This window comes from Rickettsia australis str. Phillips (genome assembly GCF_000273745.1).
GTDB classification, from domain to species: Bacteria; Pseudomonadota; Alphaproteobacteria; order Rickettsiales; family Rickettsiaceae; genus Rickettsia; species Rickettsia australis.
Map to the genome: position 1 here is coordinate 1 of NZ_AKVZ01000003.1, position 57671 is coordinate 57671.

Below are 57671 nucleotides of genomic sequence, written 5' to 3' on the forward strand. Positions count from 1 at the left end.
TTAGGAAGCGGTAGTAGTCTATGTGCTATTAAAAACGGTCTTAGTCTAACAAGTTCTATGGGCTTTAGCGTACTCGACGGTGTTATGATGGGTACAAGGACAGGTAACCTTGATCCCGGAATATTGTTGTATCTTATCGATCATGAGAAAATGACTACGAAAGAAATAACCGAGTTATTATATAAGAAGTCGGGGTTACTGGGTATATCCGGCGAAAGCTCCGATATGCGTACTTTGCTTGTCAGTAACTCACCTGATGCTAAATTTGCTATAGATTTATTCGTGTATCGTATTGTACTTGAAATAGGTAAGTTAACTGCTGCACTTGAGGGGATTGATTGTCTAATTTTTACTGCCGGTGTCGGACAGAATTCTGCTGTAATACGTGAGATGATTAGCGAAAAACTTGCATGGCTAGGCATTAAAATAGATGATGCAAAAAACCAAAAAAACGAGCATTTAATAAGTACTGAAAGCAGTAAGGTTAAAGTTTTTGCTGTGCCGACAAACGAAGAGCTAATCATCGCTGAGGAAGTGATGAAGTTTTTATAACACAAATTAGTTAATTATTAATTACTTATATCTCTATATTTTCTTTATTAACTTTTTTTGAAATAAAATATATGCAACTATAGCTATATTTTTAACTTGAATTTGGGAGGAAGTTATGCCGGAAGATTTTGATAGAAAGAAAGCAGAAACACAAATAAAGGAGATTAAAAATAATAAGATAAATCCATATAATGATACAATGAAGAAAGATTCTAGAGTGGGTTTATGCAGAGGCAAGTTATAGCTAAAAATGCAGCAGCAGGTTATAAGACAGTATGCAAAATAGAGCAGCAAGCAAAAGAAGCAGGTATTAGTTTAGATAAAGATGCTATGAGACACTTAGAGAAAATAAAAAGTCGTTATATAGAAACTGCTCAGAAAGCAGAATTTCAAAAATTTCAAAGCGATCAAGCTCATAAAACGAACCAACAAAAAGCTGAAGCATTTAGGAGTGGTGCAACAGCTGCTGCTAAAAAACAAAGAAAAGAAAATTATAGGACAGGTGGGTGTGGTAAATAATTAAATTATAATTTTATTGCATTAATTGGTACTGGCTACTATTTTAAGCGTATGTCTATACTTCACGCTACAATCCTAACCGTTTTTCCTGCAATGTTTCCTGGGACTCTAGGGGCTTCTTTAGCAGGGCAAGCACTGAATAAAAATATTTGGTCGTATGATGTTATCAATATTCGGGATTTCGGTCTAACTAAGCATAAAAATGTTGATGATGAAGCTTATGGTGGCGGTGACGGGCTTATAATGCGTCCTGATGTGCTTGGTAACGCTATAGAACACGCTTTATCTTTAAATCCTAATGCTAGAATTTACTATCCTTCACCTCGCGGTAGAGTCTTTACTCAAAGCTTTGCTAAGGAGATGTTAAAAAATAAAAACCTTATATTCTTATGTGGACGTTACGAAGGGATTGACGAACGTGTAATTGAAGAGTATAATGTTAAAGAAATTAGTGTAGGCGACTACATTTTATCCGGCGGAGAAATACCTACGCTCACCATTCTCGATTGCTTAATTAGACTACTGCCAGGTGTTTTAATGAACCAAAATACCTTATCTTCTGAGTCTTTTGAAGAAGACGGGGAATTTAAGGGCGGGCTTGAATGCGGTTTATATACAAGACCTGAAATTTGGCGTGATCGAACTGTACCGAGTGTTTTATTGTCCGGTAACCACAGGCTAATTAATGAGTGGAAAAAAGAGCAATCACGTATGATTACTAAATTACGCCGTCCGGAGTTACTTAAAGATTGATAGAGTTAAGGAGTAAAAAAATGAATATTATTGACCGCTTTGAACAGGAAAATATTTCAAGGATTACTGCAAATAAAAAAATTCCTGATTTTGAAGCCGGCGATACAGTTAAGGTCACTGTTAAAATTATTGATAGATCTATTGAGAAAGACGGTAAGGAAAAATTAACGGAAAGATTTCAAGCTTATGAAGGTGTAGTTATCGCAAAAAGAAATCGCGGTATTACTTCATCTTTCTTAGTACGTAAAATTAGCCATGGTGAAGGTGTCGAAAGACGATTTATGACTTACTCGCCGATAGTACACTCTATTGATGTAGTAAAATACGGAGTAGTGCGTCGTGCTAAACTTTATTATTTAAGAAATAGAAGCGGTAAGTCAGCTAGAATTAAAGAGAGACATATCCCTATTGCTAGAACCAAAGCAGTAAAATCTTAAATATACTTGGTGAGTTTCAAAAATTGGATACGTCGTTCTACAAGAGCTGCGGTGTTCATGTATGAAGTAACTGCTGCCCTGAGGACTTTGAACTCCTTGCTCTTTTTGAAATTGACCTTCGTCTACCGATTCTTCATTTACTCAATACGTCATTGCAAGCAACTGAAGGCATTGTTGCATGGATTAAAAAACCTACTCGATGCCATTCCAGCGTAGGTGGGAATCTAGGGTAAAGCAAGATAATCAAGTTTTTAATTTCAAAAATTTGCTGTATTTATATATTTTTTTCTGAATTTCCTCCTCTGCGGGAATGACATAGGCGGCTGAGGATAATTCGACATTTCCCTTCCAATGACGATATGCAAGCAAACCTACTAAATCCCTAAAGTATCTCTATAAAGTTCAAGCATAGCATCCTGCTCGGCCAGTTTATCTTTATCCAATTTCTTTAGTTTCAATATAGATTTCATAGCTTTAACATCAAAACCATGCGAAAAAGCATCTTGGAAAATATCTTTTACTTTTTGAGACAAATCAGCTTTTTCTTGTTCCAATCTTTCTATTTTGCTTATATATTGCTCTAATTGTTCTTTTACTACTACTTCTGACATAAAAAATCGTTTAACCTTTTTGAATTTACTATATAATACAAATATACTACTTATCTTTCAAGAATTGTTCTTTCATTTTATCAAGGATTCGCATCCTCACCTATTAAGTATAGGTTGCTGGTGCTCACCTCTCAAAATAAAATTCAATTCTTGCAATACAAGCAGTATATAACTTTTATTCAACGAAATATTAATAATGCAAATTTATCCTTTAAGACTTTTACCTAATAAAATCGATTTTGATTTTATGAACTTTAAAGAAGTTAGTTACAGTTTCTCAATTATTTTATCACTCATTAGCTGTATTTGGATCGGTATATATAAATTTAATTTTGGTATTGATTTTGCCGGCGGTATAGTTATTGAAGTAAGGCTTGATCAAGCTCCTGATTTACCAAAAATGCGAAGGGTTCTAGGTGAGCTTGGAATAGGTGAGGTGGTCTTACAGAATTTCGGTAGTGAGCGTGATTTATCGATTAGATTCGGTATTAGTAGCGAAGAAAATCTCATGAAAAATATTGAGTTAATTAAAGCATCTTTGCAAAGTAATTTTCCGTATAAGTTTGAATATCGTAAGGTAGATTTTGTTGGTCCGCAAGTCGGTAGGCAGCTAATAGAAGCGGGGGCTATGGCTATGCTATTCTCTTGCTTAGCTATTATGGTTTATATTTGGGTGCGTTTTGAGTGGTCTTTCGGTCTTGGTATACTTATCGCCTTAGTGCATGACGTAATACTCGCGCTTGGGTTTATGAGTATGACAAAGCTTGATTTTAACTTAAGCACTATCGCAGCAGTGTTAACTATTATAGGTTATTCCGTTAATGATTCGGTAGTAATATATGATAGGATTAGAGAAAATTTACGTAAATATCATAAAAAAAATATCACGAAAATTATTAATTTAAGTATTAATGAGACTTTATCAAGAACTATTTTAACAGTAATTACCACGCTACTTGCCAATTTAGCCCTTATTCTTTTCGGCGGTGAGGCAATCCGTAGTTTTAGCGTCCTTGTATTTTTTGGGATAATAGCCGGTACTTATTCGTCAATTTTTATCTCCGCCCCGATACTTACAATGTTCGCTAATAGAAAGTTTAATAAAAAAGTAATAGAAAGGTAAAAAATCGTCATTGCAAGCAGGCATCGCCTGTGTGGCTAGTTTTTTCGTCATTGCGAGGAAGTTTACAATAGTAAATTGACTAAGCAATCCAGTAAAAAATTCTGATTTAAAGAATTTTTTATTATTTTTTCTGGATTGCTACGCAGCCTACGGCTGCTCGCAATGACAATTTTCGAGTCACGCTTGTCTTTCCTCGCAATGATGTTTTTAAGCCATAACGAGAATAGTTTATGCTAAAAGAAGAAGACAAAATTTTTACTAACCTACATGGGGAGCAAATCCATGATTTGAAATCTAGCAAGAAGCGAGGTGATTGGGATAATACTAAAGCTTTGCTTGATAAAGGTAGAGACTTTATTATTGAAGAGATCAAGAAATCAGGGCTTAGAGGGCGAGGCGGTGCCGGATTTTTTACCGGTATGAAATGGTCGTTTATGCCCAAAAATTCAGAGAAGCCTTGCTATTTAGTAGTAAATGCCGACGAGTCTGAGCCTGGTACTTGTAAGGATCGTGATATATTAAGGTTTGAGCCGCACAAATTAATAGAAGGTTGCTTGCTTGCAAGCTTTGCTATAGGAGCGAATGATTGCTATATCTATATTAGAGGTGAGTTTTATAATGAAGCTTCTAATATTCAGCGTGCCTTAGATGAGGCTTATAAAGACGGGTTAATAGGAAAGAATGCTTGCGGTTCAGGCTTTGATTGTAATATTTATTTACACCGTGGGGCGGGGGCTTATATTTGCGGTGAGGAAACGGCATTACTTGAAAGCTTAGAGGGTAAAAAAGGCATGCCTCGTTTAAAACCGCCTTTTCCTGCTGGATTTGGGCTATATGGCTGCCCGACTACTATAAATAATGTTGAGTCTATCGCAGTAGTGCCGACCATTTTAAGACGAAGAGCTAGTTGGTTTGCTTCTATCGGTAAGCCTAACAATACCGGTACTAAGATTTTCTGCATATCTGGGCATGTTAATAAGCCTTGCAATGTTGAAGAGGCAATGGGAATTTCGTTAAAAGAATTGATTGAGAAATATGCCGGCGGTGTTCGAGGCGGTTGGGATAATCTTAAAGCCATAATTCCTGGCGGTTCTTCCGTGCCTTTACTTCCTAAGTCATTATGTGAAGTGGATATGGATTTTGATAGTTTAAGAACCGCAGGTTCCGGACTTGGTACAGGTGGTATTATAGTTATGGATAAATCTACCGACATTATTTATGCAATAGCACGCCTTAGTAAATTTTACATGCATGAATCATGCGGGCAATGTACTCCTTGCCGTGAAGGTACGGGCTGGATGTGGCGAGTTATGATGCGGCTAGTTAAAGGTAATGCCCAAAAATCCGAGATCGACGAACTTCTTAATGTTACGAAAGAAATAGAGGGGCATACTATTTGTGCCTTAGGTGATGCGGCAGCTTGGCCAATCCAAGGGCTGATACGCCATTTTAGAAGCGAGATTGAGGAGAGGATAAAGAGTTATAGCGTAGCAATCTCATGAAATAATAAATTCCTGAGGTTGCTTCGTCAATTACTTTGTAATTTCCTTGCAATGACGGAAGCCATGCAACAAGGCTTACAGTCGTTCACAATGACGATTTCAATTTAAAAATAATTCAGAGATTATGCAAACAGATAATACAAAATCCAACACTAATAGAACAGCTAAGCAAGAGTGGGGGTCTTGTGCTTTTGTAATATGTATCGCTTTACTTATTAGAATACTTATTATGGAGCCGTTTACCGTTCCGACCGGTTCTATGAAAGCAACCATACTTGAGAATGATTATATATTTTCTACGAAATATAGTTATGGTTATAGTAATTATTCTTTATCTTTTTTTGATTTTATTCCTCTTTTTAAAGGGAGAATATTTGCTCGCGAACCGGAGCGTGGCGATATTGTAGTTTTTCGTCCGCCTAATGATATGAATGTTAGATATATAAAGCGTTTAATAGGGCTACCCGGCGATAAAATTCAATTGATTGATGACGTAATATATATTAACGATAAAAAAATAGAACGCACGGAAGTTGGAACTTATATAAGCGAAGAAGGAATAAAATATTTGAAGTTTAAAGAAATCTTGCCAAACGGTAGAACATATTTTTCTTATAAGCTTGCTCCTATTTTTGGCGTTATATATAATGATAGATACGGTAATACGGATATTTTTTATGTACCTGAAGGGAAATATTTCTTTTTAGGGGATAATAGAGATCAGTCAAATGATAGTAGAGTAAATCTTGGATTTGTACCGTTTGAAAATTTTATTGCTAAAGCACAATTTATTTGGTTCTCAACAAAAATAACTTGGTGGGATAATGATATAGGAGTTATTAATCTAGTACTAAGGTTAAAGCCATGGATTGAATCTGTTAGGTTAAATCGAATTTTCAGAGATCTTTATAACACGGATGAGTAATGAAATCATTTGAGAAGTTAGAAAAGCTGCTTGGCTATAGTTTCAAAAATCAAGAGCTTTTAATAGAGGCGTTGAGTCACCCATCTTTAAGACAACATCATGAGTATAAGTATGATAAAGATTATGAACGATTAGAGTTCCTAGGTGATGCTGTATTAAATTTAGTAGTCACGGAAATTTTATTTAGAAATTTTGCCAATTATAATGAGGGGAATTTAGCTAAAGTTAGATCATATTTAGTTTGCAAAGAAACAATATGCGTGGTTGGGACCAAGCTAACTTTAAAAGATTATATAATTATGACTCATGGTGAAGAAGTAGCAGGAGGGCGTGATAATCCTAATAATATAGAAAATGCTACGGAAGCTTTGATTGCAGCTATATATCTTGATAGCAATATTGAAATAACCCGTAATATTATCGGGAAATTATGGACAAAATTTATAAAAATTCAGAATTTAACGGATTATGACCCAAAAACTGCTTTACAAGAATGGGCTCAAGCGAGTCGCCATCACCTACCTATATACCGTCTGATAAACAGAGAAGGAGCTGCCCATTCATCCACTTTTACGGTTCTTGTAAAAGTAAAAGATTATGAACAAACAGGTACAGGACACTCTATAAAAGAAGCCGAAAAAAACGCAGCACGAGACTTATTGCACAGGCTTAAAGATGTCTAATCAGAAAACAATTTCGGTTTGTATAATTGGACGACCAAATAGCGGGAAGTCTACTTTGCTAAATAGAATAATCGGTGAAAAACTTTCAATTGTTACCCCAAAAGTTCAAACGACTAGGTCAATTATTACCGGTATTATTACCTTAAAAGATACGCAGGTAATTTTATACGATACGCCCGGTATATTTGAGCCGAAAGGAAGCTTAGAGAAAGCAATGGTAAGATGTGCATGGTCTAGTTTGCATAGTGCGAATTTAGTAATGTTAATTATCGATAGTTTAAAACCGTTTGATGATGTAACGCACGATATTTTAGATAAGCTGCGCTCACTTAATATTGTTCCGATATTTTTATTGAATAAAATAGACATCGAATCAAAATCTCGAGATGACATTAAAGCTTTTTTAATGGAAAATCATCCTGATAGTTTGCTTTTTCCTATATCTGCTTTATCGGGTAAAAATATTAATGGATTACTTGAATATATAACAGGTAAGGCAAAAATTTCTCCTTGGCTTTATGCAGAAGACGACATAACGGATTTACCGATGCGTTTTATTGCGGCAGAAATCACAAGAGAGCAATTATTTTTTAATTTGCAGCAAGAGCTACCTTATAAATTAACCGTACAAACCGAAAAGTGGGAAGATCTTAAAGACAAATCCGTAAAGATTAATCAAGTTATAGTAGTCTCAAGAGAGAGCTATAAAACTATAATACTCGGTAAAAACGGCTCGAAAATCAGAGAGATAGGAGCAAAATCTCGAATGCAAATGGAGCGGTTTTTTGGCTTTCCTGTTCATTTATTTTTATTTGTTAAAGTGCGTGAACTGTGGGAAAATAACCCAGATTTTTATCAGTATATGAAGATATGAAGCTGTCACTCCGTGGCTTGACCACGGGATTCAGTATTTTTAAAATTATTTTATGGACCCCGTGGCTTGACCACGGGGTGACACGGTATATGTAATCATGATAGTACTTGGGATTGATCCGGCACTTGGGAGTCTTGGATGGGCGGTAGTTGCAAGGCAGTCGACAAAACTAAAATATTTAGCTAGCGGTATTATTAAAACAAATAGTCAAGATGAAATTCATAATAGACTCGCCTTTATTAACAGTACATTAGAAAAAGTAATATTAGAATATCAACCAAATATGGCAGCGATTGAAGAAACATTTGTTAATACTAATAGCGTGACTTCGTTAAAGCTTGGCTATGCTAGAGGTGCGATAATGTCGCTGTTCGGTAGGTATAATTTGGACATGCAGGAATTTAAACCAAATACAGTAAAAAAAACCGTGACCGGTTATGGGCATGCAGAGAAAGACCAAATTTTGCATATGATAAAGCTTTTGCTGCCCGGCACTTCCTTAATTACTAATTCCGATGAAGCTGACGCTATAGCAATCGCTTATACTTGTCATGTTATGAGAGTTTAAATGAATCCGGTTATAATATTAGTTGTCCCGCAAATGGGTGAGAATATCGGTGCTACTGCAAGAGCAATGAAGAATTTTGGCTTAAGTGAGCTTAGAATCGTAGCTCCAAGAGATGGCTGGCCAAATGAGCAAGCACGTAGTAATGCAGTCGGAGCGGTTAATATTATAGATAATGCAAAAATTTATGATAACCTAGAGGATAGCATTCAAGACCTTGAATATTTATACGCTACTACTTGTATTAAAAGGGCTATGAATAAAGATTATGTATTTTCACAAAATTTGCCTTTAGATTATCCAAATTCTGAAAAAGTGGGGATAATGTTTGGGCGGGAAAATAATGGTCTTAGCAATGAAGAAGTCGCACTCGCCAATAAGATTATCACTATTAACACAACCGAATTTAGCTCGTTAAATATCGCTCAAGCAGTTATTATTATCTGCTATGAATTGTTCCGTAATTCTAAGCCTAGAGAGGATATACATAATATTCAAAAATTAGCTACTAAAGAAGAAATGAATCATTTTTTAACAAATTTATTCGGCAAACTCGATAAAGCTGGATTCTTCAAAGCTCCTGATAAAAAACCTGCCATGCAGCAAAATATCACTAATATATTTACACGTATCAATAGTCTCTCTTCCCCTGAAGTTCAAACACTGCAAGGTATCATAAAGTCTTTGTATACTCGATGAACTTCAAAAATTGGCATCGTCGTTTTACAAAAGCTGTGGTACTCACGTATTAAGTATACGCTGCGTTCCTCGCCTAGTGAACTCCTTGCTCTTTTTGAAGTTGATTTTCGTTTACCAACTCTTTATTTACTTTAGGTATATTTAGTAACTTCTTAAGTTCAGGAACATAATTTTTGATTCGGCTATATATTTCATCGGCAAGCTTTGTATCGTAAGTATGAGATGTCATATTGTGATCAGTAAGCATATAAATCCATAAATCTTCATCATTTATAATTTCAGCTGAGTAAGCTTCTTTAATCACTTCTTTAGGATAGTGAAGAATTGTGTCTGTTTAAGAAAAATATTCTTTTAAAAACTTCCAAGCAAGTTCAAAAGTAAATTCAAATCTTTGAATTGTTGCGTCAATATAAGCTCTATCTTCTGTTACCGGTTTTAAATAGATATCTTCAAGCGTCATAAAAGCTTTACGAAACTTTTCAAGTTTAAGGTTTATTTTTGACATATATAATTTTTTCTCTTTTAATATTTTTTCATAAAGTTCAGGACTTATTTTAGTACTTTCAAATCTTACACAATCTATTTTTAAAAGCGTGTCTGCATTCTCTATAATATCCATAACTTTTAGCCATTTTTGATCTGTAATATTAGAGCAGATAATTGCAATATCAATATCGGAACGCTCCTCGTTATATCCTCTACACGAGAGCCGCAAAGCCATATTTCGTCGACAAACGGCAAAGATTGTAGCTTCTTAATGAATATATATGATTGTATATCTTTATCCATATAATTACCAGCTTTTGGTTAAAGATTTAAGAATTTCCGCTACTCTTTCTGCTTCATTTAAAGGTTTATAGTTATATTCTTCTAGAGAAATAACTGACTCATCAAAAATTCTTGCTATTTTTTGTTCTACTAATTGCTTCACAAAAATCTTATGTTTTGAGGAATTAAAGTTTGGTGGGTAGAATATATAAAGAGGTTTGCCGCTTGATGCTGCTTCACTGCACATTGAAATCGAGTCGGCAGTAGAGATTATATATTTTGCATTAGCAAGCATAGCTATATAAGGATTATAGCCCGCTTCTTCATTCGGGTCATAAATAATTGCGGAAGCCGGCATATTATTTTTAATAATTGATTTTACGGTTTGTGGTGTACGTCTGCTGAAACTAATGAAAAACGGTATTTGTTGATTAGTATATATTTTATTTAATAATGAAGAAAATAAATTTGCTTCATCTTCGTTGAAATTGAATTTTTTATTATTTCCACCGATTATCACGGCAATAAATTGTTTAAGATTGGGATAATGTTTTTGGAGTTCCAAGTTTGCCGCAGCGCACTTTTCGGTTACGTTATTGATAGCTCCGTTGATGGGGATTGTCATTCCACGACTTGATCGCGGAATCCAGTCTTCTTTAATTTTTTTTTGGATCATGTGGTCAAGCCATGGGATGCCATTTTGGCTATTACTTGAATCATGATAAGGCAGAATAACGGCATCAAATGTATTATAGGGAAGATTAGGATGCATTATTTGTATTAGCTTGATATCTTTAATTAGACCTCTTGCATCACTTGCTTCTAAGGGTAATTTGTGCGTTGATCCGGTACTTGCATCCTCACGTACTAAAGTGTACGCTGCGGTGCTGCGTTTCGTGTATCCTACAAATTTCTTCTTATTAGCTACGTTATACAAGAGGTCTAATTTCTTTTTTAAATAAAATGCTAAAACTGCTGTTCTTCTGCCGGCAGTAATTATTATGTCAGGCAGGGACTTAGCCAAAATATCCTGTAATAATTCACTTTTTATATGAATAGGATAATATTTTAGTAAAAAATTCGGTAGTTTAGCTAAGCAATTATATTCAAGCCTAATTGTTGTATATTCTTCTGTTAATTTTTCGGCAAGTGCAATAGCCTGATTTGTGTTGCCTGTTCTATCATCTGCAATAACCCATATTTTCATAATAAATATTCTTTTAAAGGTAATGTTAATAAATCTGTTAGAGGTAGTGATTTATCGCAAGCATCGGCTATTTGCGGCATAATCGGGATTTGAGCGATTAGGGGAATATTATATTTTTGCGATAAATGCCCGCCGCTATTATTTTCAAACATATAACTCATATTCTCAATTATTCCCAAAATAGGTAAGTTAAGTTTTTGATACAAATCTATAGAACGTATTACATCTATCTCTGATATTTTTTGCGGTGTTGTTACGATTATTACGCCGTCTAAATGATAATTCTCTAAAAGGCTTAAATGAATATCGCCTGTTCCCGGCGGCATATCAATAATGAGATAATCTAAATTATCCCATTTTGTTACTGATAATAATTGATAAATGGTCTTACTAGCCATAGGACCACGCCAAATAATTGCTGAATGGTCTTTAACAAAAAAGCCTATAGAAACAACTTGGATGCTTTTTACCGTTATCGGTATTATTCGTCCATCTGTTGTTTTCGGTACTTTGTTAATGCCGACTATATGTGGAATTGACGGACCGTAAATATCGGCATCCACTATTCCTACTCGGTATTTTTCTAGACTCAATTGCTGAGCAATAAGAGTTGATATTGTAGATTTTCCGACTCCGCCTTTACCTGATGCTACTAAGATAATTTTTTTTACGTTTTCTACAATATGCTTTGGTTTTTGAGTTTTTTGCTCTATCGGTTTACTTTCGGTAAAAACAATTGTTATTTTATTTACTTCCGAAATCTCGCTAAGTTTATTAATTGCCTTAAGTCTGATTTCTTCGGCTTCTAACTTGTTTTTACCTGATATATCTATGGAAAAACCTATATTATTACCCTTAATTATAATATCTGATATAATTTTATTTAAAAAAGTACCGTCTTTAAAGGTAATATGCTGAAGTTTATCAATAATTTGCTTTTGGTGTAAATCCGCCATAATTAAATTTCCTTTTTAAGGCTGTTTAAGTTCGTAACTTGACGTTATATGCTATTATATATATAATCACTTAAATCCTTAAAATAATATCAAAAAGCAAATGCTTAGTAAAAAATATAGCTCAATTTTAAAAAAATCCCCATGGCAAGATTTTGATTCTAATAAAGACGATAACATATTCACAAGACCGCGTAAAAATCAATTTAATTTTGATAAATTTCAATTCCAGTTTAATTTCAATGCTAAAACAATAATTTTAGCTGTTGTCGCAGTGATTGCTTTATGGCTTGCTTCGGGTATTTATGAAATAAAAGAAGGTGAAGAAGCAGCGGTAATAAGATTTGGGCGTTTTGTACGTAAGGGCTACCCCGGGCTTAATTATCATTTACCTGCCCCTTTTGAAAAGATAATAGTTGAGAAAGTTAAACAATCACGCCGAATTGAGATTGGTTATCGTACAAATAGCTCGGCACGTAGCGGTGGCGATAATACTAGAAACATTTCTGGTGAAAGTATAATGCTTACCGGTGATGAAAATATTGTTGCTTTGAATTGTGACGTAATGTGGCATATTAATAACCTTGAAAATTTTATTTTTAACGTACAAAGACCTGAAGCAACAGTAAAAGCAACAGTCGAAAGTGCTGTTAGAGAAGTAATAGGCAATACTCCTATTTCTTGGGTATTATCTGATCAAAAGCAAGAAATTACTTACAAAATAGAAAAATTAGCACAAAAGATACTGGATAGTTATAATGCTGGTGTTATGATTGAGAAAGTACAATTATTAAAAGCTGAGCCACCTGCCGAAGTAATAGACGCTTATAGAGACGTGCAAACTTCAAAAGCAGATAAAGAAAAAGAAATAAATCAAGCTCAAGCCTATAATAATAAGATTTTACCAGAAGCTAGAGGAGCGGCCGCAAAGATTATACAAGAAGCAGAAGGTTATAGAGAAGAAGTTATATCAAAAGCAGAAGGTGATAGCCAAAGATTTAATGCTATTTATAAACAATATACTATAGGTAGGCAAGTAACTAGAGATAGGTTATATTTAGAAGTAGTCGAAGAGATATTAGGCGGTTCAAATAAAACTATTATTAATAATGCACTACTACCGCACATGGCTATAAAATAAAGGCGGTTATACCGTCATTGTGAGCAGCCGTAGGCTGCGCGCGTGGCAATCTCATGAAATAATAACAAACTCCTGAGATTGCCGCGTCGAGGCTTTACCTCTCCTCGAAATGACGGAGCTAATAAAAACACAACAAGGAATATTAAATGCAACAAAAGATTTATTATATAATTTTTACAATTGTTTTTGGGATGATACTGATTTTTAGCTCCTTATTTTCAGTTGATCAACGCCAGTCTGCTGTGGTATTCCAGTTTGGTGAGGCAGTGAGAACTATAGAAAATCCAGGACTAAATATTAAAATCCCATTTATTCAAAATGTTGAATTTTTTGATAAGCGTCTTTTAGATGTTGAGGTTGAGGCAAAAGAATTAACGGCTGCTGATGGTAAACGAGTTATTGTTGATGCTTATGCTAAATTCCAAATTAATAATCCTGTCATGTTTTATAAAACGGTACATGATTATCAAGGTGTGAAAATCAGGTTGACTCGTAATCTTGAATCGTCAATGCGTAAAGTGATAGGTAAAATTTCGTTAAGTAGTCTTTTAAGTCAGGAACGTAGTAACGTAATGCTAAATATCTTAAATCAAGTAGACGGAGAAGCTAAAAGCTTTGGAATTGATGTTGTAGATGTTAGAATTTTAAGAGCAGACTTACCGAAAGAAAACAGTGCAGCTATTTATCGTCGTATGCAAACGGCACGTGAAAAAGAAGCGACCCAAATTAGAGCAGAAGGACAAGAAGAGAGCGTACGTATTCGTTCAAAAGCAGATAAAGAAAGTAAAATAATACTCTCCAAAGCTTATAGAGATGCACAAATTATTAAAGGTGATGGCGATGAAAAAGCAGCAAAAATATATAATTCCGCTTATTCCGTCGATCCAGAATTTTACAAATTTTATAGATCACTGTTAGTATATAAAAATTCTTTAAAGAAAGAAGATACTAATTTTGTGCTTTCACCGGATGCTGAAGTTTTAAAATACCTTAATTTAACTAAGTAGTATAATGAATCTGAAAATAGTTCTTGTTATAATAATTGTAATATCAAGTAACGTTATTTTAGCAAAAGAAAATAATAAGTCTTTAAAATTAGTGGATCAAGAAGAGAATGAATTTACGGCAATAAATTCCGCACCTTTAAAAGTAAGTGAAGCTGCTCGTTATAGTTTTGCTGATATAGTTGAGCCGTTAATTCCTGCAGTTGTTAATATTTCAACAATAGAATATGTTAATAGTAAGTCGGAAAATGCTGAGAAAGATCCACTGCAAGAAAAAAATCCTTTATACTTCATTAATGATTTTTTAGAAAAGTTAAATATTCCATTGAATTTGGAAGAAATCGATCAAAATCCAAAAAGCGTTCCGCTTGGTTCAGGATTTATTATTGAGCCTAACGGTTTAATAGTCACTAACTATCATGTAATTGCAAATGTTGATAAAATTAATATAAAGCTTGCAGATAATACTGAATTATCTGCTAAGCTAATAGGTAGCGATACTAAAACCGATTTAGCTCTCTTAAAAATAGATAGTGAGGAGCCTTTACCTTTTGTTGAGTTTGGAGATTCAAATGATGCAAGAGTAGGAGATTGGGTTATTGCAATCGGTAATCCGTTCGGTAATCTAGGTGGTACGGTGACAAGCGGTATTATATCCTCTAAAGGGCGGGATATTGATATAGATACAGACAATATAGTCGATAATTTTATTCAAACGGATGCTGCAATTAATAATGGTAATTCCGGCGGTCCTATGTTTAATTTGGATCAGAAAGTAATCGGTGTAAATACTGCAATTTTTTCACCACTCGGTACTAATATAGGTATAGGTTTTGCTATTCCCTCAAATACTGCAAAGCCTATAATCGAACGTCTTAAGAAAGATGGAAAAGTAAGTAGAGGACGCCTTGGAGTAACAATACAAGATTTAACTGAGGACATTTCTGAAGGGCTAGGACTTAAAGACATTAACGGTGTGTTAGTAGCTAAAGTACAAGAAGACGGTCCAGGTGATAAAGCAGGTATTAAAACGGGTGATATAATAATAGGGTTTGGAGATATACAGGTTAAAAACACTAAAAAATTACGTGTAATTATTGCAGATACTCCTATTAATCAAGAAGTAAAATTAAAAATACTACGTGATAAAAAAGAGCTTGAATTGCCTATTAAGATTACTTCAGATAATGAAGAAGTTACCAATGATTCTACAGAAGAGACCAATAAAGAAGAAATAACAAACAAAGAAAAAAATAGTTTATCTATTACTAAACATAATATTACTTTTAGTAATATGACTGAAGAACTAAGAAAAAGATATACTATTCCTCAAGATAAAACGGGAATAGTTATAACTAATATTGATGAAGAAGAAAGTAGCTTCAAAATTGGCGATCTGATAACCAATATTAATCAGGAAAGCATAGACGATATAAGTAAGCTAGAAGAATTATATGAAAATGCTAAAAAATCAAATAAGCAAAATATTTTGCTCTTGATTGAAAGGGGTGATACAAGTGTGTTTGTGCCGTTATCGGTGGTGTAGAGTCCTGTCGTCATTGCAAGGAGCCGTAGGCGACGCGGCGATCTAGTAAAAATTCTGTAAATCAGAATTTTTTACTGGATGCTTCATCAACACTTACAGTTTTTCCTCGCAAATGACGTTAACAATAATAATACCTAAATAATTTATGAGTGAAAAAATAGCAATTTTAAGTGCATATAGTTTTGTTAATATAGAAGAACCGGCGAATTTGATACCAAAGCTTTTGCTTATCGGTAAAAGAAAATATGTTAGAGGTACTATTTTATTAGCTAATGAAGGCTTTAACGGTTCTTTTTCAGGTTCATACGAAAATGTAAATCTTGTACTTGAAGAATTAATAAAGCTAACAGGTCCCAAAGATGTTAACGTTAAAATAAATTATAGTGATGTTCATCCTTTTCAAAAGTTGAAGGTAAGGCTTAAGAAAGAGATCGTAGCGATGAATGTGGAAGATTTGAATGTTGATTTGTTTAAAGGCGAATATATAGAGCCGAAAGATTGGGACGAATTTATCACAAAACAAAATGTCATAGTAATAGATACCCGTAATGATTATGAAGTAGAGGTCGGTACATTTAAATCGGCAATTAATCCTAATACTAAAACATTTAAGCAATTTCCTGCTTGGGTTCAGAAGAATCAAGAATTGCTCAAAGGTAAAAAAATTGCTATGGTTTGTACAGGTGGTATTAGGTGTGAAAAATCCACCAGCTTACTTAAAAGTATAGGTTATGATGAGGTGTATCATTTGAAAGGTGGTATATTGCAATATTTAGAAGATACGAAAAATAAGAATAATTTATGGCAAGGTGTATGTTTCGTCTTTGATGATAGAAGAGCAGTAGCGGATGATTTATCGCCCGCAGAAGGGTATTGGTTACAGAGATAGATGTCAGTGACCTAGTGGTGTATGAATGTATAGGATGTCATGCCATACCTAATCGTCATTGCGAGCAGCCATAGGCTGCGTGGCAATCTCATGAAATAATAACAAACTCCTGAGATTGCTTTGTCAAAATTTGCAGTTTTTTCTTGCAATGACGTTATATAAGTTTTTTATTATTAATATTATGACTAAAACCAAACAAGAAATTTATAATAAGCGTCCGATTTCGCCGCATTTAACTATATATAAGCCGCAAATAAGCTCTACTTTGTCGATTTTGCATCGTATGACTGGCGTAGCTTTGTTTTTTGCAGTATCAATTTTGGCGTGGTGGTTGATTCTTAGTAAATATGATAATAATTATTTACAACTTGCTAAATGCTGTATTATAAAAATATGCTTAGTAGCAGTAAGCTACGTTTGGTTTTATCATTTATGTAATGGTATTCGTCATTTATTTTGGGATATCGGTTACGGCTTTTCTATAAAAGCAGTGAATATCACCGGTTGGTGTGTAGTGGTAGGATCTGTATTATTAACTATGTTACTATGGGTATGAAAGTATACTTGGTGAATTTCAAAAATTAGCTACGTCGTTCTCAAAGAGCTGTGGTACTCACGTATTAAGTATACGTTCCGCTCTTTGCCTTGTGCACTCCTTGCTCTTTGTGAAATTGACCTTCATCTATCGATTCTTCATTTACGTAGTATATAGATGTGATTGTACGGTTTTAAAAAGTTTTTGGTGTCATTCCCGCTTTTGCAGGAATGACACTAATACAAAATATGTTTAGAGAAAATTAATGGTATATGATTTTAAAGTAGAAATTGTAAAAGCAAAAAATAACGGTTCTGCTAAAAGTGGTTCTCATCATTGGTTATCGCAAAGAGTAACGGGGATTATATTAGCTTTATGTTCTATATGGTTAATATATTTTACGCTAACTAACAAAAATAATGACATAAATATTATTATGTGGGAGCTTAAAAAGCCTTTTAACGTAGTAGCATTGTTAATTACGGTGGTTATTTCGTTGTATCATGCAATGCTTGGTATGCGTGTAGTGATTGAGGATTATATAAGTTGTCACAAATTACATAATATATTGATTATAATAGTGCAATTATTTTGCATTGTGACTATTACAGCTTTTGTAGTAGCGATGTTTTATAGGGGATGAATTATAAGGTAATTTATTATGGATATAAACTTAACCAATAACCTAGAAGAATTAGTAATCGCAAAAGTTAATTCATGAATGTATAGTAATGCGAGTGAGGTAGTAGCAGAAGCTTTAAGATTGTTAGATAAATTTGAAAAAGCACAAAGTATTAAATTAGACTTGCTGTGTCAAGCTATGAGTGTAGGAATATATCAAGCAGAGAATAATATATTTAGTGAGAAATCAATTTTAGATTTGATGGATGATTAGTAAGATAGTGTCTTACACATTAACTAAAATTGCTGAAAATGCTTTGCTGCAAATAAAGTATTATAGTGAAGAAGTATGGGGGCAAGAGATAGCCAGAAAATATTGAACTCAAATACATAATAAATGTATAGAAATTTGTAGTTTTCCAAATATAGGGATAAAGCGTCCGGAAATTTTTAAAAATATAAAATCAATAATTTTTAATAGCCATATAATACTGTATTGCTTAATTGAAAATGAAATTAGTATACTTAGAGTGTTGCATAAAAATATAGATATAACTGAAATATATAATAAAAATTAATTTAATGACCAAAGCGTATAATATCATACATCATAAATTTGACGTAGTAGTTGTAGGTGCAGGCGGAGCTGGTCTTCGTTCTGCATTTGGTATGGCTAAAGAAGGGTTAAACACCGCCTGTATAACTAAGCTATTTCCGACTCGTAGTCATACTGTGGCTGCTCAGGGCGGAATTAGTGCAGCTCTTGGGAATATGGGCGAAGATGATTGGCGTTGGCATATGTATGATACAGTGAAAGGTTCAGACTGGTTAGGTGATCAGGATGCCATCGAGTATATGTGCAAGAATGCTCCAGATGTGATTTTAGAGCTTGAGCATTACGGAGTACCTTTTTCAAGAACTAAAGAGGGAAAAATTTATCAGCGTCCTTTTGGCGGTATGACAACAGAGTACGGTAAAGGAAAAGCGGCTCAGCGTACATGTGCTGCGGCAGATCGTACGGGCCATGCCATACTTCATACGTTATATCAGCAGTCACTAAAGCATAAAGTACAGTTTTTTGTTGAGTATTTTGCTATTGATTTATTGATGGAAGAAGGCGAATGTAGAGGCGTAGTTGCTTGGAATTTAGATGATGGAAGATTGCATTGTTTTAGAGCTCATAATGTAGTGCTTGCAACGGGAGGATACGGGCGTGCTTATTTTTCAGCAACGTCTGCTCATACTTGTACGGGCGACGGGGGCGGTATGGCGATTAGAGCAGGTTTGCCGCTGCAAGATATGGAGTTTGTACAGTTCCATCCGACAGGCATATATTCAGCGGGCTGTCTTATTACTGAGGGAGCTAGAGGTGAAGGGGGATATCTCGTTAATGCAAATGGAGAGCGTTTTATGGAGCGTTATGCTCCTGCTGCAAAGGATTTAGCTTCAAGAGACGTGGTTTCAAGAGCGATGACTATCGAGATTCGTGAAGGGCGAGGAGTTGGCAAGTATAAAGATCATGTATTCCTGCATTTAAATCATTTATCGCCTGAGATTTTACATAGCCGTTTGCCAGGTATTTCTGAGACGGCTAAAATTTTTGCCGGTGTTGATGTCACTAAAGAGCCGATACCGGTACTTCCTACAGTGCATTATAATATGGGTGGGATACCTACTAATTACCATGGTCAAGTCATAATCAAAGACGCTAAAAAGCACAATAGCGTAGTAAAAGGACTTATGGCAATCGGTGAAGCAGCTTGTGTATCGGTACACGGTGCTAATAGGCTTGGTTCAAATTCTTTGCTTGATTTAGTGGTATTTGGTAGAAGTTCTGCATTAAAAGCAGCTGAACTTATTAAACCGGCAAGTCCCCATAAGCCGTTAAAAGAAGACAGTCTTGAAAAAATTATAAATAGATTTGATAAAATTCGTTATAATAACGGTAATATTTTAACTGCAGATTTAAGGCTTAAAATGCAAAGAACTATGCAAAGCCACGCTTCGGTATTTAGAACTCAAGAGGTACTAGACGAAGGAGCAGGCATGATTAGTGAGATAAGAAGTGGCTATAAAGATATAAAAATTAACGATAAATCTTTAATTTGGAATAGTGATTTAGTAGAAGCTTTAGAGCTAGATAATCTACTTGATCAAGCTTTGGTTACGGTATATTCGGCAGCTGCAAGGAAAGAGAGCAGAGGAGCTCATGCTAGGGAAGATTATCCTGATCGTAATGATGGAGATTGGATGCAACATACTCTTAGCTCTATCGATGAAGCAGGTAAAGTAGTTCTTGATTATAAACCTGTAACGCTAACTACTTTAACCGATGAGATAAGTGCAATTTCACCAGCAAAAAGAGTGTATTAATGTATATACTCGGTGAATTTCAAAAATTGGCGTCGTTGTTTCGTAGATACCAAATCGTCATTGTGAAGAGGCATTGTTGCTTAGACTCCCAGTCGTCATTGCGAGAAGAATTATGTAGTAATTCGACAAAGCAATCCAGTTAAAAAATACTAAATTTATAGCATTTTTTTCCTAGATTGCCACGTCTCTTCGCGCCTCGCAATAACGATAAGGCTGATTCGTATGGGAATAAATCTATAATAATTTATGTTTGAGTATTTAATAAAATTTTATCCAAAAATCCTTTTTATTGTAGAAGGGACTCTAGTAACTTTAAAATATAGCATTATTGCCGTTATATTCGGTTTAGTGATAGGGATGCTATTGGCTATTTGTAAGGTAAATAAGAATCGTGCTTTAAGGCTTTGTGCAAATTTCTATACTTCTATTTTCAGAGGTACCCCTTTATTAATTCAATTAAGTATTATTTATTTTGCTTCACCTTATATCATAGGCGTTAAATTTAGTGTGTTTATGGCGGGAACTATTTCTTTTTCCCTTAATTCGGGAGCATATGTTTCCGAAGTAATCAGGGCGGGTATTAATGCAGTTGATAAAGGGCAATTTGAAGCGGCTGAAGCTCTTGCTATTCCAAAGTTTTTAATAATGAAAGATATAATTCTGCCGCAAGCAGTTAAAAATATCTTTCCGTCATTAGTAAATGAGCTTGTAAATTTGATTAAAGAATCAGCCATTATTTCTATGCTTGGAGAAATGGATTTAATGCGTAGAGCACAAATTGTATCAATTGAAACATATAATTATTTTTTTCCAATGTCTATTGCTGCTTGCTGTTATTATATTTTAGTGATGTTAATCAGCTTTATAGCAAAAATAATTGAGAAAAAAATGATTGTTAATTAAAACATACTTGCTTTTATGGAAAAAGTCATTATAATTTAAATTTAGTGTAATTTACAAATTTTTATAGTTTGTATTTAGAAATGATTTAAAATAAAGGGTGGAAGTATTTTTGCACCCTTTAATTATCGTATATATAAGTTTTTTTGGAGTATTTTTTAATGCCGACATATAATCAATTAGTACGTTTTGGGAGAAAGTCAAAAATTCGTAAGACCAAATCTCCTGCCTTAGAATCTAATCCTTTTAAAAGTGGTGTTTGCCTAGTTGTAAAAACCGTTACCCCTAAAAAGCCTAACTCTGCACTTCGTAAGATTGCAACGGTGCGTTTAAGTAATAAAAGAACAGTAAATGCATATATTCCCGGTGAAAAGCATAGTGTAAAAGAGCATGATAGGGTATTAGTAAGAGGCGGTCAGGTTCCTGATCTTCCGGGGGTGAAATATCATATCGTACTCGGTGCATATGATATTGCTGGAGTTAAAGGACGTAAGCAAGGTCGTTCACGTTATGGTGCTCCTCGTAAACAAATTGCAGTTACAAAAAAATAAATTATTAGTTAGAGAGAAAAAATAAAATGTCACGTCGTCACGCTGCTGAAAAGCGAGTAATTTTACCTGATATGAAATATAACAGTATTTTACTATCAAGATTTATCAATAATATTATGAAAGAAGGGAAGAAAGTCCTTGCAGAGAAAATTGTTTATTCAGCCTTTAATAAAATTGAAAAGAAGCATAGAGTTGATCCATATCAAATTTTTAATAATGCTATGCATAACGTGAAGCCATATTTAGAAGTAACTTCTGTTAGGGTTGGAGGAGCTAATTATCAAGTTCCGACGCATGTTGATGAAAGAAGAGGATACGCTCTTGCTAGCCGTTGGATTATTAATGCTGCGTCAAAACGTTCTGAAAAAATGATGATTGATAAACTTGCCGAAGAGCTGTTTGAAGCTTCTAATAATAGAGGCGTCGCCATTAAGAAGAAAGAAGATACTCATAAAATGGCTGAAGCTAATAAAGCTTTCTCTCATTTTAGCCCTAAAAAAATGAAATAAGGTAGGGTATATAATGAGTAAAATAAATAAACTTGAGCATATTCGTAATATAGGAATATGTGCTCACATTGATGCCGGTAAAACCACAACTACCGAACGTATTTTATATTATACAGGTAAATCACATAAAATAGGTGAAGTTCATGAGGGCGGTGCTACCATGGACTGGATGGAGCAGGAGCAAGAACGCGGTATAACCATTACCTCAGCTGCTACTACTTGTAGATGGCAAGATAAGATAATTAATATTATCGATACTCCTGGACACGTTGATTTTACTATCGAAGTAGAGCGTTCGCTTCGTGTTCTTGACGGTGCGGTTGCAGTATTTGACGGTGTAGCAGGTGTTGAACCTCAGTCTGAAACGGTTTGGAGGCAAGCAGATAAATATAATGTTCCCAGAATGTGTTTTGTCAATAAAATGGACAGAATGGGAGCAGATTTTTATAGATGTGTTGAAATGATCAAAGATCGTTTAGGAGCAAAACCGCTTGTTATTCAGTTGCCTGTAGGGATTGAAGAAAATTTTAAAGGTATAATTGATATTATTAAAATGAAAGCAGTGATTTGGAAAGATGAATCACTTGGTGCTGAGTATTGTGAAGAAGAGATACCTGCAGACATGAAAGACAAGGTTGAAGAATGTCGTACTAAACTACTTGATGTGGTTGTTGAGTTAGATGACACGATTATGGAAAAATATTTATCAGGTGAAGAAGTAACAGAAGAAGAGATTAAAAGACTAATCAGAAAAGGTACTATTTCAGCAGCATTTTATCCTGTTTTATGCGGTAGTGCTTTTAAAAATAAAGGAGTACAGCCTTTACTTGATGCTGTAGTAGATTTCCTACCTTCGCCTATTGATATAGGTATAGTAAAAGGTATAGAAGTAAGTACCGGTGAAGAAAAAGATTTTCCTATTTCGGTAACTGAGCCTTTTGCAGCTTTAGCATTTAAAATTATGAATGACCCGTTTGTCGGTTCATTAACTTTTATTAGAATATATTCAGGTAAAATTGCTTCAGGCACCACTGTTATTAATACCGTAAAGAATAAAAGAGAAAAAATCGGTAGAATGCTATTAATGCATGCTAATAATCGTGAAGACGTAAAAGAAGCATCAGCAGGTGATATAGTAGCTTTAGCAGGTCTTAAAGATACTACTACCGGTGATACGTTGTCTGATGTGGATAAGCAAGTAATCTTAGAAAGAATGGAATTTCCGGAGCCTGTTATTGAGCTTGCGGTAGAACCTAAATCAACAGCTGATCAAGAAAAAATGGGTCTCGCACTTTCTCGTTTAGCAGCTGAAGATCCATCATTTAGAGTTTCAACGGATCATGAAACAGGACAGACAGTGATAAAAGGAATGGGAGAACTCCATTTAGAAATTATCATTGATCGTATGAGAAGAGAATTTAAGGTTGAAGCAAATATTGGGGCTCCTCAAGTAGCATATCGTGAAACTATAACAAAAGCTTGCGAAATCGATTATACCCATAAGAAACAATCCGGCGGTGCAGGACAATTTGCTCGTGTAAAAATTATTTTTGAGCCTCTAAAAGAGGTAAAAGAGCTAAAAGATGAATATAAAAATAAAACTTTTGTCTTTGAAAGTAAAATCGTTGGTGGTGCCGTGCCTAAAGAGTATATACCAGGTGTTGAAAAAGGTTTAAATAATATTAGAGAAACCGGTGTTATTGCTGGTTATCCTATGATTGACTTTAAAGCGACTTTAGTTGATGGTGCGTTTCATGATGTAGATTCTAGTGTACTTGCGTTTGAAATTGCAGCAAAAGCAGCGTTTAGAGAGGGAATGACGAAAGGTAATCCTAAATTACTTGAGCCGATTATGAAAGTTGAAGTTATCACTCCTGATGAATATATGGGTGATATTATAGGTGACTTAAATAGTCGTAGAGGACAAATTCAAAGCATGGATCCAAGAGGAAACGCTCAAGTAGTTACTGCGAATGTTCCTTTAGCAGAAATGTTTGGTTATGTTAATACGCTTAGGTCTTTATCTCAAGGTAGAGCTCAGTTTAGTATGATATTCTCTCATTATGATCAAGTGCCGAGTCAGGTAGCTGATGTTATTAAAGCTAAAAAATAATTGATGGGTCTAATTAGATATAATTAATGTCATGTCTTGCAAAGGTAAATGTTGTTTTACTATGACAGCTTATAAATTAGAAATACTAATATTATAGTAGTTTTTAATAATAGCAAATATTTTTAATAAATTCATTGATTTTTTATTAAAAATATGATAGGAGTGTAGCTCAATTGGTAGAGCGCCGGTCTCCAAAACCGGAGGTTGCGGGTTCGATGCCTGTCGCTCCTGCCATTATAGGTTTAGAGCTTTTTTGCTATAAAATATAGAGTTTTTACAAAATTTGCTTATAGAGAAACATTTGCAAGAAGTTACTGCACCTCGAATCGTAGCGTACATGCTAGTATGTGAGAATTCCAGTGTTGGATCATTGTCTCTAGAAGTAGAATGTTGTAAGAAGTCTAATAAATTACCTAATAAAAATATGTTTAAAGAATATAAAATTTATAAGTTTTGTGAACAAGTTAAACAAGAAACTTATAAGGTAGTTTGGCCAACTAGAAAAGAGCTTGTTGCTTCAACATTAGTAGTAGTAGTAGCAGTTTTTATTTTTAGCCTAATTTGTTTGGTACTTGATTATAGTATACATAACATAATGCAGCTTTTGCTTAATATCGGCAAATAGTATAAGGAATAAATTGTGACAGAACAGAGTATAGATAATATATTGCCTTCTTCTAAAAAAAATGTAAAGCAGTGGTATGTAGTACATACGGCATCAGGAGCAGAGAAACGTATTAAAGAAGATATGCTGAAAAAAATCGCTAAACAGAAAATGACAGATTTTTTTGAAGATATATTAATACCTGTTTTTGGAGTTTCTGAAGTTAAACGAGGTAAAAATGTCAAGGTAGAAAAAAAACTAATGCCGAGTTATATCTTGATAAAGATGAATATGACTGATAAATCTTGGCATTTAGTAAAAAATATATCTGGGGTCACTGGCTTTTTAGGAAGCAAAACCGCACCAAAAGCTCTTACGGAAAGCGAAATACAGAATATTTTTAATAATCTGGAAGCAGAAGCTAAAGAAGCAAAGAATTCTAAATTGTATGAAGTTGGTGAAATAGTGATTGTTACAGACGGTCCTTTTGAAACTTTCATCGGTATGGTAGAAGAAATAGATCAAGAAAAAAATAGGCTAAAAGTTTCAGTATCAATATTTGGTAAAGCAACTCCAATAGAACTAAATTTTAACCAAGTAAAGAAAAATGATTAAAAGTTTTGTACTAATCAGTATATTGTGTTGTATGTTGTTGCTATTGGTCTAATCAAGGTCGTTGATGTTATTTCTGCGAAAGCAGGAATCTAGCACAACTTATAAAACACTTGTTTTTAAGATATATTTTATTTGAGATTTCTGCTTTTGCAGAAATTTATACATTAATTAATTTAAGAGAAAAATAAGGATATTTATAAATGTCTCAGAAAGCAATAAAAGGTTATATTAACTTGATAATTCCAGCCGGCGGTGCTACTCCTGCTCCTCCTATAGGACCGGCTCTTGGGCAAAGAAAAGTTAATATTAAAACATTTTGTGATGAATTTAATAATAGTACAAAAGATACGGAAAGAGGAGTACCTTTGCCGACTTTAATTACTGTTTACGAAGATAGTAGTTTTTCTTTTAAAATAAAAACTCCTCCTGCCTCTTATTTTTTAAAGAAGTATGCTAAAATTACTAAAGGTTCTAGTGCTACTAAGAAAGAAGCCATAGTAGGTAAAGTTACTATGGATGATTGTCGTGAAATTGCAAAGTTAAAAATGCCTGATTTAAATACAAAAGATATTGAAGCAGCAACAAAAATTATTTGTGGTAGTGCTGTATCTATGGGACTTGAAGTGGTAGGGAATTAATTATTATGTCAAATAAGAAAGATGTTGTCGTAAAAATTAGCGGCGGTAAAAAAATAAGAGAAGCTAGAGAAAAAGTAAAATCAGATACTTTATATAATTTAACAAATGCAGTTGAGCAATTAAAATCAGCATCATATGTTAAATTTGATTCAACCTTAGAAATAGTTATGAAGCTTGGAATTGATCCTAGGCATTCCGATCAAATGGTACGTGGTGTAGTTAATTTACCTGCCGGTACAGGTAAAACCGTAAGAGTTGCCGTTATTTGTAAAGAAGAAAGAGAAGAAGAAGCGAAAAGTGCCGGGGCAGATTTAGTAGGTTCAACAAATATTATTGATGAAATTAAATCAGGGAAAATTAATTTCGATGTATGTATAGCTACTCCCGATATGATGGCAGCGATAGGTTCAGTTGCAAGAATTTTAGGACCAAAAGGTTTAATGCCTAACCCTAAACTTGGTACCGTAACTTTGGATATTAAAAATGCTATTAAAAATGCTAAAAGCGGTCAGGTAGAATATAGAGCAGAGAAAGCAGGTATAATTCATGCAGGGCTTGGAAAATTATCTTTTTCAGACCAAGATCTATTAAAAAATTTAAATGCGTTCATTGATGCAGTAATTAAAGCGAAACCTGCCGGATTAAAAGGAAATTATTTAAAAGCAATATATTTATCTTCTACTATGGGAGCATCGGTACAAATAGATTTGACTAGTATAGCATAATTTTTATAGCCGTTTAACGTAGTATAGTAATAATAATAAAATTTTGTTATTTTAAGCATTTGTATCAGTTTTAATATATTAAACTGTGTTATAAAAGGAGAATTAAAAGGTGTTAAGATCAGAAAAGTCGGTAGCAGTAGAGGATATTGTAAATATTTATAAAGAATCGCCCTCCGTAATTATTACTCATTATCATGGGTTAACCGTTAGTCAAGTGAGTTCACTTAGAGAATCACTTAAATCTAAAGAAGCAGGTTTTAAAGTAGTTAAAAATACTTTAGCAAAAATAGCTGCAAATCAAACAGGGCTTGATAGTATTGCTAATTTATTTGCAGGCCCTACTGCTATTGTTTATTCTAAAGAACCGGTTGAGATAGCAAAATTAATAGTTAATTTTGCTAAGGCTAATGATAATCTTAAGATTATTGGTGGAATAGTCGATAATCACGTATTAGATGAACATTCAATAAAAGAACTTTCTAAGCTACCTTCACTTAATGAGCTTAGAGGTAAAATTGTTGGGTTATTACAAGCACCGGCTATTAAGGTTGTAGGTGTTTTACAAGCCCCATCTTCGAGTATGGCGAGAGTAATACAAGCACATGCTAGTAAAAATTTAACTTAAAGGTTACTGCACTAGGGATTTTAATTAATAATTAAAACGCTTTTATAGTGAAAATTAATAAGGTTTTTATAGGAAATTGTTCTTATTTTAAAAAAATCTTATAATTTGCAGCAAAAAAGAATTTAATTAACTTTGAAATACTTGATGCAGTAATTTCTCAATATAAAAAAAGTAAAAAGGAAAAAATTATGGCAGATTTAGCTAAAATTGAAGAACAATTATCATCATTAACATTAATGCAAGCAGCTGAGCTTGTGAAAATGCTAGAAGAAAAATGGGGCGTATCTGCAGCAGCACCTGTAGCTGTCGCAGCTGCTGGTGCATTAGCTCCTGCGCCTGAAGCAGCTGCTGAAAAAACTGAGTTTGAGATAGTTTTAATGGCTGCAGGTGATAAGAAAGTTGAAGTAATTAAAGTCGTAAAAGATATTACGGGTCTTGGTTTAATTGAAGCTAAGAAATTAGTTGATGAAGCTCCAAAGCCTATGAAAAGCAATGTGAAAAAAGCAGAAGCTGAAGAAATCAAAGGTAAGTTAGAAGCTGCCGGAGCAAAAGTTGAATTAAAATAATTATTTCTGCACTAGGTTCTGTAAAGAAAAATTAAATGATGCGTATTTTTAGATGTTTTTAAGTAAAAATTAGTAAGATTCTTGTTGGCACAGTTATCTGTATTCCAAAAAAAGTCTTGTGGTTTTCAATCAAAAATAACTAAATATAGATTAATTTTTTTACAGGACCTAATGTTTTTTGCATTACATGATAAAATATTTTATAGCTTTAAATTAACTTCTTAAAATCTAAAAAGCCTTATTTTAGTAATTAAATTTGAATAAGGCTTTTTTGTTTAAAAATTATTTTAAAGTTAATGTAAGTTATTTTTTTGAAATAGGTTAAAGCTATTACATTGAAAATCTTATTGATTAAAATAATTTTGTTAACGTATCATACGTCTAGAAATTTAAATTATTGAAATTTTCTAGGTTCTGTGAACATTTATAATTGATTTTTAATAAAAATTAATGAGATTTTTGAAGGAACAGTACCTAATGTTTAAAAAATTTTATAATTTTTTGTAACAAACAAATAACTAAAATCAAATCTTTTTAGAAATGTTCGAAGAGCCTATACAAGATCTAAATAGGAAACTTATTAGGTTTCTTTAATTTAAGTGCTATGTAAAAAAATTTAACACAGTATATTTTATTTTACTGCAAATTATAAGCATTTTATTGAAATAGGGAGCTATTTCAATAAAGATTTTGCCGTTTAAAATATTAATAATTTAAATTTTATATACAGGACCTAGGTTTTGAACATTTGTGATTAATGATTATAATTAGGGGATATTTTAAAGCAAAAATTAATAAGATTTTTGAGAGGAGAGTTTATTAATTTTTCAAAAAAAAATCTTATGATTTACAGCTAAAAAGAGCCATAATTATAACTGTTCTATTAAAAATGCATAGGATCTAATCACTTCAATACGGGCAGTAATTTTATCAGTCAGGAGATTATATGGTTTCATTAAGGGATAATATAGAAGCACAACCCTTGTCACATAATAGAAGAATAAGAAAAAACTTCGGTCACATAAATTTAGTAGCAGATATACCGAATTTGATTGAAATTCAAAAAAATTCATATGAAAAAAATTTTCTACAGTTAAATATTAAAGATTCTGAAAGAAAAAATAAAGGTTTACAATCTATATTAAACTCAATTTTTCCTATTTCAGATTCCTCCAATATTGCTAATTTAGAATTTGTAAAATATGAATTTGATACTCCAAAATATGATGTAGAAGAATGCAGTCAAAGAAGTTTAAGTTATGCTGCTCCTCTTAAAGTTACTTTAAGGTTAAGTATTTGGGATATAGATGAGGATACCGGTACTAGAGAAATTAAAGGGATTAAAGAGCAAGAAGTATATATGGGTGATATCCCATTAATGACTAAAAACGGTACTTTTATCATTAATGGTACAGAAAGGGTAGTTGTATCGCAAATGCATCGCTCACCTGGCGTATTTTTTTATCATGATGAAGGAAAAGTCCACTCTTCCGGCAAGCTTTTATATTCTGCTCGTGTTATTCCATATAGAGGATCTTGGCTTGATTTAGAATTCGACGCTAAAGATGTTATTTATTTTAGGATTGATAGAAAAAGAAAGCTTTATGCTACTACTTTGCTTAGAGCTATAGGTATGAGTACTGAAGAAATTATAAAATTTTATTATAATTCAGTAACTTATAAGCTTGTTAAAAATAAAGGTTGGGCGGTTAAATTTATACCTCAGCATATTACTGCTCATCGTTTAACAAGTAATTTAGTAGATGCAGATACTGGAAATGTTCTACTAAAGGCAGGACAAAAAATTACTCCGCGTTTGGCTCAAAAATATTTTGGTGAAGGTCTTAATAATATTTTAGTAGCTCATGAAACTTTAATCGGCCAATATCTATCCGAAGATTTAAGAGATCCTGTAAGCGATGAAGTATTAGCAAAAATCGGTGAAATGATAACTAGCGATATGCTAAATGTTATTAATGATCTTAAAATTAAAAATGTTAACGTATTAGTAATCAATCCTCAATCCGGTCCATATATAAGAAATACCTTATTTGCTGATAAGAATCAGGACCGTGAGGCAGCATTATGTGACATTTTTAGAGTTTTAAGACCCGGTGAACCTACTAATATAGAAGCGGCTGAAAGCCTGTTTTATAATTTATTCTTTGATGCAGAAAGATATGATCTTTCAGAAGTCGGACGAATAAAAATGAATTCTAGGTTAGAGCTGAATATTTCTGAAGAAGTTACGGTTTTAACAATTGATGATATTAAAAATATCGTAAGAGTTTTAGTGGAGCTTAAAGACGGTAAAGGTATAATAGACGATATTGATCATTTAGGTAATAGAAGGGTTAGATCGGTAGGTGAATTGATAGAAAATCAATTTAGAATAGGTTTAGTTCGAATGGAAAAATCTGTCATTGAAAGGATGTCGGCAGGTGATGTTGATACTGTAATGCCTCATGATTTAGTAAATTCCAAAATTTTAGTTTCAGTCGTAAAAGAATTTTTTAGTACTTCCCAATTATCCCAATTTATGGATCAAACAAATCCATTATCGGAAATAACTCATAAAAGAAGGCTGTCGGCACTTGGTCCTGGAGGTCTTAGTCGAGATCGAGCAGGTTTTGAGGTGCGTGACGTACATCCGACTCATTACGGGCGTATTTGTCCTATTGAAACACCTGAAGGTCAGAATATCGGGTTAATTAATTCTATGGCTACTTACGCTAGGATAAATAAACACGGTTTTATAGAGAGTCCGTATAGAAAAGTGAAAGATGGGCGTGTAACCGATGAGGTGATATATCTTTCTGCTATTGAAGAAGGTAAATACAAAATCGGACAAGCAAATTCTAAAGTTGATAAAGATGGAAAGCTGCAAGGAGAGTTTATCAATTGTCGTGTTGAAGGCGGTAATTTTGTAATGGTAGAACCGCATGAGGTAGATTTTATTGATGTGACTCCTATGCAGGTAGTATCGGTTGCGGCTTCTCTTATACCTTTCCTAGAAAACGATGATGCTAACCGTGCTTTGATGGGATCAAACATGCAAAGGCAAGCTGTTCCTTTAATTAAAACGGACGCACCTTTTGTAGGTACCGGAGTTGAAGGGGTAGTAGCTAAAGATTCTGGAGCGTCGGTGCTTGCATTACATGACGGTATTGTTGAGCAGGTAGATTCAAATAGAATCGTGATTAGAACTCTAGAACAAAAGATTGACGGTTCTCCTTCTGTTGATATTTATAATTTATTAAAATTCCAAAAATCCAATCATAATACTTGTATAAATCAAAAGCCTTTAGTTCAGGTTGGTCATTATGTTAAGAAAAACGATATTATAGCTGACGGTCCTAGTACGGATAACGGTGAAATTGCTTTAGGTAGAAACGTGCTTGTGGCTTTCTTACCTTGGAACGGTTATAATTTTGAAGATTCAATTTTAATATCTGAACGTATAGTAAAAGAGGATGTATTTACCTCGATTCATATTGAAGAATTTGAAGTAATAGCTAGAGATACACGCCTTGGTCCTGAAGAAATTACCCGTGATATACCGAATGTAAGTGAAGAAGCGTTGCGTCATCTTGATGAAGTCGGAATAATTTATGTAGGTGCAGAAGTAAAAGCCGGTGATATTTTAGTCGGAAAAGTAACACCGAAAAGTGAATCGCCTATTACTCCTGAAGAGAAGCTGCTACGTGCTATTTTCGGGGAGAAAGCTTTTGATGTAAAAGATTCATCGCTGCATGTACCTTCTGGAGTTAGCGGAACTGTAGTAGAAGTAAGGGTATTTTCTCGTAGGGGTGTAGAAAAAGACCAGCGAGCTATTGCTATTGAAAAACAACAAATTGAAAAATTAGCAAAAGACCGAGACGATGAATTAGAAATTATTGAGCATTTTGTGTTTAGTTGGCTTGAAAAGCTTTTAGTAGGGCAGGTGATTATTAACGGTCCTAAGCAAGTAAAAGCAGGACAAACTATTACTACTGAAATGCTAAAAAGTTTATCTAAAGGGCAGTTTTGGCAGCTTACCGTGGAAGATGCAAATGTAATGAATGAAATAGAGCAGATAAAGACTCATTATGATGAGAAAAAAAATGCCCTCGATAAAAGATTTGCTACTAAGGTAGAGAAATTGCAAAGCGGTGATGATTTACCTCAGGGAGCTTTAAAAGTAGTAAAAGTATTTATCGCAACTAAGCATAAATTACAGCCTGGGGATAAGATGGCAGGAAGGCACGGAAATAAAGGTGTTATTTCACGTATCGTACCTGAAGAAGATATGCCATTTTTAGAAGATGGAACTGTGGTAGATATCGTTCTTAATCCTCTAGGTCTTCCGTCACGTATGAATATAGGACAGATTTTAGAAACGCATCTTGGGTGGGCATCAATAAATTTAGCAAAAAAAATATCTAACTTAGTAAAGGAATATAAAAATAAACATATAGGTATTGAGCAAATTAAGAAATTTTTACTTGAGCTATACGGAGAGAATATTAATTATATACTTGAAAGATCGGAAGAAGAGATTATCTCCTTCTGTAATACAGTAAGTAAAGGCGTACATTTTGCAACTCCTGTATTTGACGGAGCAAAAGTTCAGGACGTTAAAGATATGTTAAAACTTGCCGGTCAAGATCCTTCAGGACAAGTAAAATTAATTGACGGTAGAACCGGTGAATATTTTGACCGTCTAGTGACCGTTGGACAGAAATATTTGCTGAAGCTGCATCACTTAGTAGATAATAAAATTCACTCTCGTTCTATAGGACCTTATAGCTTAGTAACGCAGCAACCGCTTGGAGGTAAGTCTCATTTCGGTGGACAGCGTTTCGGAGAAATGGAATGCTGGGCATTACAAGCTTATGGTGCTGCTTATACGTTACAGGAAATGTTAACGGTTAAGTCGGATGACGTAAACGGTAGGATAAAAACTTATGATTCTATAGTACGTGGTGAAAATAATTTTGAATCAGGCATTCCTGAATCATTTAATGTTATGATAAAAGAATTTAGATCTTTATGTCTTAACGTAAAGCTTGAAGTAACTTCGAGTTAAATGTATATTTGGTCAATTTCAAGAATTGGCTATGTCGTCTAGCAAATTTTGTGGTGCTCACGTGTTAAGTATACGCTCCGCTCCTCGTCTTGTGGACTTCTTGCTCTTTTTGAAATTGACCTTCGTATACCTACTATTTAATTTGTTCGAAGTATATTGTTCTGCATAGTATTGGTCTTGTTGTATGACCCGAAAATCGTCATAGCGAACGAACGAAGTAGGTGTGGCAATCCAGAAAAATAAATTAATGTTATCCTGTGGTCAAGCCACGGAGTGACATTTTAGAGTACGAGTAATTTTTAAGGAAAAGTATTTATGAGCGTAGTAAATTTTTACGGACAATTAAGTAATACTCAACAATTTGATCAAATAAGGATTAATATAGCAAGTCCTGATCAGGTACGTTCGTGGTCTTTCGGTGAAGTAACAAAACCTGAAACAATTAACTACCGAACTTTTAAACCTGAAAAAGATGGTTTATTTTGTGCAAGAATTTTTGGTCCAGTAAAAGATTACGAATGTCTTTGCGGTAAGTATAAGCGGATGAAAAACCGTGGTATTACGTGTGAGAAATGCGGTGTTGAAGTTACGGTTTCTAGAGTAAGACGTGAAAGAATGGGGCATATTGAACTTGCTGCTCCCGTTGCTCATATTTGGTTTTTAAAGTCACTACCTTCAAGAATTAGTACGCTTCTTGATATGACAATGCGAGATGTAGAGAAGATTCTTTATTTTGAAAATTATGTAGTAGTTGATCCAGGGTTATCTATTTTACAAAAAGGCGAACTCTTAACAGAGGAAGAATTACAGAAAGCAAAAGATAAGTACGGTGAAGATGCATTTACTGCCTCTATAGGTGCAGAAGTAATACAACAAATGCTTAAAGAGCTTGATTTTTCAAAGTTAAAGCAAGAATTATATGAGGAATTACAAACTACTTCTTCAGAAGTCAAAAAGAAAAAATTAGTAAAGCGTTTAAAATTAGTAGAGGATTTTTTAGAGTCGGAAAACAAGCCGGAATGGATGATTATGGATGTTTTACCGGTTATTCCTCCTGAAATTAGACCGCTTGTGATGCTTGACGGCGGAAGATTTGCTACTTCGGATTTAAATGAACTCTATAGAAGAGTAATTAATAGAAATAATCGTTTAAAGAAATTAATAGAGTCAAAAGCTCCTGATATAATAGTCAGAAACGAAAAAAGAATGTTACAAGAAGCGGTGGATGCGTTATTTGATAACGGTCGTCGCGGTAGAGCAGCGAAAAATGCTAATAAGCGTCCATTTAAGTCATTAAGTGACATGCTTAAAGGTAAGCAGGGTCGTTTCCGTCAGAACTTACTTGGTAAAAGGGTTGACTATTCAGGACGTTCGGTTATCGTGGTCGGGCCTGAGCTTAAGCTCCATCAGTGCGGTTTACCTAAAAAAATGGCATTGGAGCTATTTAAGCCGTTTATTTATTCTAAGCTTGAGTTGTACGGTATTGCTACGACTATTAAAGCCGCAAAAAGAATGGTGGAAGCTGAAAAGCCTGAAGTTTGGGATGTGCTTGAAGAAGTCATAAGAGAGCATCCGGTTTTACTTAATAGAGCTCCGACATTGCATAGATTAGGTATTCAAGCATTTGAGCCACTATTAATCGAAGGTAAAGCGATTCAGCTTCATCCGCTTGTTTGTGCTGCGTTTAATGCAGACTTTGACGGTGATCAGATGGCGGTACATATTCCGTTATCGATTGAAGCACAGCTTGAAGCTAGGGTATTTATGATGTCTACAAATAATATCTTAAGCCCTGCAAACGGACGTCCCATTATTGTACCGGATAAAGATATAGTACTTGGTTTATATTATCTAACCCTTGCATTTGATAATGAAGTAGGCGAAGGGATGATGTTCTCAGATTTAGCTGAGATGGAACATGCTTTATATAATAAATTTATAACTATTCATGCAAAGATAAAATATCGTAGAAATCAGCTAAATGCCGAAGGTAAAATGGTCCCTGTTATTATTGATACTACTTACGGTAGGTTAATGGTTGGTGAATTATTGCCTTCTAATCCTAATATAGAGTTCAAGTTTATTAATAAACAACTAACTAAAAAAGATATATCATTAGTTATAGATTTAGTTTATCGCCACTGTGGTCAAAAAGCTACAGTAATTTTTGCCGATCAGCTAATGAAACTAGGTTTTAAATATGCTTGTTCTTCAGGTATTTCTTTTGGAATGGACGATATGGTAGTACCGAAATCTAAGAGTACTCATATCAATGAAACTCAGCTTGAAATAAAAGAATTTGAACAACAATATTCAAACGGTTTAATTACTTATGGAGAGAAATACAATAAAGTAGTTGATGCTTGGTCAAGATGTACCGATAGAGTAGCAAACGACATGATGAAAGAGATTGCTACGCCGCCGGTTAGTGATAATCCGAATCATCAAAAAATAAATGCTATATATATGATGGCGATCTCCGGAGCAAGAGGTTCTTTCCAGCAAATTAAGCAGTTAGGCGGTATGCGAGGCTTAATGACCAAATCAAACGGTCAAATTATACAAACTCCTATTATCTCTAACTTTAAAGAAGGATTAACTGAATTTGAGTGTTTTAATTCTGCTAACGGAATGCGTAAAGGGCAAATAGATACGGCTTTAAAAACGGCAAGCTCAGGTTACTTAACAAGAAAATTAGTAGACGTTGCACAAGATTGTATTATTACCGAAAAAGATTGTGGCACTGATAAAGGGATTGAAGTGAAGAGTGTTATTGAAGGGGGAGAAGTTATAGTACCTTTAGCTGAAAAGATTTTAGGTCGTACTGCTGCTATCGATATATTTCATCCTGTAACTAATGCTCTAATTCTCAATAAAAGCGAGCTTATTAATGAAGCAAAGTTAGAGCAGATTGAGTCGGCTGGACTCGACAGAATTATGATAAAATCCGTATTAACCTGTGAAAGTACTACCGGTATATGTAGCATATGTTACGGTAGGGATCTTGCTACCGGTACGTTGGTGTCAGAGGGTGAGGCAATCGGGGTTATTGCTGCTCAATCTATCGGTGAACCAGGTACGCAGCTTACAATGAGAACTTTCCATATCGGAGGAGCGGCAACAAAAGGTGCTGAAGTTTCTTCCGTAGAAGCTTCCTATGGCGCAAAAGTAAAAATTATAAATCGTAACGTTGTTATTAATTCAGAAGAACGCAAAATTGTTATGAGCCGAAATTGTGAATTATTATTAATTGATAATAATGGTAATGAAAAGGCTCGTCATAAAATTCCATACGGTGCTAGATTACTTGTTGATGAAGGTGATATGGTTATTAAAACTCAAAAACTAGCGGAGTGGGATCCTTATACTATACCGATTATCACGGAGAAATCAGGTAAAGTTTTATTCAAAGATATGGTTGATGGTATTTCTATTCGTGATGTAACTGACGAAGCTACTGGAATACCGAGTAAAGTTATTATTGAATCAAAGCAGTATTCACGCGGTGCAGAATTACGTCCGCGTATACAGCTTTTAGATGCTAAAGGTGAAGTTATCACCTTATCAAATGGTTTAGAAGCTAGATATTACTTGCCGGTTGGAGCAGTTTTAAGCGTAGAAGACGGAGTACAAATATCTGTAGGTGATATTATTGCACGTATACCAAAAGAATCAACCACTACTAAAGATATTACCGGTGGTTTACCGAGAGTTGCCGAGCTTGTAGAAGCAAGACGCCCTAAAGATCACGCAGTTATTGCTGAGGTTGATGGTAGAGTAGAATTCGGTAAAGACTATAAATCTAAGAGACGTATTATTATACATCCTATTGATGAAACAATGTCTATTGAGTATATGGTACCTAAAGGTAAGCATGTTGTAGTTAACGAAGGTGACTTTGTTAAAAAAGGCGATTTATTGATTGATGGTAATCCAGTACTTCAAGATATTTTAAAAGTAATGGGTGTAGAGGTTCTTGCAAATTATATTGTTAAAGAGGTTCAAGCCGTTTATCGTCTACAAGGTGTAAAGATTGATGATAAGCACATAGAAGTTATTATTCGTCAGATGTTACAAAAAGTAGAAATCACGGATTCAGGTGGCACTACCTTATTAGCAGGTGAAAAAATAGATAGACATGAATTCGAGGAGATAAATGAAAAAGCTATTAAAAACGGTTTAAAACCTGCTGAAGCACAATTAATATTACAAGGTATTACTAAAGCTTCTCTGCAAACTAGATCGTTTATCTCTGCGGCATCATTCCAAGAGACTACTAGAGTTTTAACGGAAGCAGCTATTGCGGGTAAAATAGATAAGTTACGAGGATTAAAAGAAAACGTGATAGTTGGACGATTAGTACCTGCTGGAACCGGTTACTTTATGGATAAAATGCGTAAAGCAGCTGTGAAGCTTGATGAAGAAAATGTATAAATATACTTGATGCTTGTAAGGCTTTATTGCGTGTATACTGAAAGTCGTCATTGGCGAACGACCTAAGAGTTGCTGCATGGCTCAATTTCACTACTGTTATACCGTGGCTTGACCACAGGATAACAGTGAAAAGTTCTGATTTACAGAATTTGTTTATTATTTTCTAGATTGCCACGTCGCTTCGCTCTTCGCAATGACGATCTATAGGTATCCACGCGGGGATAACTATAGTACAGGACAATTTTTATTCTATGTCATTCCTGCTTTCGCATGCATGACATAGAGAGCATTTATTAGTTCACGCAACAATACTTTCCTAGCTAGAAGTGGGAACCAAGCAAAATAACCTTTACGCATTATTAACAAAAAAAGCCTATAAAAAACTTAGTTTCTGTAGGCTTTTTCTTATTTCGTAGGAATGATTTTTAATAACAAGCAATCGGTGCTGTTAAATGCTCGTAGGTTTGGCCTAAATAAGGTACTGGTTGTTCAAAGATATACGTATCATTGTTATCATAGTTATAATTACCGTATAATTGTAATTTTGCTAAAGAATCTTCATATCGGGAATTTTCAAGCATTGCTTGATTTTTAGATATCTGAATTTCTTTTACACAACGTTCAACATAAGTTTTCAGTGCCTCTTGACACATTCCATCATATAAAGCTTTTAACATGAGTAAGTTTACTAATGGGTTAATACCATTATTTGCATTAGTAGTAATCGTAGCTTTTTCGTGTTTTTGATCAATAGACATTTTCTCAAACCCCGCTTCTAGAGGTAATTTAAACGTCGAGCCTAGAATTGTATCCTCACATATGTCTATATACGCTGCGGTGCTGTGTGCCGTATCTTCTTTAAATTCTTCTTCATAAGCTGGTTTAGAAAGATGTCTAACAGGCAATTCAGAAATTAAAGGCTCTTCATTACTGACTTCTACTTTCTCTATTTCAAGATTTTCTGATTCAGTATTGATTTTGTCTTCAAAATTTATCTCTGGGAAAAGTGCTTTCACATCCGTTATTTCAAGCTTTTCTCCTTTTTTACCTACTTCATAAGCTCTAGAAACAATTTGCTTATAAATAAAGTCAATTAATTCTCGTTTTGTTTGTATTTCATCAGAATAATTAATTCCTCCTTCATGCCAAAACTTTACTATTTTAGAAAAAGCAGGAATATATTTACCGATCTTTGCTAAAAATTTTTGTATAAATGTAGGTTCAATAAGAGGGGTTAATGTAGGGTTTTCTTCATATCTTTTAAATACATGCTCGACAATTTTAGGTATATTTTGATTTGCTTCTATTTCGTCAGGTAAGCCGTGTAATATTTTTTTGGCTATTGCTTGATCCATCTTTTTATACAAAATATTAACCCCTATCCATGTCCATGCAGGATTAGCCGTAAAACAAAGCTTTGTTACATAAAATGCTAGCGATATAGGTAGAGACAATAACTGTAAATAGTTAAGACAAGTATATCGTATTGGATGAGGCGTGAGTCTATAAATGTCACCCATATCTTGGTTTAGTTCACATGATGTTTTAATCATTGTATACTTCTGCTTAATTAAATGAGAAGTGATGTCATGTACTGGCATATTATTACTTAAATTTAACTAATTTCGTTAGCAAAATATAAAAAATATTAACATTTGTCAAATGCTATTTTAATGAAATTTTATTTTAAATCAATTAATAATACTTGCAAAGTTGTATCAAGATCAATAGAATTACCCAAAGTCAAAAGTAATATAAGGGATAAGTATGCTTAACATAAACTTTGTGAATGAAGAATTATCTACTAATCAAGGTATAGTAGTTTTTATTGATGAACAGTTAAAGCTTGATAGTAATTTAATAGGACTTGATCAACAACATCACGGATTAATTTCTAAAACTATTCAGAATAAACTGCAATTTACCGGTAAATATGGACAAATCAAGGTGATTCCGTCTGTCATTAAATCAGGTGAGGTTAAATATTTGATAATAGCAGGTCTTGGGAATGAAGAAAAATTAACTGAAGCAAAAATCGAAGAGTTAGGCGGCAAAATCTTACAGCATGCAACCAGTTGTAAAATTTCTACTATCGGCTTAAAACTTACAAATAGAATTAGTAGGTTTACATCTCAAACATTTGCATCTTTAGTTGCTAGCGGGGCGTTTCTTGCTTCTTACAGATTTGATAAATATAAAACTACCTTAAAAGAAGCAGAGAAGTTCGCAGTAGAGTCAATTGAAATTTTTACTGATAATAGCACTGAAACAGCAAAATTATTTAAAGTTAAAAAATTAATTGCAGAGGCAGTATTTTTTACAAGAGATATATGTAATGAACCGTCAAATATTAAAACTCCGCAAGTTTATGCTGAAAGAATAGTTGATATACTTGAACCGTTGGGAGTAGATGTTAACGTTATCGGTGAACGTGAGATGAAAAACCTTGGTATGAGTGCATTACTTGGGGTTGGTCAAGGTTCACAAAACGAGTCAAAATTAGTAGTGATGGAATATAAAGGCTGCAGTAAAGAGGCTCCGACTATTGCTTTGGTTGGTAAAGGAGTGATTTTTGACACCGGTGGCATTTCATTAAAACCGTCAAGTAATATGCATTTAATGAGATACGATATGGGAGGTTCTGCAGCAGTCGTGGGTGCTATGATTGCGGTTGCCGGTCAAAAATTACCTGTAAATATAGTCAGTGTTGTAGGGCTTGTAGAAAATATGCCATCCGGTAATGCACAGCGTCCAGGGGATGTGGTAACTACTATGTCAGGGCAAACTGCCGAAGTTTTAAATACCGATGCAGAAGGGCGTTTAGTACTTGCCGATGCAGTTTGGTATGCACAAGAAAAATTTAAGCCTAAATGCGTGATTGATGTTGCAACTCTAACAGGAGCGATAACTGTAGCACTCGGTAGTACATATGCCGGTTGTTTTTCCAATAATGATGAGTTAGCTGATAAGTTAATAAAAGTAGGGAAAGAAGTTAATGAAAAACTTTGGAGAATGCCTCTTGATGATGAGTACGATGCGATGATTAACTCCGACATAGCCGATATGGCAAATATAGGGAACGTACCGGGAGCTGCCGGCAGCTGTACGGCTGCACATTTCATTAAACGTTTCATTAAAGAGGGAGTATATTGGGCTCATTTAGATATAGCAGGCGTTGCAAATAGTAATAAAGCTTCAGCACTCGGTCCGAAAGGGGCAGTGGGGTATGGTGTTAGATTACTTGAAAAGTTTATCAAAGAATATATTTAACGTTATTCTTGCTTTTAGTGGCGTTGTTGCATAGCTTGTTTTTTTGTTGTCATACCGTGGCTTGACCACGGGATCCAATAATAATTAAGAATTTTATTAGTATTTTTAGTTGTTTTTTGGTACTGTGGTTAAGCCACGGTATGACACCGAGCAGATTTTGTTTATTCTGAATATAATTATGAACACAATAAATAAACCTTATATATTTGTTATAGGTAATGAAAAAGGCGGGGCAGGTAAAACTACCTGCTGCATGCATTTGATAATAGCTCTGCTTTATCAAAATTGCTCGGTAGTAAGTATTGATACCGATTCAAGGCAAGGTTCTTTAACAAGCTATTTAAAAAATCGAGATTTATATAATCAACAAAATCCTGATAAAGCCGTATTAGTACCAAAACATTTTCATATATCTGAAGGAGAGATAGAAGAGCAAGCTAAGCATTTTGAGCAGGTACTCAAAAATAATCCGGATGCCGATTATATAGTGATTGATACCCCAGGTAGTCATACTCCTTTATCAAGAGTTGCTCATTCTTACGCCGATACAATTATTACACCGATTAATGATAGTTTTCTAGATTTAGACGTAATAGCAACAATTGATAGCAATGATGAAATTATTAGCCCATCAATATATAGTCAAATGATTTGGGAACAGAAAATGGAGCGTGCTAGTCGTGATAAAATTAGTATAGATTGGGTAATACTTCGTAATCGTTTAAGTAATCTTGATGCATTAAATAAAAGACGCGTAGGGAATGTATTAGCTAAACTTGCTAAAAGAATTAACTTTAAACTTGCAGAAGGATTTAGTGAACGTGTAATATATAGGGAGTTATTTTTACAAGGTCTAACATTACTTGATCTAAAAACTGCAAAATATGATAGAGCATTTAATAGCTCACACGTGCTTGCACGTCAAGAATTACGAAATTTTTTAGCCTTTCTAGGTATTAAGGCTACGTTCAAAGGGTAATTTCTATACAAGTTTTTCTTGTATAAAGTTAAAAAATATATATAATAGGCAAAATTAATATGTTTTAACTTTATAAGAGAAACAAATGCCAAATGTTGCTGAAAATATTTCAAAACTACCAGAAGAACAAGAAAAAGTTAATAAGCTTGTTGATCAATACAAAAATTTAACTCCGGAAGAACAAAAAATTGTGGATAGAAAACTGAAGTTGCATTTTACAAAAGAAGAGCTAGAACAAGATGAGCTTAAATCAAGAATGCATAACATACGTAGTAATTTGTCCAATAAAGATCAAGAAAAACTACAAGCAGGTAATAATTCTATAGGTGAAATAGCAAAAGATGTATTATCGTTAGTTAAAGGCATAATAAATTTAGTAGAAAATGTTGCAGAGATAATTAAAAACCCTAAGAAAGCAATATATGAATGGATTAAAGGTGAGTTAAATCAAGTAAAACCTCAACAACAAAATTATCCGCAACTCCCATCAAAGCAAAAGGCTGCTGTAATATCAAGATAAAATTTTAGTTTTTATTTGCGAAAATTTACGATTTTATGTATATAATATAGGGGAAATCGTATAATAAAGAAATAAAAATGCATAAATACAGAACTCATAATTGTAGCGAATTACAAATATCCGATGTTGGGAAAGAAGTTAAATTATCCGGCTGGGTACATAGAAGAAGAGATCACGGTAATCTGGTTTTCATAGATTTACGTGATCATTATGGTATAATTCAAATCGTATTTACCGATCAAAATCCACAGCTTATGGAGGATGCTAGCCGTTTGCGTTATGAGTCGGTAATTACGGTAAGGGGTACAGTTGTAGCAAGGTCAGAGGACACAATTAATAATACGCTTCCGACAGGTCATGTTGAAGTGCTAGTTGTCGAATTTATTGTTGAGTCAGCTGCAGACACTCTACCTTTTGTTATTAATACCGAAAAAGACGCTCCGGAAGATTCAAGGCTTAAACATCGTTTTTTAGATCTTAGACGTGAGAAATTGCATAATAATATAATACTCCGCTCACAAATTATTTCTCATATTCGTCACTTGATGACGGCAAGAGGTTTTACCGAATTTCAAACGCCAATCCTAACTGCTAGCTCTCCTGAAGGTGCTAGGGATTTCTTAGTACCGAGTAGAATGCATCCTGGTAAGTTTTATGCATTACCGCAAGCACCTCAGCAATTCAAGCAACTCTTGATGGTTTCAGGCTTTGATCGTTATTTCCAAATTGCTCCTTGCTTTCGGGATGAAGATGCAAGAGCTGATAGATCACCTGGCGAGTTTTATCAGCTAGATTTAGAAATGTCGTTTGTTACACAGGAAGATGTATTTAGTACTATTGAGCCTGTGATGCATGATTTATTTACTAAATTTACGGATAAGAAAGTATCAGAGACTCCTTTCGTTCGTATTCCATATAATGAATCTATGCTAAAATACGGCTCTGATAAACCTGACTTACGTAACCCTATTATAATTGCCGATGTAACTGAGATATTTAGAGATTCCGATTTTACGATTTTCAGGGAAAATATTAAAAAAGGAAGCATAGTTCGTGCAATTCCTGCCTCTAAGGCAGCTACACTGCCTCGTAGTTTCTTCGATAAAATGATAGAGTTTGCGATATCAGAAGGAGCAGGTGGACTTGGCTATATTCAGTTTAGTGAAACCGGTGAAGCAAAAGGACCGGTAGCAAAATTCTTAAGCCCGCAGCAATTAGAGAGTCTAAAAGCTACAGCTAGTATTAGTAACGGTGATGCCGTATTTTTTGCTAGCGATAAAAAAGAAAAAGCTGTAGAGCTTGCAGGTAAGGTTAGAATAAGACTTGGTGAAGAGCTTGATTTACTTGCAAAAGATTGCTTTAAATTCTGTTGGATTACTGATTTTCCATTTTATGAATTAAATGAAGAAACAGGTAAGATTGATTTTAGCCATAATCCATTTTCTATGCCACAAGGTGGTTTGGAAGCCTTAGAAAATGCTAAAACAACTGAAGAACTACTTGAACTTAATGCATACCAGTATGATATTGTTTGTAATGGTATTGAGCTTTCCAGCGGGGCTATTAGAAACCATAAGCCAGAAATTATGTATAAAGCATTTTCCATAGCAGGTTATAGTAAGGAGGAAGTTGATAAGAGATTTGGTGGTATGATTAGAGCGTTTAAGTTTGGTGCTCCACCACATGGCGGAATAGCTCCCGGTATTGACAGGATCGTTATGCTACTCGCAGAAGCTACTAATATAAGAGAAATAATTGCATTTCCTTTAAATCAGCAAGCTGAAGATTTACTAATGAACGCTCCAAGCTATGTAGAAGATAAAGCTCTAAAAGAGCTAAGCATTATGCTATCACCGTCAGCTAGAAAAAATGCAGAGAAAGAATAAGAATTTATAATTGTTGCTTAGGGCTATGACATTGTTGTATGGTTATCTCAATCGTCATTGCGAGCAGGGTATGCAGGGTATATTGTTGCGTGGACCGGTAAAACCCACTGTATCACAACGTGGCTTGCTAACTAGGTCCATAAAAATAATAAACAAATATAATGATTTTAGTATTTTAACTGAATCACGTGGTCAAGCCATGGGATAACAGAGGTGAAATTGATCAACGCTTCCTCTCGCAATGACGTTGAAGGCATATCCTGAACAATGCCTATCTTTGTTTCTGATTTTCACTTTTAGCTTGTAATTTAGAGAATGCAATTTCTTTTACTGCTTCTACTCTTTTTTGCTGAATGCCTTGATTTCCTTTTTGTTTTAATATGTTGCCAATTTTTATACTTTCTGCTATCAGCTTCTGTGTATCATGAATTTTATTTAAATTTTTAGGAGAAATTTTTTTCATAAAATAGTTTGAAATGTTAGATAAACCTATCTTGTCACAAAAATTTCCCACCTTGTAATATATAGTATCTTTGGCATTTAATTTGAAAGATTTAGCATTTAATAAGTTGGTTGTATTTTCGATATTATCCTGATATTTTAAATCTTTCTTTATACCCTTAACATCCTGTTCAGTAAGATAATTTTCTTTTTTTAGCTCTTTCATTATATTGTCGTAGAATTTTGTTACTTTTTTATCGGTTACGTTTTTAGTTATTGCCTGCTTTGTAAAATCAACGATTAGTGACTCCAACTTTTCGCCTGTAGATTTATCTTGTGCACGCATTGATTTTAAAGGATCAAAAATTTCTACTTCTACTTTATCTTTCTTAACCTCAACTTCTTTTTCTTTCCATTTTCCTTCTAAATCTTTGCTCCATTGTTGTTCTTTGATTATTTCTTGTTTCAAGCCTATAGAAGTTTTAATTTGGTAATTATTTTCATACGCCCACTCTTTAGCATCTATGCCTTCAATTTTAATGTTATTATTTATTGCATAGAGTACCGGATCTTTTACAGGTGAGTGAGCGAAAGCCTCTAACCAACCCCCATTGTTAAATTCAGGTAAAACATTACTGAATTTTGTTACTATCTCAGCTCCTTTAGCAACTTCTTGCATATTAATAAGATTTTCTTTTATACTGCTTTTATAGTGTTTCCTCAAATCATCAAAATTTTTAATATTAGTGGATAACGCAATATTTTTTGGATCAAACCCAGCTTTTTTTAATTCATCAATTTTTTGATCAACTATTGTTTCCATCTGTTTCTCATCAAATTGACTTATCATTTGATTTAACGATTCGCTATATTTATCAATACTAAATGAGAAATTACCTGCTTTAATAGCAGCACTGTAGCCGACTCCAGGATGTGCAAACATTTTATTTGTTGATTGGATCATACTGCCAAAATCCTTATGAAATGCTAAAAAAGAGCGGCCGTGATCAATTTTGGTTATTGTTTTACCATCCTGCACCATTAAATTACCAGCATGATAATCTACTTCCCCCAGCATATGACAAGCAGCTATGGCTTTTTCAAATCCTTTCAGCTTTTTTAAATTTTGATCATTAGCTCTGACTCTAGTTTGACCTGATAAACCGGAAAACTCTGTTAGTGTTACAGCATTATCAAAAAATTTAGAACGTACATAAAGTGAATCAGGGTGTTTTTCATCTGCTTTTACCAACCCTTCTTTTGGTGCTCGATCATGTAATAAAAATTGATACATGGTGGAGCCTATTAATTCTTGTACCCCGTCTCTTCGGTCAGAAATAGCCTGTTTTCGTGCATTATTATCTTGTATTTTTTGGCATGCAGCATGAGTTTTATAAAAATGTTTTAAAATAAAAGTATTTCCTAGCTCATCTTTAGCAACATAACCGGCAGAAACTCCTGCTGCCTTTTTTCCTTTCTCCTCAAACTCAGTTTGCTGTGCTACTCTCTTATCACGTAGCATAGCATCAATTACTTTTTTAGGATCATTAGGATTTCTTATTTCTTCAAGTTTTGTGTAATCTGCGTTATATCGGCTATCCTCTAATCCAACTTGTCGTTTAATTGCCTCTTCCATAACTAAATGCTGTAAAAGAGGTGCATCGATTATTTCTCTGAATTCCCTGTATTTATCTCCTGGGAATGCATTTTTTATTATTGTTGTGACTTTAGCCAAACCACGACCATCCAAATTGGCTAATGCCATTTGATTAACATATAGACTTGCAGTAGTAGGTGATTGGTCCTTAGAAAGATCAATAGCAGATGAAGCAATGGCCTCGCAGGCTCTAGATATTTTGGCATTCAATTCTGTATCTTCTGTTTTTAGGACTTTAAAAAGTTGCTCTTGTAATAATAATTTCTGTTTAATTTGTTCTTTAGACATAAAATAAACCTGATTATATTAATTAATCCCTTCTATTGCCTAAAAATCTCATTAAATATAGGAAAAGATTTATAAAATCTAAGTATAAAGTAAAAGCTGCCATAATAGAGAGCTTTTGTCCTACTGCATCGTTTCCTGCCATGTAATACATAGACTTAATCTTTTGTGTGTCCCAAGCAATTAATCCCATAAATACTACTATTCCAATAAGAGAAGTAGCAAAAGAAAGAGCTGAGCTTTTCAGAAACAAGTTGACTAATGAAGCAATGATAAGACCTATAAGACCCATTGCAAAAAATGAACCCATAGATGTTAAATCTCTACTTGTACTATAACCGTACAAACTCATTGCTCCAAAAACGGAAGAGCAAATAAAAAAAGTACGAGCTATTGAGGTACCGGTATAAATAAGAGCTAAATATGCAAGCGACATACCGGTTAAACCGGCATAAACCCAAAACAATATTTGTGCTGTTTTCAGGTTCATTCGTCCGAAGCCCATAAAGAAATATAAAGCAATACCGAGCGGAGCAAATATTATAATAGTGCCGAAACCTGTTTGAAACATTAAATTATAAATAGGTTCAACTGATATAGTCGTTATGGCTGCTACACCGGTTAGTAAAAGTGCTAAAGCCATATAATTATATACTTTAAGCATGTATTTTCTTAAGCCTTTATCAAAAGTTTTATTCTTTGAGGTGGCAGTTAAAGTTTTTGTATAATCGATCATAAGTAACCTTAGGATTATGTTATTTACATAATAAAATATAGCCTGTTAGAGCTGTTTTTGCAAGCTATAATTATAAATATCTTGCATTGAATATAAAGCTGGTGATTTATCTTGTAGCCAAATAGCGGCTTTAATTACACCAATGACAAAAGAATTTTTATTCAGAGCTTCGTGTTTTAAAGTGATTATTTCATCGTCACCTAGTAAAGATATTTCGTGTATACTGTGAACATTTCCACCACGAAGCGAGGAAATACCTATTTCTTTTTCGCTTCTTGGTTTGTTACCACGATTAAATGCTATATTTAATCCTTTTTCCCTTGCAATCGTTTCAGCAAGCATAATAGCAGTCCCTGAGGGTGAATCTTTTTTATTACGATGATGGGTTTCTAGAATTTCAATATCGTAATCATCTAGTATTTTTGTTGCCTTTCTTACTAAATAGCTGAGCAAATTAGCTCCGGTACTCATATTTGCAGAATATAAAATAGGTAAAGTTTGAGCTGCTTTTTCTAAAAGCTTAAAATGTTGAGGCTGAAGTCCCGTGGTTCCGATTACTAATTTTGTATTATGTTTTAATGCATAATTAATTAATTTGTCTAATATTTCAGGAGTAGAAAAATCGATGATTACATCAGAATTTTTACAAAAATTATTTAAATCATCTAAATTATTAGTACTATTAAATTTTGCTGAAATTTTGCAATCTTTAAATTTATCTATTCTCTCTAGAATAGTTTTTCCCATTTTACCGGTAGAACCGCTAAGACCGATATTTATCATATTGGTAATAATATATTTCTAATAAATGAAACGAGTATACAATTTATGAAAGTATAATAGAGGCTTTAAGTCATTTTTAATAGTAGTATTTATTACTTCACCTATAAATATAACATGATCACCGGCATTGTAACAATCATATTTATTACATTCTATATGACAAGTTGCACCGTTTATTAAAGGACAATCAGTTTTATTGCCAAGCTCATAGGCAATTTTTGTAAATTTATTAGGTTGTGATTTAGCAAAATGTCTTGAGATATCAATTTGATTCTCTGCTAAAATACTAACTGCAAACTTATCATTTTTTTGAAAACTGTTTATACTGAAAGAGTTTTTATTAAGGCAAAATAATATTAACGGCGGTTTTAAAGATACAGAAGTAAAAGAAGTAGCAGTAAAGCCAAAAAGCTCGTTGTTACAATTTGTTGTTATAATAGTCACTCCTTGAGGGAATCGGCTCATAGCATCTTTAAATTGACTTTCTGTTACTGTCCCAACCATTTTTTCATAATTTTATTAATGGTTCCATCTTTTTTTAATGAATCGATTGCTTCATTAATTTCATTAATTAGTCCTGAGTTTTTAGACATACCTATAGCAAAATCGGATGAAAATTCTTCTAAAGTACTGCTTTCTAAATTTAAATTATTTTCTTTTAATTTTTTGCCTTGAAATTCCTCAGAAATAATAGCATCTATGACTCTAGCTTTTAATTCTTCAACTAACATTAAATGATTTGCTAAAGAATGAACTTTAATATTCATCGTTTGTGATAGATTTTGTGCTTTTTTTTCTAAAACACTACCAAGCTGTACTCCTACTATTTTATTCTCTAGATCTTTGCTATTTTGTATATTATCACCTGTTCTATATATTATAGCAAATCTTGCAGTAGCGTAATGATCGGAAAAGCTGATATATTCAGCACGCTCAGGTGTTACGGAAAGCTCCGCCACCGCAACGTCAATATTTTCACTAACTAGAGCTGCAAGTAAACCGTTAAAGTCAAAGTTTTTTATAATAACTTTTTTATTTAGACGTTTGCTTATTGCTTTGATAATATCAATATCAATCCCGACAATCTCTCCGTCTTGGATGAATTCATAAGGAGGATTATCTGCGGCAGTACCAACTATTAAAGTTTTTTCAGTTTCTTTTTTTTCACAAGAAACTAATAAGAAAGATAGTAAAAATATTTTCAGAAATTTCATTAAAATAATGTTTTAAGTTTGAGTATGTCCTCTACGAGGCATTGGTCTTGTTGTATGGCTTAAAAAACCCGTTCGGTGTCATACTGTGGCTTGACCACGGTATTCAAAAAAACAATAAAAATACTAATAATTTTAGTATTTTTAACTGGTTCCCGTGGTCAAGCCCACGGTATGACATAGGCGACATTGATCCACGCTGGCAACGCCTTCTCGCAATGACGGTTCCGATATCCGTATCCGTGCAACAAAACCTAATATTACCAATAAACATCAAAAACTCAATTTCTCCTTTAAAAGCTGATTCACAAGAGTCGGATTAGCCTTACCGCCGGTTTTTTTCATTACTTGCCCTACAAAGAAACCGAATAATTTATCCTTACCGCTTCTATAACCCTCTACTGATTTAGGATTTTCAGCTATCACCTCGTCAATTACCGTGTTTAGCACGTGATGATCCAAAACTTGTACAAGTCCTTTTTCCTCTACTATTTTATCAGCTGCTTTACCGGTTTCAAACATAATTTCAAAAACGGTTTTTGCAATTTTACCGGAAATAATATCATTTTCTATTAATGTTATTAGTTTTGCAAAGTCACTAGGAGTAATTTTGCATTCATTTATTCTGATCGATGCTTTGTTTAATTGTCCGAATAACTCACTAGTTAGCCAATTAGTAAGCATTTTAGGGTTACATTCATTTACTGCTTTCTCAAAATAGCCAGCAACTGATTCATCGGCTACTATTACTTCGGCATCATATTTACTTAAGCCAAATTCCTTCATATATTTTTCAATCTTTTGATCAGGTAGCTCAGGTAAATTTGCTTTTAGCTCGTCTATTAACTTATCGGAAATAACAAGCGGTAATAAATCAGGATCAGGAAAATATCTATAATCAAGTGCTTCTTCTTTTAAACGCATAGTTCGTGTTTCACAGCTATCGGCATTAAATAAGCGTGTTTCTTGAATTATTGCTTCACCGCTTTCAAGCAAGTCTACTTGTCTTTTAGCTTCAAATTCTATTGCTTTAATAATATTACGAATTGAATTAAGATTTTTAATTTCGCATCTTGTGCCGAGTGGTTCGCCACTACGTCGTACTGAAATATTAGCATCACAACGCATTGAGCCTTTTTCCATATCACCGTCGCAGCTGCCGATATAACGTAACAAATTTCTCAGCTTTTTTACAAATTCAGCCGCTTCGTCCGGTGATGATATATCAGGTTCGGTCACAATTTCCATAAGCCCAATACCGGCACGGTTTAAATCGATAAAGCTGTAATGTGGTGATTGATCATGCATAGATTTACCAGCATCTTGCTCTAAATGCAAACGGTTAATACGAATAGTTTTAAGATCGCCGGTACTAGTCGGTATTTCTATAGTGCCGTTTTGTACTATAGGATAGTAAAATTGTGAAATTTGGTAACCTTGCGGTAAATCGGCATAAAAATAATTTTTACGATCAAATACCGAATATTTATTTATTTTAGCTTTAAGCCCAAGTCCTGTTTTAATTGCTTGATGTACACAGTGCTTATTTAATACCGGTAACATCCCGGGCATTGCTGCATCAACATAGGAAACCTGTGAATTTGGACTTGCTGCAAAAATAGTACTACTGCCTGAAAAAAGCTTAGATTTTGAAGAAATTTGAGCATGGATTTCAAGTCCTATTACATACTCCCATTTCCCCGTATTACCTTCAATATATGCCATAATTAAAAACCCATAGGAATGCCCAGGTAGCAATTACTAAAGTCATTACTAACTGAATAAAATATTTTAGGAATCAAGCTTGGAACACTCCTACGCTTGATTTCAAAATAAAAAATTAATATATAGTAAAATACATTAAATTACTAAAACTTTATAAAATCAATTACTAGCTTTGGTTAAAACCCTGCCGGCTCAAATTTAATATGTTTTACACCTGACTCAATGGTCGATGCTACTTTCAAAACATTATATTCATCTAATTGTTTACCTATAATCTGCATCCCAAGAGGTAAACCTCGTGCCGATAATCCGGCAGGAACTGATGCACAAGGTAAACCTGCTAAACTTGCAGGAATAGTAAATAAATCGTTTAAATACATAATAGTCGGATCATTTTGTTTTGCACCAATCTTAAATGCTTCAGTCGGTGCTGCAGGTAACAAAATGGCATCAACTTTTGCAAAAGCATTATTAAAATCGTTTGCAACTAAACGACGTACTTTTTGAGCTTTTAGATAATATGCATCCATACAACTAGATGAAAGCACATATGTTCCAATCATAATACGACGTTTTACTTCCTCCCCAAATCCGGCTGATCTAGCCATTTCATACATTTCATCAAGTGTCATATTTTCACGTTCTACTCGAAGACCGTATCTAACGCCGTCATATCTAGATAAATTTGAAGAAGCTTCAGCCGGTGCTATTACGTAATAAACGGCAACACCGTATTTAGCATGCGGCAAAGTAATATCTACTATCTCAGCACCGGCGTTTTTAAGTAGCTCTATGGTATCCTGCCACATTTTCATAATATCAGGTTCAATACCACCTTCACCAAGGTTAAGAGGTACGCCTATCTGTATATTTTTCATAGAACTTCCGATAGCGGATTGTAATTTTGGAACTTCTGCTTTAATCGCAGTAGAATCTTTTTCATCAAACCCCATCATTGCTTCAAGCATAATGCTACTGTCTAAAACGCTTCTAGTGAATATTCCTGCTTGATCAAGTGAGCTAGCAAACGATACCATCCCGTATCTTGAGCAACGACCATATGTCGGTTTAAATCCAACTAAACCCGTAAAGCTTGCAGGTTGACGTATCGAGCCACCAGTATCGCTACCAAGAGCCGCGGATGCCATAAATCCACTAACTGCCGCAGCTGAACCACCTGAAGAACCGCCAGGAACTAAATCAGCATTATCATCATTTGCTTTCCAAGGGCTAATTACATTTCCAAAACAACTAGTAATATTTGCTGAACCCATCGCAAATTCATCCATATTGGTTTTGCCGAGCATCACGCCGCCCTTATCAAAAATATTTTGTGTAACGCTTGATTCATAATTAGGTATAAAATTTTTCAGTATATTAGAACATGCCGTAGTTCTAATGCCTTTTGTACAGAAAAGATCTTTAGCGGCAAACGGTATACCTTCAAGTGTTCGCGGTTGATTTTGAGCATAATTTTGATCGGCTGCTTCAGCCTGTTTTAAAGCTAAATCAAAAGTTTCGGTAACATAAGCATTTAGATTCCTATGTTTTTCTATTTGCTTAATATGTGCATTAACTAATTCTTTACTTGTAAAATCTTTATTTTTTAAACCTTTTACACTGTCTGCTACTGTTAATTTGTTTAGTTCTGTCATAATTATTCAACAACCTTTGGAGTGATAAAATATTTTACTTCTTTAGCAAGCTGAGCACTATTTCCGCTTACATTATCAAATAATTCATTTGATAAATCAGAACTTGTAACGGTGTCCTCTCGCATTCTAGCATTCATATTAGAAACTGAGGTTAAAGGCTCTATATCTTTGCAATCTATTTCATTTAAAATATCGATCATATCCATAATAGTACTAAGCTGAGTAGAAAATTTTTCTACAGTATCTTCTTCAAATTTTAATCTAGCTAATTTTGCTATTTTTTGTACTTCTTCTTTTGTAATCATAGTTTTATTATTTTGAGTAGTATAGTCTAATGTTATTCACGTGAAGTCTTGCTTGCGTAGCTCTGATTTCATGCCTGTAACTTGTAAGCTAGATCTTGGATATAGCATGTGATCCAAGATTCTATAGCAGATTTTATTTCATTAAGTCATAAAAGCTAATTAGTTATTTTTTCTAAAACTATCTTATTATCAAAACCACCATTAACTTTCTTTTTTTGTTTTTTATAGTTTATAGCCATTAATATTACAGATTGTTTCAAGTACTTCTAATATATTAGCTACTTCTTCCATATACTCAATCTTGTAAAAATTCCTCTACTTCTTCTAGTAGTTTATTGTGTAATAATTCTTTATACTCATATGATTCAGCAATATGAGTAACTGGTATCCTGCCTGATTTTAAGATAATTTCTGGAATTAAATCTCTAACTAATTTTGTCAGTATAGAGTCAATTTATGTCATTCTCTCTTGGCATTATTGCGTGGATCGGTAAAACCTATTCTGTCACCCTAGTCCGCTTGACCACTAGATGACATGTGTAACCTTATCAAACAGTCATTATTTCTTGTTCTTTTTGTTTTATTGCCGCATCAACTTTACTGCTATATTCATCAGTTAACTTTTGTACTTGTTCAGATAAGTTATGATACTCATCTTTTGCAATAATATTACCCTTTTCTAGCTTTTTAAGTTCTTCATTGCCGTCTCTTCTAATATTACGTAATGAAATTTTAGTATCCTCACCGTATTTATGAGCAAGCTTTACCAGTTCTTTACGTCTTTCTTCAGTTAAAGCCGGTATCGGTAGTCTGATTAATTGACCGTCCGTTGCTGGAGTTAAGCCAAGATTTGCTATAGTAATTCCTTTCTCTACTGAGGATACCATAGATTTATCCCAAACCTGCACGTTAATTGTTCGTGCATCAGGGGTGGATAGAGAAGCAACTTGTGAAAGCAGCATTTTACTACCGTAAGCTTCCACGGTTACGCTATCAAGCAAATTAACTGAAGCTCTACCGGTACGTAGCCCTTTAAGCTCATGATCTAAAACTTTGAGAGCTTTATCCATTTTTTCTTGTAAAATTTTCTTTAACGTTTCTGTATCCATATTATTTGATCCGTATATTATTAATCGAGACATTGTTATGTGTATTGGACAATACCCACAATATCATTCCCGCGCAGGCGGGAATCCAGTAGTTAAAAAGTACAGACAGGGTAAGTTTTTAAAATCAAAAGCTTGCTTTATGCTAGATTCCCGCGCGCGCGGGAATGACATAAAATGAGTCATGCAACAATGCCATAAAAATCATACCACAATTCACACTGCTTATTCCTCAATTGTCGTATATTCGCCTTTATCTTGTATTACTCTAGCAAAATTTCCCTGTTCTTTTATCGAAAATATTCTTAGAGGTAATTTATTTTCTCTTGCAACTGCAATAGCTGCCGTATCCATGACTTGCAGGTTGTTAGTTATAACATCTTTATAGTTAATAGTGAAATATTTTTTAGCATCAGGATTTTTTTTAGGGTCGGAATCATATACACCGTCAACTTGAGTTGCTTTTAATAAAATATCGCAATTCATTTCGATTGCACGAAGTACTGCGGCACTATCGGTTGTACAAAACGGGTTACCTGTACCACCGGCAAAAATTACTACACGCTTTTTTTCCATATGTCTTTTAGCTTTACGGCGAATATAAGGCTCACATACGCTCATCATAGGAATAGCCGATAGAACTCTTGTATAGATACCTAGGCTTTCCATAACGTTTTGTAAAGTTAATGCATTAATCACCGTTGCAAGCATACCTATATAATCCGCTGAAGCTCGGTCCATACCGACGAGTGCTGCATTAATCCCACGGTAAATATTTCCGCCACCGACTACGATAGCGACTTCTACTCCTAAATCAATGACCTCCTTAATATCGCCGGCAATCTTTTTTATTACCTCATATTCATGCCCAAATTGCTTGTCCCCCATTAAAGCTTCTCCTGAAACTTTAAGCAAAATTTTTTTATACTTTAGAGCGTTTATATCTGATGTCATTTCCTACTTCAAGTTATTTTTTATTTTTTTAATCATTCTACCTCTTTGTAGGTCGGTAATCGATGATTTATTGAGTGCATGCACTAATAACATATTATTATTTATATCAAGTGTTACCGTACCAGGTGTTAATGTAATCGAGTTACTATAAATTACTTCACCGATTTCTTCTAGCCCTTCTGCGTCAATCCATTCAAAAATCGGCTCTATCTCTATCTTTCTTTGCCAAATTATTTTGATCACCGAGAAAGCTGATTTCCATATTTCTAATAATAACCAAGGAAAATATAATATAAATTTAATTTTAGTGAGCATTAACATTTTCGGTTAATTTGATCTTTGAAGTAAAAGGTATTAGTAGCATTATAAATACAAATAACAGCCCTATCATATTAAATATATTATTTATTGCAATTACAAAAGCATCATTATTTAATTTGTTTGCTAATAACAAATATGATGCTTTGTCAGGATTAAGAACTTTTCCGCTTAATAATTCAGTATAAGAATCTAGCTGTTCTAATGCCATTATAGAAGTAGACGAGATATTTTCCGATAAATATTGCATAAAGATTTTAGTATCATTAGTAAGTATAGTGCTGATTATTGCAAGCCCTACTGTTCCTCCTAAATTACGAGTAAGATTATAAAGCCCGCTAGCGTTACCTACTCTTTCTTTTGGCATATTGCCAAGAGCTACATTCGGTATAAAACAAAACATTAAGGAAAGCCCTCTAACAACTTGAGGAAGCACAAAGGCAGCAAATTTAGAATCAGGTGTTAGAAAACTATTCAGATGACATCCAAGAGCAAACCCTCCAAGTCCTATAATAAGCATCAGGCGTAAATCTACCCCTAGCCCTAACATCCTACCGGCAAGTGGTGCAGATAAAAATTGTGCTCCGCCCGTCACCATCATAGTAGCCCCGATTTGTAATGTATCATATCCGGCAATAGTAAAGAGAAATAGCGGTAATATATATACTGCCCCGTATAATCCGATACCCATAACGAATGAATAAAGGCAACCAAAAGTAAAGTCTTTATAAAGGAATGTTTTTAAATCTAAAATTGGATTAATAAAGGTTAGTTCTCTAATGATTAATAAAATAAAACCTAAAGCTACTGCAATGCTTAAGAATAATATTAAATTATCCTCAAGCCAACCTTTTTTATTTCCTTCTTCTAAAACATACTGTAATAAGCCTAGCGTTAAAGCCATTAATAATATACCGAGAAAATCAAAATTTTTCAGTAATTTATAATTTGGTTTATCAAAATCACCATATAAAAATACTACCGTGCATACAAAAATACCGGGTATGACGTTTAATAAAAACATAAAATGCCATGATAAAATCTCTGTAATATATCCACCGAGTTGTAGGTCCTAAAGTAGGGGCGACAGTTACGACAAGTCCAATTAAGATAGTAACAGTAGGACGTTGTGATGCAGGAAAAATTATAAAAACGGTACTAAAGACCGTCGGTATCATAGCACCGCCAAAAAATCCTTGTAATGCTCTAAAGATAATCATGGATTCAATATTAGTTGCAAGCGAACATAATACGCTCATAACCGTAAACCCTAAAGCTGCAATGAAATAAGAAACTTTAGTAGAAAGTAACCTTGCTAAAAAGCCGGTAATAGGAATAATAATAACTTCAGTAAGTAAGATGTTTGAACACAAGAAAGTTCATCGCTTGAAGCGGCAAGACCTGCAGCTATTACAGATAATGAGTTAGCGACAATTTGAATATCAAGTACCGACATGAACATTCCGACAACCATACCAAAAAAAGCAAATAATTGCTTTTTAGAAAGGGCATGCGGTTGTAAATTATCATTTGACATAATTAAATTATGCAGTTTAAATTAAATAAAGTTAATAAGTAACATAAAAATATATGTTTAAAATAAAAAATTGTTGTACAACTTTTAATCTAACTATTTATTAGGATATAAGTAGACAAAACCTAATATATGGTAATCATTTTATTGATATTTAGCAAATAATAAATATGTGATTGATTTATTAAAAAATATTTACTACAATATTAATATTTATTAACTATAATTGATTTATCAATATGCAAAATCCAGCACAAAAAGTTATATCTTTTTCAGAGAATAAATCTGATATAGAACGCATAAAGAAATCAATAGAAGAAGGGTGGGCAATAGTAAAGCTAGTACCTAATAAAGACCGTTTTATTGGACTTTTAGAAAAGATTTCGCATGCTGAAGATGAAACAATCTATATTCCTCCAAGAAAAAAGATAATAGTTAATTAATACGGATAGTGAGTTATTACATAATCTGCTATTCGGCTAAAAAGTTGAATATAAAAGGTGAAAGGTAGATTCCATCTTTTATATAAAGCTAAGTATATATTATTTTTTAGCAAAAACTTATAATTTTTTACAAAGTATAATAGAATTGTCTAAAAAGTGATTTTGTTTATACCTCTCTTAAAAAGATCTTATTGTCATTCTCGTGTAGCATTATTGTGTGGACCGGTAAAACCCA

51 protein-coding genes, 1 tRNA gene and 4 pseudogenes are annotated in these 57671 nt (G+C 33.9%); 38 read left to right on the forward strand and 18 right to left on the reverse strand.

What is annotated here, in order from left to right; genetic code table 11:
• The 5 genes and pseudogenes from A452_RS07760 to rplS form a co-directional block, all read left to right on the forward strand.
• Positions 1–552 (forward strand): annotated as a pseudogene (locus A452_RS07760) (acetate/propionate family kinase); the annotation flags it as partial.
• 115 nt (positions 553–667) lie between these two features.
• Positions 668–796 carry a hypothetical protein gene (locus A452_RS12425; protein WP_014412004.1) on the forward strand — a complete coding sequence of 43 codons (129 nt, stop codon included), beginning with the start codon at positions 668–670 and terminating at the stop codon, positions 794–796.
• Positions 778–1071, forward strand: a complete 294-nt coding sequence (locus A452_RS0100340) for a hypothetical protein (protein WP_014412003.1) — start codon at positions 778–780, stop codon at positions 1069–1071. Before A452_RS12425 ends, A452_RS0100340 begins: the two co-directional genes overlap by 19 nt.
• A gap of 51 nt (positions 1072–1122) precedes the next feature.
• Complete coding sequence (trmD, locus tag A452_RS0100345; protein ID WP_014412002.1) at positions 1123–1824, forward strand: tRNA (guanosine(37)-N1)-methyltransferase TrmD; 702 nt, start codon at positions 1123–1125, stop codon at positions 1822–1824.
• Between the two features lie 20 nt (positions 1825–1844).
• Positions 1845–2261 (forward strand): 50S ribosomal protein L19, encoded by a 417-nt coding sequence (gene rplS, locus A452_RS0100350; protein ID WP_014412001.1) that lies wholly within the window; start codon positions 1845–1847, stop codon positions 2259–2261.
• Positions 2262–2635: 374 nt separating this feature from the next.
• On the opposite strand, the gene A452_RS0100355 is transcribed toward rplS, so the two are convergent.
• Complete coding sequence (locus tag A452_RS0100355) at positions 2636–2872, reverse strand: DUF2312 domain-containing protein (protein ID WP_014412000.1); 237 nt, start codon at positions 2870–2872, stop codon at positions 2636–2638.
• A 196-nt stretch (positions 2873–3068) separates the two neighbouring features.
• On the opposite strand from A452_RS0100355, the gene secF reads away from it, so the two are divergent.
• The 7 genes from secF (at position 3069) to A452_RS0100390 (ending at position 9243) form a co-directional block, all read left to right on the forward strand.
• Positions 3069–3995, forward strand: coding sequence for a protein translocase subunit SecF (gene secF, locus A452_RS0100360; protein ID WP_014411999.1), 927 nt, complete (start codon positions 3069–3071; stop codon positions 3993–3995).
• Between the two features lie 230 nt (positions 3996–4225).
• Positions 4226–5497, forward strand: a complete 1272-nt coding sequence (gene nuoF / locus A452_RS0100365) for an NADH-quinone oxidoreductase subunit NuoF (protein WP_014413208.1) — start codon at positions 4226–4228, stop codon at positions 5495–5497.
• A 124-nt stretch (positions 5498–5621) separates the two neighbouring features.
• Entirely contained in the window at positions 5622–6422 is an 801-nt protein-coding gene (gene lepB, locus A452_RS0100370; protein WP_014413207.1) for a signal peptidase I, read from the forward strand.
• Positions 6422–7105: a ribonuclease III gene (gene rnc, locus A452_RS0100375; protein ID WP_014413206.1), complete on the forward strand. Its 684-nt coding sequence runs from the start codon at positions 6422–6424 to the stop codon at positions 7103–7105. The genes lepB and rnc overlap by 1 nt, the downstream gene beginning before the upstream one ends.
• Positions 7098–7979 (forward strand): GTPase Era, encoded by an 882-nt coding sequence (gene era, locus A452_RS0100380; RefSeq protein WP_014413205.1) that lies wholly within the window; start codon positions 7098–7100, stop codon positions 7977–7979. The genes rnc and era overlap by 8 nt, the downstream gene beginning before the upstream one ends.
• Positions 7980–8076: 97 nt before the next feature.
• Positions 8077–8547, forward strand: coding sequence for a crossover junction endodeoxyribonuclease RuvC (gene ruvC / locus A452_RS0100385; protein WP_014413204.1), 471 nt, complete (start codon positions 8077–8079; stop codon positions 8545–8547).
• Entirely contained in the window at positions 8548–9243 is a 696-nt protein-coding gene (locus A452_RS0100390) for an RNA methyltransferase (RefSeq protein ID WP_014413203.1), read from the forward strand. It begins immediately after the preceding gene.
• Positions 9244–9316: 73 nt separating this feature from the next.
• On the opposite strand, the pseudogene A452_RS09210 reads toward A452_RS0100390, so the two are convergent.
• From A452_RS09210 to A452_RS0100410, 3 genes and pseudogenes are all read right to left on the reverse strand, one after another.
• A pseudogene (locus tag A452_RS09210) lies at positions 9317–9964 on the reverse strand (HI0074 family nucleotidyltransferase substrate-binding subunit).
• Between the two features lie 72 nt (positions 9965–10036).
• The gene (locus A452_RS0100405; RefSeq protein ID WP_014413200.1) at positions 10037–11218 is read right to left on the reverse strand and encodes an ELM1/GtrOC1 family putative glycosyltransferase; all 1182 of its coding nucleotides are present in this window, start codon (positions 11216–11218) and stop codon (positions 10037–10039) included.
• On the reverse strand, positions 11215–12174 hold the full coding sequence (locus A452_RS0100410; RefSeq protein ID WP_014413199.1) for an Mrp/NBP35 family ATP-binding protein: 960 nt from the start codon (positions 12172–12174) through the stop codon (positions 11215–11217). Before A452_RS0100410 ends, A452_RS0100405 begins: the two co-directional genes overlap by 4 nt.
• Before the next feature lie 100 nt (positions 12175–12274).
• Between A452_RS0100410 and hflK the strand changes: the two genes are divergently transcribed.
• From hflK to rpoC, 21 genes are all read left to right on the forward strand, one after another.
• Positions 12275–13312, forward strand: a complete 1038-nt coding sequence (gene hflK / locus A452_RS0100415; protein ID WP_014413198.1) for an FtsH protease activity modulator HflK — start codon at positions 12275–12277, stop codon at positions 13310–13312.
• 146 nt (positions 13313–13458) lie between these two features.
• Positions 13459–14319 carry a protease modulator HflC gene (gene hflC / locus A452_RS0100420; protein ID WP_014413197.1) on the forward strand — a complete coding sequence of 287 codons (861 nt, stop codon included), beginning with the start codon at positions 13459–13461 and terminating at the stop codon, positions 14317–14319.
• 1 nt (position 14320) lies between these two features.
• On the forward strand, positions 14321–15862 hold the full coding sequence (locus A452_RS0100425; RefSeq protein WP_025999527.1) for a Do family serine endopeptidase: 1542 nt from the start codon (positions 14321–14323) through the stop codon (positions 15860–15862).
• Between the two features lie 145 nt (positions 15863–16007).
• Positions 16008–16751: an oxygen-dependent tRNA uridine(34) hydroxylase TrhO gene (gene trhO / locus A452_RS0100430; RefSeq protein WP_014413195.1), complete on the forward strand. Its 744-nt coding sequence runs from the start codon at positions 16008–16010 to the stop codon at positions 16749–16751.
• Positions 16752–16932: 181 nt separating this feature from the next.
• Positions 16933–17307 (forward strand): succinate dehydrogenase, cytochrome b556 subunit, encoded by a 375-nt coding sequence (sdhC, locus tag A452_RS0100435; RefSeq protein WP_014413194.1) that lies wholly within the window; start codon positions 16933–16935, stop codon positions 17305–17307.
• Between the two features lie 244 nt (positions 17308–17551).
• Positions 17552–17929, forward strand: coding sequence for a succinate dehydrogenase, hydrophobic membrane anchor protein (gene sdhD / locus A452_RS0100440; RefSeq protein WP_014413193.1), 378 nt, complete (start codon positions 17552–17554; stop codon positions 17927–17929).
• 78 nt (positions 17930–18007) lie between these two features.
• Entirely contained in the window at positions 18008–18181 is a 174-nt protein-coding gene (locus tag A452_RS10315) for a hypothetical protein (RefSeq protein ID WP_014413192.1), read from the forward strand.
• A gap of 308 nt (positions 18182–18489) precedes the next feature.
• Positions 18490–20280, forward strand: coding sequence for a succinate dehydrogenase flavoprotein subunit (sdhA, locus tag A452_RS0100455; RefSeq protein ID WP_014413190.1), 1791 nt, complete (start codon positions 18490–18492; stop codon positions 20278–20280).
• A gap of 246 nt (positions 20281–20526) precedes the next feature.
• The gene (locus tag A452_RS0100460) at positions 20527–21183 is read left to right on the forward strand and encodes an amino acid ABC transporter permease (protein ID WP_014413189.1); all 657 of its coding nucleotides are present in this window, start codon (positions 20527–20529) and stop codon (positions 21181–21183) included.
• Positions 21184–21341: 158 nt separating this feature from the next.
• Positions 21342–21731, forward strand: a complete 390-nt coding sequence (gene rpsL / locus A452_RS0100465) for a 30S ribosomal protein S12 (RefSeq protein ID WP_014413188.1) — start codon at positions 21342–21344, stop codon at positions 21729–21731.
• A 26-nt stretch (positions 21732–21757) separates the two neighbouring features.
• Complete coding sequence (rpsG, locus tag A452_RS0100470) at positions 21758–22240, forward strand: 30S ribosomal protein S7 (RefSeq protein WP_014413187.1); 483 nt, start codon at positions 21758–21760, stop codon at positions 22238–22240.
• A gap of 13 nt (positions 22241–22253) precedes the next feature.
• Complete coding sequence (gene fusA / locus A452_RS0100475; RefSeq protein WP_014413186.1) at positions 22254–24353, forward strand: elongation factor G; 2100 nt, start codon at positions 22254–22256, stop codon at positions 24351–24353.
• Positions 24354–24511: 158 nt separating this feature from the next.
• Positions 24512–24587 (forward strand) — tRNA-Trp (locus A452_RS0100480).
• Between the two features lie 190 nt (positions 24588–24777).
• Positions 24778–24978 carry a preprotein translocase subunit SecE gene (gene secE / locus A452_RS0100485; protein WP_014413185.1) on the forward strand — a complete coding sequence of 67 codons (201 nt, stop codon included), beginning with the start codon at positions 24778–24780 and terminating at the stop codon, positions 24976–24978.
• Positions 24979–24993: 15 nt separating this feature from the next.
• Positions 24994–25572: a transcription termination/antitermination protein NusG gene (gene nusG, locus A452_RS0100490; protein ID WP_014413184.1), complete on the forward strand. Its 579-nt coding sequence runs from the start codon at positions 24994–24996 to the stop codon at positions 25570–25572.
• Between the two features lie 200 nt (positions 25573–25772).
• The gene (rplK, locus tag A452_RS0100495) at positions 25773–26210 is read left to right on the forward strand and encodes a 50S ribosomal protein L11 (RefSeq protein WP_014413183.1); all 438 of its coding nucleotides are present in this window, start codon (positions 25773–25775) and stop codon (positions 26208–26210) included.
• A gap of 5 nt (positions 26211–26215) precedes the next feature.
• On the forward strand, positions 26216–26935 hold the full coding sequence (gene rplA, locus A452_RS0100500) for a 50S ribosomal protein L1 (protein WP_014413182.1): 720 nt from the start codon (positions 26216–26218) through the stop codon (positions 26933–26935).
• 109 nt (positions 26936–27044) lie between these two features.
• The gene (gene rplJ / locus A452_RS0100505) at positions 27045–27560 is read left to right on the forward strand and encodes a 50S ribosomal protein L10 (protein ID WP_014413181.1); all 516 of its coding nucleotides are present in this window, start codon (positions 27045–27047) and stop codon (positions 27558–27560) included.
• Positions 27561–27748: 188 nt separating this feature from the next.
• Complete coding sequence (gene rplL, locus A452_RS0100510) at positions 27749–28126, forward strand: 50S ribosomal protein L7/L12 (protein WP_014413180.1); 378 nt, start codon at positions 27749–27751, stop codon at positions 28124–28126.
• A gap of 946 nt (positions 28127–29072) precedes the next feature.
• A complete protein-coding gene (gene rpoB / locus A452_RS0100515; protein ID WP_014413179.1) occupies positions 29073–33194 on the forward strand; it encodes a DNA-directed RNA polymerase subunit beta in 4122 nt (1373 codons plus the stop codon).
• A 315-nt stretch (positions 33195–33509) separates the two neighbouring features.
• The gene (rpoC, locus tag A452_RS0100520; protein WP_014413178.1) at positions 33510–37628 is read left to right on the forward strand and encodes a DNA-directed RNA polymerase subunit beta'; all 4119 of its coding nucleotides are present in this window, start codon (positions 33510–33512) and stop codon (positions 37626–37628) included.
• Positions 37629–38053: 425 nt separating this feature from the next.
• Here the strand turns inward: rpoC and A452_RS0100530 are convergent, their stop codons facing one another.
• On the reverse strand, positions 38054–39229 hold the full coding sequence (locus A452_RS0100530) for a palindromic element RPE1 domain-containing protein (protein WP_014413177.1): 1176 nt from the start codon (positions 39227–39229) through the stop codon (positions 38054–38056).
• 166 nt (positions 39230–39395) lie between these two features.
• On the opposite strand from A452_RS0100530, the gene A452_RS0100535 reads away from it, so the two are divergent.
• The 4 genes from A452_RS0100535 to aspS all read left to right on the forward strand — a co-directional run bounded on the left by A452_RS0100535 (position 39396) and on the right by aspS (position 44283).
• Positions 39396–40898 carry a leucyl aminopeptidase gene (locus A452_RS0100535; RefSeq protein ID WP_014413176.1) on the forward strand — a complete coding sequence of 501 codons (1503 nt, stop codon included), beginning with the start codon at positions 39396–39398 and terminating at the stop codon, positions 40896–40898.
• A gap of 178 nt (positions 40899–41076) precedes the next feature.
• Entirely contained in the window at positions 41077–41877 is an 801-nt protein-coding gene (locus A452_RS0100540; protein WP_014413175.1) for a division plane positioning ATPase MipZ, read from the forward strand.
• An 85-nt stretch (positions 41878–41962) separates the two neighbouring features.
• Complete coding sequence (locus A452_RS0100545) at positions 41963–42397, forward strand: hypothetical protein (protein ID WP_014413174.1); 435 nt, start codon at positions 41963–41965, stop codon at positions 42395–42397.
• A gap of 77 nt (positions 42398–42474) precedes the next feature.
• Positions 42475–44283, forward strand: a complete 1809-nt coding sequence (gene aspS / locus A452_RS0100550; RefSeq protein ID WP_014413173.1) for an aspartate--tRNA ligase — start codon at positions 42475–42477, stop codon at positions 44281–44283.
• Positions 44284–44554: 271 nt separating this feature from the next.
• Here aspS and risK1 read toward each other — a convergent pair whose 3' ends face one another.
• The 13 genes and pseudogenes from risK1 to A452_RS07770 form a co-directional block, all read right to left on the reverse strand.
• Positions 44555–46669, reverse strand: a complete 2115-nt coding sequence (risK1, locus tag A452_RS0100555; protein WP_014413172.1) for a T4SS effector phosphatidylinositol 3-Kinase RisK1 — start codon at positions 46667–46669, stop codon at positions 44555–44557.
• Between the two features lie 22 nt (positions 46670–46691).
• Entirely contained in the window at positions 46692–47402 is a 711-nt protein-coding gene (locus A452_RS0100560) for a Bax inhibitor-1/YccA family protein (RefSeq protein ID WP_014413171.1), read from the reverse strand.
• A gap of 45 nt (positions 47403–47447) precedes the next feature.
• Entirely contained in the window at positions 47448–48185 is a 738-nt protein-coding gene (gene dapB, locus A452_RS0100565; RefSeq protein ID WP_014413170.1) for a 4-hydroxy-tetrahydrodipicolinate reductase, read from the reverse strand.
• An 18-nt stretch (positions 48186–48203) separates the two neighbouring features.
• A complete protein-coding gene (locus tag A452_RS0100570) occupies positions 48204–48689 on the reverse strand; it encodes a flavin reductase family protein (protein WP_014413169.1) in 486 nt (161 codons plus the stop codon).
• On the reverse strand, positions 48674–49399 hold the full coding sequence (locus tag A452_RS0100575; protein WP_014413168.1) for an ABC transporter substrate-binding protein: 726 nt from the start codon (positions 49397–49399) through the stop codon (positions 48674–48676). The genes A452_RS0100570 and A452_RS0100575 overlap by 16 nt, the downstream gene beginning before the upstream one ends.
• A gap of 270 nt (positions 49400–49669) precedes the next feature.
• Entirely contained in the window at positions 49670–51121 is a 1452-nt protein-coding gene (gene gatB / locus A452_RS0100580) for an Asp-tRNA(Asn)/Glu-tRNA(Gln) amidotransferase subunit GatB (RefSeq protein ID WP_014413167.1), read from the reverse strand.
• A 176-nt stretch (positions 51122–51297) separates the two neighbouring features.
• Complete coding sequence (gene gatA / locus A452_RS0100585) at positions 51298–52776, reverse strand: Asp-tRNA(Asn)/Glu-tRNA(Gln) amidotransferase subunit GatA (protein WP_014413166.1); 1479 nt, start codon at positions 52774–52776, stop codon at positions 51298–51300.
• A gap of 2 nt (positions 52777–52778) precedes the next feature.
• A complete protein-coding gene (gene gatC / locus A452_RS0100590; protein WP_014413165.1) occupies positions 52779–53081 on the reverse strand; it encodes an Asp-tRNA(Asn)/Glu-tRNA(Gln) amidotransferase subunit GatC in 303 nt (100 codons plus the stop codon).
• Positions 53082–53303: 222 nt separating this feature from the next.
• Positions 53304–53523, reverse strand: a pseudogene (locus A452_RS12910) (nucleoside triphosphate pyrophosphohydrolase).
• 106 nt (positions 53524–53629) lie between these two features.
• The gene (gene frr / locus A452_RS0100600; protein ID WP_014413164.1) at positions 53630–54190 is read right to left on the reverse strand and encodes a ribosome recycling factor; all 561 of its coding nucleotides are present in this window, start codon (positions 54188–54190) and stop codon (positions 53630–53632) included.
• Positions 54191–54412: 222 nt separating this feature from the next.
• Positions 54413–55141 carry a UMP kinase gene (pyrH, locus tag A452_RS0100605; protein WP_014413163.1) on the reverse strand — a complete coding sequence of 243 codons (729 nt, stop codon included), beginning with the start codon at positions 55139–55141 and terminating at the stop codon, positions 54413–54415.
• Positions 55142–55144: 3 nt separating this feature from the next.
• Positions 55145–55462, reverse strand: coding sequence for a monovalent cation/H+ antiporter subunit E (locus A452_RS0100610; RefSeq protein WP_014413162.1), 318 nt, complete (start codon positions 55460–55462; stop codon positions 55145–55147).
• Positions 55446–56996, reverse strand: a pseudogene (locus tag A452_RS07770) (DHA2 family efflux MFS transporter permease subunit). The gene A452_RS0100610 and the pseudogene A452_RS07770 overlap by 17 nt, the downstream one beginning before the upstream one ends.
• Before the next feature lie 236 nt (positions 56997–57232).
• On the opposite strand from A452_RS07770, the gene A452_RS0100620 reads away from it, so the two are divergent.
• A complete protein-coding gene (locus tag A452_RS0100620) occupies positions 57233–57436 on the forward strand; it encodes a DUF2674 domain-containing protein (RefSeq protein ID WP_014413161.1) in 204 nt (67 codons plus the stop codon).
• Positions 57437–57671 lie beyond the last annotated feature (235 nt).

Bases quoted from the DNA above. Each gene is read 5' to 3' on its own strand.
- A452_RS12425 (WP_014412004.1), top strand. From the start codon at position 668: ATGCCGGAAGATTTTGATAGAAAGAAAGCAGAAACACAAATAAAGGAG.
- A452_RS0100340 (WP_014412003.1), top strand. From the start codon at position 778: ATGCAGAGGCAAGTTATAGCTAAAAATGCAGCAGCAGGTTATAAGACA.
- trmD (WP_014412002.1), top strand. From the start codon at position 1,123: ATGTCTATACTTCACGCTACAATCCTAACCGTTTTTCCTGCAATGTTT.
- rplS (WP_014412001.1), top strand. From the start codon at position 1,845: ATGAATATTATTGACCGCTTTGAACAGGAAAATATTTCAAGGATTACT.
- A452_RS0100355 (WP_014412000.1), bottom strand. From the start codon at position 2,872: ATGTCAGAAGTAGTAGTAAAAGAACAATTAGAGCAATATATAAGCAAA.
- secF (WP_014411999.1), top strand. From the start codon at position 3,069: ATGCAAATTTATCCTTTAAGACTTTTACCTAATAAAATCGATTTTGAT.
- nuoF (WP_014413208.1), top strand. From the start codon at position 4,226: ATGCTAAAAGAAGAAGACAAAATTTTTACTAACCTACATGGGGAGCAA.
- lepB (WP_014413207.1), top strand. From the start codon at position 5,622: ATGCAAACAGATAATACAAAATCCAACACTAATAGAACAGCTAAGCAA.
- rnc (WP_014413206.1), top strand. From the start codon at position 6,422: ATGAAATCATTTGAGAAGTTAGAAAAGCTGCTTGGCTATAGTTTCAAA.
- era (WP_014413205.1), top strand. From the start codon at position 7,098: ATGTCTAATCAGAAAACAATTTCGGTTTGTATAATTGGACGACCAAAT.
- ruvC (WP_014413204.1), top strand. From the start codon at position 8,077: ATGATAGTACTTGGGATTGATCCGGCACTTGGGAGTCTTGGATGGGCG.
- A452_RS0100390 (WP_014413203.1), top strand. From the start codon at position 8,548: ATGAATCCGGTTATAATATTAGTTGTCCCGCAAATGGGTGAGAATATC.
- A452_RS0100405 (WP_014413200.1), bottom strand. From the start codon at position 11,218: ATGAAAATATGGGTTATTGCAGATGATAGAACAGGCAACACAAATCAG.
- A452_RS0100410 (WP_014413199.1), bottom strand. From the start codon at position 12,174: ATGGCGGATTTACACCAAAAGCAAATTATTGATAAACTTCAGCATATT.
- hflK (WP_014413198.1), top strand. From the start codon at position 12,275: ATGCTTAGTAAAAAATATAGCTCAATTTTAAAAAAATCCCCATGGCAA.
- hflC (WP_014413197.1), top strand. From the start codon at position 13,459: ATGCAACAAAAGATTTATTATATAATTTTTACAATTGTTTTTGGGATG.
- trhO (WP_014413195.1), top strand. From the start codon at position 16,008: ATGAGTGAAAAAATAGCAATTTTAAGTGCATATAGTTTTGTTAATATA.
- sdhC (WP_014413194.1), top strand. From the start codon at position 16,933: ATGACTAAAACCAAACAAGAAATTTATAATAAGCGTCCGATTTCGCCG.
- sdhD (WP_014413193.1), top strand. From the start codon at position 17,552: ATGGTATATGATTTTAAAGTAGAAATTGTAAAAGCAAAAAATAACGGT.
- A452_RS10315 (WP_014413192.1), top strand. From the start codon at position 18,008: ATGTATAGTAATGCGAGTGAGGTAGTAGCAGAAGCTTTAAGATTGTTA.
- sdhA (WP_014413190.1), top strand. From the start codon at position 18,490: ATGACCAAAGCGTATAATATCATACATCATAAATTTGACGTAGTAGTT.
- A452_RS0100460 (WP_014413189.1), top strand. From the start codon at position 20,527: ATGTTTGAGTATTTAATAAAATTTTATCCAAAAATCCTTTTTATTGTA.
- rpsL (WP_014413188.1), top strand. From the start codon at position 21,342: ATGCCGACATATAATCAATTAGTACGTTTTGGGAGAAAGTCAAAAATT.
- rpsG (WP_014413187.1), top strand. From the start codon at position 21,758: ATGTCACGTCGTCACGCTGCTGAAAAGCGAGTAATTTTACCTGATATG.
- fusA (WP_014413186.1), top strand. From the start codon at position 22,254: ATGAGTAAAATAAATAAACTTGAGCATATTCGTAATATAGGAATATGT.
- secE (WP_014413185.1), top strand. From the start codon at position 24,778: ATGTTTAAAGAATATAAAATTTATAAGTTTTGTGAACAAGTTAAACAA.
- rplK (WP_014413183.1), top strand. From the start codon at position 25,773: ATGTCTCAGAAAGCAATAAAAGGTTATATTAACTTGATAATTCCAGCC.
- rplA (WP_014413182.1), top strand. From the start codon at position 26,216: ATGTCAAATAAGAAAGATGTTGTCGTAAAAATTAGCGGCGGTAAAAAA.
- rplL (WP_014413180.1), top strand. From the start codon at position 27,749: ATGGCAGATTTAGCTAAAATTGAAGAACAATTATCATCATTAACATTA.
- rpoB (WP_014413179.1), top strand. From the start codon at position 29,073: ATGGTTTCATTAAGGGATAATATAGAAGCACAACCCTTGTCACATAAT.
- rpoC (WP_014413178.1), top strand. From the start codon at position 33,510: ATGAGCGTAGTAAATTTTTACGGACAATTAAGTAATACTCAACAATTT.
- A452_RS0100530 (WP_014413177.1), bottom strand. From the start codon at position 39,229: ATGCCAGTACATGACATCACTTCTCATTTAATTAAGCAGAAGTATACA.
- A452_RS0100535 (WP_014413176.1), top strand. From the start codon at position 39,396: ATGCTTAACATAAACTTTGTGAATGAAGAATTATCTACTAATCAAGGT.
- A452_RS0100540 (WP_014413175.1), top strand. From the start codon at position 41,077: ATGAACACAATAAATAAACCTTATATATTTGTTATAGGTAATGAAAAA.
- A452_RS0100545 (WP_014413174.1), top strand. From the start codon at position 41,963: ATGCCAAATGTTGCTGAAAATATTTCAAAACTACCAGAAGAACAAGAA.
- aspS (WP_014413173.1), top strand. From the start codon at position 42,475: ATGCATAAATACAGAACTCATAATTGTAGCGAATTACAAATATCCGAT.
- risK1 (WP_014413172.1), bottom strand. From the start codon at position 46,669: ATGTCTAAAGAACAAATTAAACAGAAATTATTATTACAAGAGCAACTT.
- A452_RS0100560 (WP_014413171.1), bottom strand. From the start codon at position 47,402: ATGATCGATTATACAAAAACTTTAACTGCCACCTCAAAGAATAAAACT.
- dapB (WP_014413170.1), bottom strand. From the start codon at position 48,185: ATGATAAATATCGGTCTTAGCGGTTCTACCGGTAAAATGGGAAAAACT.
- A452_RS0100570 (WP_014413169.1), bottom strand. From the start codon at position 48,689: ATGGTTGGGACAGTAACAGAAAGTCAATTTAAAGATGCTATGAGCCGA.
- A452_RS0100575 (WP_014413168.1), bottom strand. From the start codon at position 49,399: ATGAAATTTCTGAAAATATTTTTACTATCTTTCTTATTAGTTTCTTGT.
- gatB (WP_014413167.1), bottom strand. From the start codon at position 51,121: ATGGCATATATTGAAGGTAATACGGGGAAATGGGAGTATGTAATAGGA.
- gatA (WP_014413166.1), bottom strand. From the start codon at position 52,776: ATGACAGAACTAAACAAATTAACAGTAGCAGACAGTGTAAAAGGTTTA.
- gatC (WP_014413165.1), bottom strand. From the start codon at position 53,081: ATGATTACAAAAGAAGAAGTACAAAAAATAGCAAAATTAGCTAGATTA.
- frr (WP_014413164.1), bottom strand. From the start codon at position 54,190: ATGGATACAGAAACGTTAAAGAAAATTTTACAAGAAAAAATGGATAAA.
- pyrH (WP_014413163.1), bottom strand. From the start codon at position 55,141: ATGACATCAGATATAAACGCTCTAAAGTATAAAAAAATTTTGCTTAAA.
- A452_RS0100610 (WP_014413162.1), bottom strand. From the start codon at position 55,462: ATGTTAATGCTCACTAAAATTAAATTTATATTATATTTTCCTTGGTTA.
- A452_RS0100620 (WP_014413161.1), top strand. From the start codon at position 57,233: ATGCAAAATCCAGCACAAAAAGTTATATCTTTTTCAGAGAATAAATCT.